We start from the raw sequence: 55,257 nt of genomic DNA, 5'->3' as shown, positions 1-55,257 counted from the left end.
CCCCACCTCCTACGAGTACGCCGGGATCGACCCCCGTTTCCCCCGCGCCCACCTCGCCGGCTGGGGCGAGGGCTGGCTGCACATGGCCCCGCTGATCGCCGACGCGGTCCGCTCCCACCGGGCGGACGTCCTGCTCGTCTCCCTCGGCCTCATCGACCTCGGCTTCTACACCAACGCCGAGCAGACCGCCGAGAACACCCGCCGTTTCGTCGAGGCCGCCCGCGAGGCGAACCCGCACGTCCGCATGGTCCTCCTCCCGGTCACCCCCAACGTCCGCGCCGAGTCCGACGCCCCCTTCGCCGCCCAGGTCGCCCGCTTCAACGAACTCCTCGCCAAGACGGCAGCCGACCTCGACGAACCCCGCTCCCCCCTCCTCCTGGCCTCCCCACCTCCGTCGTACGACATCCACTGGGACACCTACGACGGCACCCACCCCAACACCTCCGGCGAACACAAGATCGCGGCCACCTTCGCGAACGCGATGCACGAGGCGTGGGACCTGGGGGGACCGTACGAGGAGGTATAGCCTCCGCGTCCCTTTCATCGGTCGTGCCCTCGTCACCGTACGTATCGTTGTACTGCGCGGCCGTCCTCGATCGAGGGGCGGCCGGGGAGGAGCGCCACGATGACCGTCCTTGAAGACAGGATCGCGATGGCCGAGAGCGACAACACGCGACAGCTGGACGAGATGTTCGAGCGGCTCGAGAAGATGCCCGTCCCCGAGGGATACAAGGTCGAGATCGTCGAGGGGACCATCTACATGTCGCCGCAGCGGGACATCCACTGGCAGACGATTCGCAAGATCATCTGGGCGCTGGAGGATCACTTCGGGCGGGAGACGACGGTGTTCTCGGACGTCCGCATCGACTTCCCCGGCCAGCTGAACGGCCTCGCCCCCGACGTGGCGAAGCTGCGTGACGACGCCGAGAAGGACTCCCACGGCCGCTGGCGTCACGAGGACGTCGAGTTCATCGCCGAGGTCATCTCCAAGGACACCGCCAGGAACGACTACGGCCCCAAGAAGACCGCGTACGCACTGGCCGAGGTCCCCGTCTACCTGATCGCCGACCCGTACACGGGCACCTGCCGTCTGTTCACCCAGCCCAAGGACGGCGACTACATCAACGACCTGTCGGTCACCTACGGCGGCGACGTCGACATGACCACCACCCTCCTCGGCCTGGTCCTGCCGACCGCCGATCTCCCCCGGGGCTGACGCCCTCACCCGCGGTCTCCCGGCCCCGCCGTCCGCACTTGCCCGGCCGCGGCCCACTCGCTTGGATGTCCCGGTCGGAGGCGGCGACGGATGCGGGGCGGGTGGATGGCGCGGGGCGGCGGGCTGGGACGGGAGTTCCGGTGGTTGTGGACGGCGTACACGGTCAGCGCGTTCGGTACGCGGCTGTCGTTCGACGCGTTCCCCCTGATCGCGGTGCTGGTCCTGCACGTCGGCCCGGCGCAGGTGTCCGCGCTGGCGGCAGTCGGCCTCGCGGTGGGCGCGGCGGTGGCCGTGCCGCTCGGCCCCTGGGTGGAGTTCCGCCGCAAGCGCCCGGTGATGACGGCGATGGACCTGGTCCGCTGCGCGGCCCTGCTGACCGTCCCGGCCGCCTACGCCCTCGGCCTGCTCACCTTCTCCCAGCTCCTCCTGGTCTCCGTGGTCGTCGCCGTGGCCGACATCACCTTCACGGCGGCGAGCGGCGCCTTTCTGAAGTCCCTGGTCCCCGCGGAGCACCTCGTGGCCGCCAACGGCCGCTTCGAGGCCACGACCTGGACGACCACGATGCTCGGCCCGCCGCTCGGCGGCGCCGCGATGGGTCTCTTCGGCCCGGTCGTCACGCTGCTGATCGACGCCGGCAGCTATCTGCTCTCGGCGGCGGGCATCCGGGCGATCGGCGACGTCGGCGACGTAAGCGGCAGGGAACCGCGCCCGGCAGGCACCGCACAGCCCGCACACGCCGTCGCGCCCACGGCGCCCGCAGCGCCCGCACAGACCGTCGTATCCGCGGCACCCTCAGAACCCGCAGCGCCCTCGCAGACCGTCGTACCCCCGGCACCCGCAACACCCGCAGCGCCCGCGCAGGCGGTCGTGCCCGCCGAGGTCGCCGAGCCCACGGCGTCCGAGCCGCTCCGGGAGCCCGTCGCACCCACCCCGAAGCGCACCCCCGCCCCCCGTCTGCGCCCCACCGATCTCCTCGACGGCTGGCGGTTCCTCCTCGCCGATCCCGTCCTGCGCCCCCTGTTCACCAACACCGTCCTGGTCAACGCGCTGATCATGGCGCCCGCCCCGCTGCTGCTGATCCTCATGATCGGTGAACTCGGCTTCGCCCCCTGGCAGTACGGCCTCGCCTTCGCCGTCCCCTGCCTCGGTGGGCTGATCGGCTCCCGTCTCTCCCCCCGGCTGGTCGCCCGGCACGGCACCGACCGGGTCCTGCGGGTCGCCGGAACCCTGCGGGCATGCTGGCCGCTGGGCCTGGCCTTCGTCGGCAGCGGCCCGGCGGGTCTCGCCCTCGTCATGATCACCGAGTTCGGTCTGATCACCTGCATCAGCGTGTTCACCCCCGTGCTCGCCACCCAGCGCCTCACCCGGACCCCCTCGGACCGCGTCGCCCGCGTGCTGACCGCCTGGTCCGTCACCGGCAAACTCATCACCGCCGCCACGACCGCCCTCTGGGGCCTCCTCGCCGCCCTCACCGGCCCCCGCACCGCGATCGCCGTCGGCGGCCTCCTCCTCCTGGCGACCCCTCTGCTCCTGTTCGCCCCGGCACGTCCGCGACGGGCCTAGCGGGTCGTGGACCCCGTCCCGCACGTCCCCCTTGCCTAGAGCGCACTCCACCGTTTTGGCTGGACGGTCATGAAGTACACACAGCTCGGACGCACAGGTCTCAAGGTCAGCCGGCTGGTCCTCGGCACGATGAACTTCGGTCCGCAGACGGACGAAGCGGACAGTCACGCGATCATGGACGCCGCGCTGGACGCGGGCATCAACTTCTTCGACACGGCGAACGTGTACGGCTGGGGCGAGAACAAGGGCCGTACCGAGAGCATCATCGGCAACTGGTTCGCGAAGGGCGGCGACCGCCGCGACAAGGTCGTCCTCGCCACCAAGGTCTACGGCAACATGGCGGCCTCCGCCGACTCCTGGCCCAACCACGACAAGCTCTCCGCGCTGAACATCCGGCGGGCCGTCGACGCCAGCCTCAAGCGGCTGCGCACGGACCACATCGACGTCTACCAGTTCCACCACGTCGACCGGGCCACCCCGTTCGACGAGATCTGGCAGGCCGTCGACGTGCTCGTGCAGCAGGGCAAGATCCTGTACGCCGGCTCGTCCAACTTCCCCGGCTACAAGATCGCCCAGGCGAACGAGACGGCCGCCCGCCGCGGCGGCACGATCGGTCTCGTCAGCGAGCAGTGCCTCTACAACCTCGCCGAGCGCCGCGCCGAGATGGAGGTCATCCCGGCCGCCCAGGAGTACGGGCTCGGGGTCATCCCCTGGTCGCCGCTGCACGGCGGACTGCTCGGCGGGGTCATCAAGAAGGAGGCCACGCAGGGCCGCCGCACCTCCGGCCGCAGCGCCGACGCCCTCACCGACCCGGCCGTGCGCGGCCAGGTCCAGGCGTACGAGGACCTCCTCGACAAGCACGGCGTCGAACCCGGCGAGGCCGCCCTGGCCTGGCTGCTCACCCGGCCGGGCATCACGGGCCCGATCGTCGGTCCCCGTACGGCCGAGCAGCTCCGGTCGGCGATCCGCGCGAGCGAGCTGGAGCTGAGCGAGGAGCTGCTGGCGTCGCTGGACGAGATCTTCCCGGGCCCCGGCCCGTCCCCGGAGGCCTTCGCCTGGTGACCACCGGCCGCCGCCCGTAAGGGCACGGGGAACCGCGCGACCGGCCCGCACGACAGGGCAGGGGTGAGGACGGTCCGCGGTTCCCCGACGGCCACCGGAACCGACGGCCACCGAGTCGGGCGCCCACCACAAGAGAAGGCCGCGGAAACGGACCGTCACGGAACGGACGGTCACGGAACGGAACGTCACGGAACGGACCGTCACGGCACGGACCGTCAGCGAAGCCCGGCGCTCATCTGCCGAGCGCCGCCGCGAGAGCGACCACCGCGAACATCAGCACAAGCACACCGGCCATGATCCGGTTACGGGTCTTCGGGTCCACCCCCCGAGCCTAACCGGCGGCCCGAACGGTCATCCGGCCGCCCCGAGCGGCCAGCGCCCCACCGCCTCGTACCGGGGCTGCTCCCCCGGCAGCCCGGACGTCGGCAGGTTGCTGCGCACCAGGACGAGGTCGGCCACCGTCCACGTCCGCCCGGCGAAGGTGCCGAGGACGTCGACGTACGGGCGTACGTCGACGTCGCTCCGGCTGCGGGCCACGGTCAGATGGGGCGTGTACCGGCGGTGCTCCCCCATCGGCACCCCGGCCCTGCGCGCCGCCGCCTCCGCGCGGTCGGCCAGCAGCCGGAGCGCGTCGAGGTCCCCCTCGGCGCCCGCCCACAGCGCCCGCCCGTGCCCGAACTGCCCGCCGCCGCGCACCGCCAGCGCGAACGGCTCGCTCCGCCGCGCGGCCCGCTCCAGGCGGCGGGACAGCTCCTCCGCGACGTCCTCCTCGACCTCCCCGTAGAAGGCGAGGGTGTAGTGCCAGCCGGGCGGTTCGGTCCAGCGCAACCGGTCCGCCCCGGCGCGCCCCTTCAACTCCCCGACCAGAGATCCGAGTTCGTCGACGACGTCGGCGGGCGGCAGCACGGCGGCGAACAGCCGCACGGTACGCGTGGCACTCATGGGGGCCACCTTCGCAGGTCTACGCCGCCGTCGTCACGGGAACGGCCCGCTCCTTGGGGACGACCCGCATCCTCGGATGACCGCGGTTCCACCCCATCGACAGCCGCAGTCCGCCGGCCCTGACCAGGACCAGGCCCACGGCGACGGCGGCGACGGTGGAGACGGCACCTCCGGCGACGAAGCCCGCGCGGGCGCCGTACGCGTCGGTGGCCCAGCCGGCGACCGGCGCGCCCAGCGGGGTGCCGCCGAGGAAGACCATCATGTAGAGGGCCATGACACGGCCGCGCATGACGGGGTCGGTGTTCATCTGGATCGCCGTGTTGGTGGTGACGTTCACCGTCAGCCCGAACATCCCGATCGGCACCATGAGCAGCGCGAACATCCAGTACGCCGGTGCCAGCGCGGCCACGATCTCCAGCAGGCCGAAGGCGAGGGCGCCCCCGATCAGCACCCGCAGCCGGGCGGTGCCGCGGCGGGCGGCGAGCAGGGCGCCGGCGACCGAGCCGACCGCCATGAGGGTGTTGAAGAGGCTGTACGAGCCGGCGCCCGAGTGGAACACGTCGTCCGCGTACGCCGACAGCCAGACGGGGAAGTTGAAGCCGAAGGTGCCGATGAAGCCGACCAGCACGATGGGCCAGAGCAGCTCGGGGCGGCCGGCCACATAGCGCAGCCCCTCGCGGAGCTGGCCCTTGGCTCGGGGCGCACGGCGGACGGGGTGCAGCTCGCGGGTGCGCATCAGCAGCAGGCCGGCGATGGGGGCGACGAAGGAGAGGCCGTTGAAGAGGAAGGCCCATCCCGAGCCGACGGTGGTGATCATCACGCCGGCGACGGCGGGGCCGACCAGGCGGGCCGACTGGAAGTTCGCCGAGTTGAGGCTGACCGCGTTCTGCAGCTGGTCCGGTCCGACCAGCTCCGACACGAACGACTGCCGGGCCGGGTTGTCGACCACGGTGGCCATGCCCACGGCGAAGGCGGCCACGTACACGTGCCACACCTGGACCTGGCCGGACAGCGTCAGCGCGGCGAGCGCGAGTCCGGTGACCGCCATCGACGTCTGGGTCAGGAACAGCAGCCGCCGCTTGGGGAACCGGTCGACCAGCACACCGCCGTACAGCCCGAACAGCAGCATCGGCAGGAACTGCAGTGCCATCGTCACACCGACGGCCGTGGACGAGCCGGCCAGGCTCAGCACCAGCCAGTCCTGGGCGATCCGCTGCATCCAGGTGCCGACGTTCGAGACGACCTGTCCGACGAAGAACAGCCGGTAGTTGCGCACCCGCAGCGACCGGAACATGGACGCGCGCTCACGGGGAGCGGGGACCTGCGGGGCGGCCGGGGCGGTGGCGGGTGGGGAGGTCTGCGGGCCGGCGGTATCCGGCGGGGCTTCCCGCACCTCGTGCGGGGGCGGGGTGGTGTGGGGGGTCGGTGGCGCGGGGACGGAAGCTGCTCCGGGGCCCGTACTCAAAGGGTTCGCCTCCTTGGGGTGGAACGCGTGCGTGTCGTGCGGTTGCGTCGGCCTCACGACTCCTGTTCTGTCTGTTCTGTCTTCTTGCGCCCTCTTCCGGGTGGTTCCGTGCACTTCTGTCTCACTTGTGCCCGCTGGTTCCCTGGCCCGCCCATGCCCGCGCCCCGGAGGCGCGCGGGCTGTCGTCAGGGGCGCACCGGTGGCCGGGCGGGCGTGCGATCCCGGCCGAGGCGCGCCCGGTGGCCGGGCGGCGGGTCAGAGGTGGGCGAGCTTCTCCAGGACCGGCGCGGCCGCACGCAGCTTCTCCCATTCGTCCTCGTCGAGGCCCTCGACCAGGGAGGAGAGGAACGCGTTGCGCTTGCGGCGGCTCTCCTCCAGCATCGCCTCGGCCCGCTCGGTCTGGGTGACCACCTTCTGCCGCCGGTCCTCGGGGTGCGGCTCCAGCTTCACGAGGCCCTTGCTCTCCAGCAGGGCGACGATCCGGGTCATCGACGGCGGCTGCACATGCTCCTTGCGGGCCAGCTCACCGGGGGTGGCCGTGCCGCAGCGGGCGAGGGTGCCGAGTACCGACATCTCGGTCGGGCTCAGCGACTCGTCGACCCGCTGGTGCTTGAGCCGACGGGACAGGCGCATCACGGCGGAACGGAGGGCGTTCACAGCGGCCTCGTCGTCGCCATGGTTCAGGTCAGGCATGTTCTTTAGCGTAACTCATTACTCTCGCTAAAGACCACCGGAACTCCACAGCCGTGCCCGTGAGGCCCACCACTCATGCCCGTTCAGGGCCCAGCGTCACTCATATGAGTGACTAGTAAGCGGAACGTGACACCAGGGGCGATGGATACACGACTCTTGTACACATGGGGACCACTGTGCTCAGCCTGCGGATAGACGAGGAGCTGCTCGACCGGCTCCGGACCCACGCGGCGAAAAGGGGAATGAGCGTCCAGGACTATGTGATCGGGACGCTCATCCGGGACGACTTCGACGAGCGGTTCCAGACCGCCGTGGAGGAGACGGAGAAGTTCTACGGGGTGAGGTGAGGCGGCCGGGCACTGCTCACGTCAGCCCCAGCGCCGGCATCAGGTAGTAGAACCCGAAGACCGCCGCCACCACGTACATCGCCACCGGGACCTCGCGTCCACGGCCGGCGGCCAGGCGGAGTACGACGAAGGTGATGAAGCCCATGCCGATGCCGTTGGTGATCGAGTAGGTGAACGGCATCATCACCATCGTCACGAAGGCCGGGATCGCGATGGTGTAGTCGGCCCAGTCGATCTCGCGGACCGAGTTCGCGAGGATCAGGAACCCGACCGCGAGCAGCGCCGGGGTGGCCGCCTGGGAGGGCACCATCGTGGCGACGGGGGTCAGGAACAGCGCGGCGGCGAACAGCGCACCGGTGACCAGGTTCGCGAACCCGGTGCGCGCCCCCTCCCCCACACCGGCCGTCGACTCCACGAAACAGGTCGTGGCGGACGAGGAGCTGGCTCCACCGGCGGCCACGGCGATGCCGTCGACGAAGAGCACCTTGTTGATGCCGGGCAGCTGGCCGTCCGCGTCGGTCAGCCGGGCCTCGTCGCCGACGCCCATGATCGTGCCCATCGCGTCGAAGAAGCACGACAGCAGGACCGTGAAGACGAAGAGGACACCGGTCAGCACGCCGACCTTCGAGAACCCCCCGAAGAGGCTGACCTGGCCGATGAGTCCGAAGTCGGGGCTCGCGACCGGGTTGCCGGGCCACTTCGGCGTCGTCAGCCCCCAGGCGCCCTCGGGCAGGTCGGCGGCGGCCTGGACGACGACCGCGAGCAGCGTCATCGCGACGATCGAGATCAGGATCGCGCCCGGCACCTTGCGGACGATCAGCGCGAGCGTCAGCAGCGCGCCGAGGACGAAGACCAGCACCGGCCAGCCGTCGAGGTGCCCGGTGGCACCCAGCTGGAGCGGCACGGTCGTGTGGGCGGCGTCCGGGATACGGGTGACGAAACCGGAGTCGACCAGCCCGATCAGCATGATGAACAGACCGATACCGATGGAGATGCCCTTGCGCAGGCCCAGCGGCACGGCGTTCATGACCCGCTCCCGCAGCCCCGTCGCCACCAGCAGCATCACGACGAACCCGGCCAGGACGACCATGCCCATCGCGTCCGGCCACGACATGCGCGGCGCGAGCTGCAGCGCGACGACCGTGTTCACGCCGAGGCCCGCCGCCAGGGCGATCGGCACGTTGCCGATGACACCCATGAGGAGCGTGGTGAAGGCGGCGGTGACGGCGGTCGCGGTGACCAGCTGGCCGTAGTCCAGCTGATGGCCGTACATGTCCTTCGCGCTGCTCAGGATGATCGGGTTCAGCACGATGATGTACGCCATCGCGAAGAAGGTGGCGAAACCGCCCCGGATCTCGCGTGACAGCGTGCTGCCGCGCTCGGTGATCCGGAAATGGCGGTCGAACACGCCGAGGGTGCTGCTCTGCGGGGACATGCGGAACCTCATCCCCAACAGGCAGTCCAGCGCTGTTGGAGTTTTCTACGAACAGAAGCGGTCAGACAGAAACCGTTTCAGTATGAACATATAATTCAGCTCTCGCCATCTCCGCGCGTAGACCCGTCCGCCTCGTAAGCTGTGCCCCATGGCGAAGTGGACCCCCAAGCACGAGGCACCGGCGCCCCTGGAGGGGCCCATCGTGCCGACCATCATCGGCGGCACGATCCTGTGGCTCGTCCTCTTCGTCGTCCAGCTCCCCTTCTACGGCTGGCACGAGGACCACGGGCACACCTGGTGGATCTGGACATGCCTCGCGGGCGGCGGCCTGGGGTTCATCGGCATCTACTACGTCCGCCGACGGGACGCGGCGATCAAGCGGGACGCGGCGCGGACGGCCGAGGAGGAGACCGCCGGACCTGGGACGACCGCGCCCGGGGCGGCGGGACCCGAGACTGCGGGCCCCGAGACGGCGGGACCCGAGACGGCGGAGTCCACGAAGACCGGACCCGAGGCGGCCGGGAGCCGGGCGGCCGAGTCCGAGGACGACGACGTGACCGCGCGGCCCACCACCGGCTGAGCGACGGCGTGCCCGCACGGCCCACTACTGGCTGAGCAACGACGTGCCCGCACGTCCCACCACCGGCTGAGCAACGGCGCGACCGCGCGGCCCACTACTGGCTGAGCAACGACGTGCCCGCACGGCCCACCACCCGCTGAGCCGGGCCGGGGCCGGGGCCGGGGCGGCAGCCCCGGGGGCCGGCTGGTCGGCAGCCCCGGCGCGGCGCCCCGCGGCGGGAAACGTACGCCTCCGGCGGCCCGACAGACGCCCAAGCCACCCGAGCCGTCCGGGAGACGCTCCCGGGTGACGACAGCGGGGCCGAACACGACAGCCCTCGCACACCCGGCAGCCTCGCCCCCACGCACCCCACCCGACGGACGACACGCCGGCCCGGCAACACGACGGACGCGCCCGCCACCCCGAGCCGTCCGGGCCATACCCCCGGGTGACGACACCGGAGCCGAGAACCCCAGCCCCCTGGCACCCGGCGGCCCGCACCCCCACGCGGCCCCACCCCCACACCTCACGTACGACCCCGGCAGCACGGGGCGGCCGGCCCCTCCTCCCCAGGTCGGATCTTTGGCCCACTCGGCGGGTGAAGGCCCAAATCCGCACGTACCGTCGAAGGCATGACGCACATCGACGCGGGTACCGAACTCGATCCTGTGCACCCCACGCCCGTCCCGGCCCACCCGGGGCGGGCGCGTGGTCTGTCGGCCGCCGAGGTGGCCGGCCGGGTCGCCCGCGGCGAGGTGAACGACGTACCCGTGCGGAGCAGCCGCTCCCTGGTGGACATCGTCCGCGCGAACGTCTTCACCCGGTTCAACGCGATCATCGGCGTCCTCTGGGTGATCATGCTGTTCGTCGCGCCCATCCAGGACAGCCTGTTCGGCTTCGTGATCCTGGCCAACACCGGCATCGGCATCGTCCAGGAGTGGCGGGCGAAGAAGACCCTCGACTCCCTCGCGGTGATCGGCGAGGCGAAGCCCACGGTCCGGCGGGACGGGGTGGCCGCGCCGGTCGGGACCTCCGAGATCGTCCTCGGGGACCTCATCGAGATCGGCCCCGGCGACAAGATCGTCGTGGACGGCGAGTGCGTCGAGACCGACGGGCTGGAGATCGACGAGTCGCTGCTCACCGGAGAGGCCGACCCCGTCGTCAAGCACCCCGGCGACCCGGTGATGTCGGGCAGTTTCGTGGTCGCCGGCGGCGGGGCCTTCACCGCGACGAAGGTGGGCCGGGAGGCCTACGCCGCCCAGCTCGCGGAGGAGGCGAGCCGCTTCACCCTGGTCCACTCCGAACTGCGCTCCGGCATCTCCACCATCCTCAAGTACGTCACCTGGATGATGGTCCCGACCGCGATCGGCCTGGTCGTCAGCCAGCTGATCGTGAAGGAGAACGACTTCAAGGACTCCGTCGCCCGCACGGTCGGCGGCATCGTCCCGATGGTCCCCGAGGGCCTGGTGCTGCTGACCTCGGTCGCCTTCGCGATCGGGGTGATCCGTCTCGGCCGCAAGCAGTGCCTGGTGCAGGAACTGCCGGCGATAGAGGGCCTGGCCCGCGTCGACACCGTCTGCCTCGACAAGACCGGCACCCTCACCGAGGGCGGCATGGACGTCACGGAACTCCGCCCCCTGAACGGCGCCGACGAGGCGTACGTCCGCACGGTGCTCGGCGCGCTCGGGGAGTCCGACCCCCGCCCGAACGCCTCCCTCCGGGCCGTCATCGACGCCTGCCCGGACAGCGGCGGCTGGCGCTGCACCGAGTCCCTGCCGTTCTCCTCGGCCCGCAAGTACAGCGGCGCGTCCTTCGGCGAGAGCGACGGCGAGTCCAGCACCTGGCTGCTGGGCGCCCCCGACGTCCTGCTCCCCGACGGCGACCCGGCCCTCACCGAGACCGACCGGCTCAACGAGCAGGGGCTGCGTGTCCTGCTGCTGGCCCGGGTGACCCGCGAACTCGACGACCCCGAGGTCGCCCGGGACGCCCGCCCCACCGCCCTCGTCGTCCTCGAACAGCGGCTGCGCCCCGACGCCGCCGACACCCTGCGCTACTTCGAGGAGCAGAACGTACGGGCGAAGGTCATCTCCGGCGACAACGCGGTGTCGGTCGGCGCGGTGGCCGGGAAACTGGGCCTGACCGGCGAGGTCGTCGACGCCCGGCGGCTGCCCGGCGAACGCGACGGCATGGCGGACGCCCTCGACTCCGGCACAGTCTTCGGCCGGGTCACCCCGCAGCAGAAGCGGGACATGGTCGGCGCACTGCAGTCCCACGGCCACACGGTCGCGATGACCGGCGACGGCGTGAACGACGTGCTCGCCCTCAAGGACGCCGACATCGGTGTGGCGATGGGCTCCGGCTCGGAGGCGACCAGGGCCGTCGCCCAGATCGTCCTGCTGAACAACAGCTTCGCCACACTGCCGTCGGTGGTCGCGGAGGGCCGCCGGGTCATCGGCAACATCACCCGGGTGGCGACCCTGTTCCTCGTCAAGACGGTGTACTCGGTGCTCCTCGCCGTCCTCGTCGTCTGCTGGCAGGTGGAGTACCCCTTCCTCCCCCGCCATCTGACCCTGCTCTCGACCCTGACGATCGGCGTCCCGGCGTTCTTCCTCGCCCTGGCCCCCAACAAGGAGCGCGCTCAGCCCCACTTCGTGCGGCGGGTGATGCGGTACTCGATCCCCGGCGGTGTGCTGGCCGCCGTCGCCACCTTCGTCACGTACCTGATCGCCCGGCATCACTACACGGGCGAGGGCGCGTTGGAGGCGGAGACCAGCGCGGCCACCCTCACGCTCTTCCTGATCTCCATGTGGGTGCTGGCCATCATCGCCCGCCCGTACACCTGGTGGCGCCTGGGCCTGGTCGCCGCGATGGGCGGATGCTTCGTGGTGGTCCTCGTCGTGCCCTCGCTCCAGGACTTCTTCGCCCTGCGGCTGGTCGGGGCGGCCATGCCGTGGATCGCGGTCGCCGTCGCGGCCGGGGCGTCGGCCCTGCTGGAGTTGCTGTGGAGGCGGGTGGACCGCCGCTTCCCCGCGTAGGGCGCGATCAGGGCGTGATCAGGGGGCGCACCCGACCCGCAGGGCGCACGCGTGGGCAGGAAACCGGACGACTCCGCCCGGCGTCCTCTTCCTCCGACCGGCCTCGACGAGGCCGCGCCGTCGCGTCACCGGAACCCACGGCACCGGGAGGCGGCGCAGGGAGGGGAGCAGCAGCGCATGAACCCGTACCAGTCGGTGGAGTTCCACGCCCCGTGCGGACACCTGATCTCGGCCCCGGCCGACCGGGTCGGGCAGGACGTCCGCTGCCCGCACTGCCACCAGGTGGCCCGGGTCCCGGCGGCCGAAGTCCCCTACGCCTCGGCGGTGCCGCTGCCCGCCGGAGCCGCCGAACCGGCGGCGCTGACCGCGCTCTACGTCACCGCGCTGATCGGCGGCCTCCTCGGCGCGGGTCTCGTCTACTTCGTCATGTTCGACGAGTTCTCCGAGACCGAGCTGGTCTCGATCACCCCGCTGTGGTTCTTCCCCATCGTCTTCGGCCTGTACGGCTTCGCCTCCCAGCGGCTGCTGCGCCGCATCGCGACGGGCCGCGCCAGGGACCTCAAGGAGGCCGCCGGCATGTCGATCGACGTGGCCGGTTACTGGGCGGCCCTGGTGCTCTTCCCGTTCCTGGTGCTGAAGTGGCGCAGTTCCCTGCTGGTGTCGCTGGCGGCGGCGCTGTTCTGGGCCGTGCTGCTGTGGCTGTTCTTCATGCTGCTCTTCCCGAGCCTCTGACGGCGCGGGAAGTCGGCACGGCAGCCTGCGGCAGCACGGCCCGTCCCCTGTCATGTCACCGCGCGGGGCCTACTTCACGTCGACGTAGTCGGCCGTCGCGCCGACCGGCGCCGTCGTGGTCACGCCGGCGTAGCTGAAGCGCCAGTACCCGTCGTACGTGGCGGTGCCGGTGGCCTTCACGTTGCCGGAGGCGTCCGAGTACACGGTCCTGACGGTGGTGTACGTGCTGCTGCCCGCCTTGCGGAACTGCAGCTTGACCGGCTGCTTGGCGAAGGGCTTGTAGGTGTGGCTCTGCCAGTCGGCGCGGGTGAGCCGGCCCGTTGCGGTGACGGTCCCGCCCTTCTTCACGGGCTCCGGACCGGCGTTGACGGTGAGCTTCGCGAGCCGCTGCACGAGGGTGGAGGCCAGTCCGCCCTGCTCCTTGTAGCCGATCTTGCTGTAGTCGAGCTTGTCGTTCGAGGGGTCCTGGCCGTTGAAGGCGATGGCGTCGGCGCCCGCCTTCCAGGTCCCGGCCTGCGAGTTGAGCAGGTCGCCGGCGCCCGGCCGGATGGTGATGGTGCCCTTGCAGCTCGCCGTCGTCGACGTGGCGACCTTGCAGGTGGCGAAGTCGTCGCCGAACAGTTGCGGGGTGTCCTCGTCGCCGAAGGTGCCCCGGTAGAGGAAGGGTTCGGTGACGAAGTCCTTCGCGGTGATGTTCACGCCGGAGCCGTGCTTCAGGGTGAACGAGACCGGCGTGTCGACGGTGCCGCCGATGCCGACCTTGACGGACTTGGCGATCTTGAAGTTCGAGAAGCTGACGTCGAGGGTGTACGGCTTGCCGCTCATCGCCGTCGAACCGGCGGCGTGCGCGGCCGGTATCCCGAGGGCGGAAAGGGCCAGGGCGCCGACGACGGCGGCCACGGTGGCTCTGGTGCGCATGTGTTCCCCACGTGGAAAATGAGTGATCCAGGGCCTTTTGGCCCGGACGATCTGAACACGCGTTCTTGCACCCGCATTCGTCCCCGACGCGAATTTGCCCCGGCCATACGCACTCTTGGACGACGTATACGGATCGTTTGGTACGTCTCTTACGGAATTCCGCGGACTCTTACGGGAGTCGGGGTCATTCCTTACGGAAAGGAACTCCGGTACGGAGAAGGCCGGTCGCCCGGCGTGCGCCACGACGAGGGGGCGCCCCGGCGGAACCGGGACACCCCCTCGCTGTCGCTGTCTGCTCGACGTCGCCGCTTACTTGACGTCGATGGCGTCGGCCGCCGACGTCACGGCCGCCGTGCCCGAGCTGCCCGCGAAGGTGAAGCGGTACGCACCGTCGGCGGACGCCTTGACGGTGGTCTTCAGGGCGCCCGTGGAGGACGACTTGACCGTCTTGACGTCCGTGTAGGTGGACGTGCCGCTCTTCTTGAACTGCAGCTTCACGGACTGGCCGCCGTACGCCGGGAACTTCTCGGTGTCCCAGTTGGCGCGGGTCAGCTTGCTCGTGACCGTGATGGTGCTGCCCTTCTTGACCGGCTCCGGAGAGGCGTTGGCGCCGGTGAGCTTCGTCTGGCGCTGGATCTTGAAGGTCTTGGCCGGGTCCTTCTTGGCGTTGTCGTCGTCGTTGGCCCAGGCGAAGATCCAGGCCTTCCAGGTGCCGGCGACGGAGTTGATCAGGTTCTTCTGCGTCTCGACGGTGAAGCTCGCCTTGCAGGACGCCGTCGTCGCGCTGACCTCGGTGCAGGTGGCGCGGCTGTCGGAGTTGCCGTTGGCCACAGCACCGCTGTCGGAGGTGTCCAGGGTCGCACCGTGGTACAGGACGACGGTGACGTTGGCGAGGTCGATGCCCGCGTTGTCCGACGCCTTGAAGGTGACCGTGACGGTCTTCTTGCCGGTGCCGACGACGACCGGCTTGCCGCCGTTGACGACGACGTTGGAGATCGTCGTGTCGCCGGCGGTCGGAGCGGCCTGCGCGGCCGGGGCGACGAAGGCGGACAGGGCCAGGGCGCCGATGGCGGCACCCACGATCGCACGCTTGTGCAAGATATTCCCCACGTGGAAGGGGTCTCGCGGACGGTTCCGTCGCGCGAGGCCCGGTTCAGGTCTGTCGAGCCGGCCAGGATCCGGGAGTCGTGTGACTCCCGGGACTCCTGAGAAAGCCGTCGGCTCGGGTGATCAGATCCACGAGTCTGGGGAATGGTTGTACGAGTTTCGCGCATCCGGCGCGAATGTGCCCCAGGTCACAGTGAGCCCCGCACCAACCCCGGCGCAACCGGGCGAAACCGCTGGGCCGAAAGCTGGGGCCCTAGACGCGCTCCAGCGGTCGGTGCGGCCCGGCGGGAAGCTCCACGGCGATCCCGTCGCCGGGGCGGACGACACCACCCTGCCGGACGACCCCCATGATCCCGGACTTGAAGGTGAACTCCCCGGTCGAGGCGTCGAGTGCGAAGACCTCCTTCAGCAGCCCCTTGCGGAACGTGTTGATCTGGTCGCACGGGTTGCGCAGCCCCGTGACCTCGACGACCGCCTCGTCGCCGAGACGCAGCAGCGCGCCCGTCGGCAGCCCCAGCAGGTCGACCCCGCGCGTGGAGACGTTCTCACCGAGCTGTCCGGCCGCGACCGTGAAGCCCTTCGCGGCCAGCTCGTCGAACAGCTCCTCGTGCATGAGGTGCACCTGACGCAGATTGGGCGCGTCCGGCTCGTACGTCATACGGAACCGGTGCTTCACGGTCTTTCCCGCGTGGACGTCGCCCTCGACGCCGAGCCCGGTGAGCAGCGTGATGCTCGTCCGGTTCGGCTTGCTGAAGGAGTACGTCCCGTTCGCGCTCACTGCCGTGACCCGCGCCGTCATCGTGTGTCCGCCCTCATCGTGTGTGCGCCTCTCAACCGTGTCCGCCGCTCAACCGTGTGTCCGCCGCTCAGTCGAACCAGCGGTCCCGTGCCAGTTCCGCCGTCCTGGAGGGGTCTTCGAGCAGGGCGGCCACCTCGAAGCGGCGCGGCCACTGGCCCGCCGCCCAAGCGAGCCCGGCGGCGACGCCCTCCAGGGTGGCGGCGTGCAGGACGCCGTCGCGGGTGCGGCGCCAGTCCAGTTCCACGCCGTCGACGAGCAGTTCCTCGTGCTCCACGTACGAGGCGGGCGTCGCCGGTCCGAGCAGGACCCGCACCGCCTCCGGAACGTCGTGTTCCGTGCCCTCGGAGTCCACCTCGCCCGTCACCGACTCGCTGAGCCGCCGTACCTGGAACAGCTCGGCCAGCTCCCCGGCCCGCGACGGCCGTACGGGCAGCAGCGGCGTCCCGGCGGTGAAGGGCAGCAGGTCGGGGGAGTCGACGACGACGGCGTCGGCCGCGTCCACGACGGTCACCTCGCCGTCCAGCACCGCGCGCAGCTCGTCCGGCAGGGTCACCTGGTCGGGGTCGAGGTCCGCCAGCGCGCCGTACAGACCGTGGAGTTGGGCGGCGGACACCGGGAGGTCCGGGTCGGCCAGCCGGTCCAGCAGCTCGGCGGCGCCGCCCGGCTCGTCCAGCAGCGCGGCCACCGAGGTGCGCACGCCCAGCGCCCGCAGGACCTGCTCGTCCTCGAAGCCGGTGGCATCGGCCTCGTCGTACAGGCCGCGCAGCAGCGGGTCGCCGCCGGCCGCGAGGAGGCCGGCGGGGCGGCGGCCGTCGAGGACCGGGTGACCGCGCAGCCACCAGGCCGTGTAGGGGCGGACGACCTCGTGCGTGCCGTCCGGGAGCAGGACGCGGACCGGCTGGACGAGCGCGTCGCGCAGCGGCGGCTTCGCGAGCAGCGCGAGCGCCTCCGGCCAGCGGTCCTCGTCGACCAGGTCCAGGTCGCGCACGGCCACGATCTCCGTCGCCACCGGCGGCACGGGGCTGTCGGGGAAGCGGTCGAGGATGTCCTCGGACCACACGTCCACCGCGTCCAGCAGTCCGGCGTCGTCGGGTTCGGCGAAGTCCCCGTCGCGCGGCTCCAGTTCGTCCGGGTCGAGGACGACGTCGGTGGCGCGGACGAGGGCGAAGGTGGCGAGGACTCCGCAGGCCGCCAGGGGCTGTTCGCCCCAGCGGTCGGCCAGTTCGGCGTCCACGAGGGCGAGTTCGTCCTCGCGCATCACCCGGGCGAAGGGGCTTCCGGGGAGGACGAGTTCACCGGCGGGAGCCAGTTCGCCGTCCTCGTCGGGCAGGGCGAGCGCGCCGAGCCAGGGTTCGTCGCCAGGTTCGAGCGCGGCGTCCCGGGCCAGGGCGAGGACGAGGTCGGCGAGTTCGTCGGCGTCCGGCCGCCCGTCCTCCTCGTCCCAGACCCCGCCGTCGTCGTCCAGGGACGCGGCGACGGCGGCCCTGACCTGCGGGGTGGTGAGCACGGCGCGCGGGGTCGCGGGCAGGGCGCCCAGCTTCTCCAGCAGCGGATGCGCGGCGTCCGGGTGGGCGACCTTCAGCCCGAGACGGGCCAGGGTCTCGGGGCGGGCCGCCTGCGGGCCGTCGGGGGCCGGGAGGAGGATCTGCCGCGGCCCGATGGTGGTCCGCCCGTCCGCGAGCGGGACGGGAAGGCCGGACAGCCGGTCCGGGTCCACGCCCGCGAGGCTGTCGTAGAGCCGCCGCCACCAGTCGGGCGCCTTCTCCAGGCCCGCGAGCCGGTCGATGACGTCCCCCAGCGGCAGGCGCGCGACGCCCAGCGTGCGCAGCTCCGCGCGTCGTTCGAGCCCGGCGGGCAGCAGGCTCGGCAGGACGTCGGCGAGCACCCGCACGGTCTCCGCGCCGGCGCCCTCGACGACCTCGGCGTCCCGGGGGCGCAGGGCGGCGGGCAGGCCCTCCAGTTCGTCGTCGGGCTCCGGCGTCACCGCGCGCGGCAGGAACGCGGTGCGCGGCAGCCGCTCCAGGATCGCCCGGCGCAGTGCGCCGTCCAGCTCGCCCTTGCCCAGCGGGCCGGGCACCAGGCCGATGATCCCCTCGGCCACCGGCTCCCAGGCGGCCAGCAGCCCGGCGTACGCGTCCGCCGCCCGCTCCACCAGGAAGTCGGTGAGCGGACCGGGCGCCGCGTGCCGCCGGGTCGTGTCCAGGGGGAAGGAGGCGATGAGCAGCGCGGGCACACCGAGGGCCTCGTCGCTGGGGGTGGGCGCGTGCACGACGGGGCTGGTGCGCGGGCGTACCGGCGCACCGTCGGGCCCGGTCGGCACGGCCCAGGTGACGGACCAGTGCGGCCGCAGCCGCTCCTCGACGGGCCGGTCGGCGAGCAGCGCGGCGTCGAGCGCCCCGTGCTCGGCGGCCGTGCGCCAGCGCGTGACCCCGTCCCGCGAGTCCTCGACGACGACGTGCGCCCCCTCCACGCTCCGGCGCACCGTCCGCACCTCGTCGGCGCCGATCTCGATGACGACCTCGTCGAGGCCGGGCAGGGCGAGGAGCAGCGCGTCGTCGACCGCGTGCAGCAGCCGCTCGGCGAGGTCGGCGGCGGCGGTGTCGCGCAGCGGCAGGATGACGACGGTGTCGTACGACTCCGGGGCCGTCCCCTCGGCCGCGAACGGCAGCCGCAGCAGCGGCACATGGCCGTCCCGGCGGCGGATCTCGTCCCCGAGGCCGGGGCTGTGCCGGGCGGTCTCGGCGGCCAGCAGCCGCGCCTCGGCGAGCGACCAGCGGATACCGCCGTGCCGCCCGACGACGGCGGGCTCGTCGGTGACGGCGAGCACGGCGGCGAAACCGACGCCGAAGCGGCCCACGGCACCGTCGTGGCCCTGCGCGTCCCGCTTCGCGGACGCGCGGAGCGTGGACAGCGACTCGACGCCGCCCGCGTCGAGGGGGGCGCCGGTGTTGGCGGCGACGAGGACGCCGTCGCGGAGCGTCAGCCGCAGCCGGCCGGGCACCTTGGCCCGCGCGGCGGCGTCGGCGGCGTTCTGCGCCAACTCCACGACGAGGCGGTCGCGGTAGCCGCCGAGGACGAGATCCTCCTCGGCGTTGGCGTCCTCACGGAACCGGGCCGGACTGGTGGCCCAGGCGTCGAGCACGCCCCGGCGCAGCCGAGCCGTCCCGAACGGGTCCGCACCCTCGGCCGCCGGACGCACGAACTTGCTCACGGTTCACTTCTCCCTGTCGCCTGGTGTCCACGAAGGTACCGCGTCGCTGCGCTGCTCAGGCCGGGCGCCCAGAGGGGTGGGGGGTAGCGGGTGCGGGCGCGTGGGGGCTGGTCGCGCAGTTCCCCGCGCCCCTGAAGGCATCGGGCCCTCGCGGGCCCGAAAGCCCAGGCCCCGCGGGCCCGAAAGCCCAGGCCCCGCGTGCCGTAAGGCCCAGGCCCCGCGTGCCTGAAAAGCGACGGCCTGCGGGCCCGAAACGCGACGGCCTGCGGGCCTGAAAGCGACGGCCTGGGCCTGAAAAGCATGGGGCGCAGCCCCTGCTTTTCAGGGGCGCGGGGAACTGCGCGGGAAGCCCCACCGGAGCCGCACCCGCCGACGAGACCCGCACCCCCGAGCCATGAGGCGCGCCCCCGCGAACAGGCGCCGCGCCCTACGAATGCCCCAGATCCGCCTCGGACTCGGCCTCCTCCGAACCCACCGGCACCGACCCGGAATCCGGCGACGGCCGCAGCGGGAAGGGGTCCACGCGGGTCTCGTCGAGCCGCGGCGGCGCCGGGCGCGGCGGGGCGGGCATGACGGCCGCCTCCGAGTGCCCCCCGCAGCCGTACGTCAGGGACACCATGCGCCCGTCCGCCGGCGCGAACTCGTTCGCGCACACCCCGAAGGCCTGCCCCAGGGAGCCGCCGATCGCGACGAGGAACCCGCAGCTGACGCACGCAGCCGGCGCGGCCTGCGCCATCGCCGTCTTCGCCCCGAACCCTTCCTCCCAGCGGTCCGCGGCCGTGTGCAGCCCGTACCGGGACAGCACCCGGGCGCGCCGCATGCCCAGTTCCTCGGCGACCGCGGCGATCGATCCACGGGTCGGCGCGAGCGGCAGGTGCGCCGGAACCCCGGCGGTGACCTCGGCGTCCTCCGCCTCCACCAGTTCGGCCATGTCGTGCGAGACGGGCGAGTTCGGCAGGGGCTCGTCCTCGCCGGAGTACCCGGGCTCCAGGCGCAGGTCCTCGGCGTCCGTGGGCAGCAGGTCGCCGGGGCCCATGTCGCCGGGGCGGAGCCGCTCGCTCCACGGCACCCACTCCGGCGCGAGCAGCGCGTCGGGGCCCGGCAGCAGGACGACCTCGTCCAGCGTCACGAACTTCGCGCGTGAGGCACGGGCGACGGTGACGGCCCAGCGCCAGCCGCGGTAGCCCATCTCCTTGCACTCGAAGAAGTGCGTCACGACCCGGTCGCCCTCGGACACGAGCCCCGCGTGTTCGCCGACCACGCCTGGTGCGGCGGCCTCCTCGGCGGCGGAGCGGGCGAGGTCGACGGCCTCGGCACACAGACGGTCGGGGGTGCGGCTTCGCGTTGTCGCTGCGCTCACAGGTATCGCTTCTCTCCTACGCCGTCTCACGAGTGCGCCTCCCTCGGCGGGGGGTGCGGACGGAGCGGACCAGGGGGCCGCGTCGACGTCCGCGCCCGATCGCACTCGGGCGCACCTATGTCATCCATTCTGCGGGATGAACGAGAGGCGCGCGGCCGAGAACAACCGCCGCAGGCGCGCTATGCACGCTACCTTCTCCGAGGCTCTGCGCCCACACCGACGTAGCGGTTCCACGAATCCGCTGCGCCGGGCTTGGGCGGGGAGGGGGTGTGCGGGGGCTTCGCCGGCACCCCGGCAGTTGGCAGAAAACCACCGGGCAGGATGCGGATACACGGAGGTCGCAGCCCGTCCGCGCGTCCGTCGTGGCTGGTCGCGCAGTTCCCCGCGCCCCTAAAAGCATCAGACCCCTGCGGGCCTGAAAGCCCAGGGCCCCGCGGGCCCGGAAGGCGGCCGGGGCCGGCGCTGAAAAGCACGAGGCGCAGCCCCGGCTTCTCACGGCCGGAGCCGGCGCTGAAAAGCCAGGGGCGCAGCCCCGGCTTCTCAGGGGCGCGGGGAACTGCGCGAGAAGCCCCCACCGACCCGCAGACACACAACCCACCCCACCACCCCGACACCGGCCCGCCAAAAACGACGGGCCCACCCCCCAGGGGCGCGGGGAACTGCGCGAACCACCCCCACCGGCCCGCAGACGGACAACCCACCCCGTCGGGCCCCGTCGCCCCGGGGGCCGGCCGCCGTCGGGGCCATCCGAGCGGTAGGCGCACTACGGTCCCCCTTCTCGGGGCACTATGACGAGGTGACCGGCGCCGAGCGGAGCGGAGCGCGCGGATCGGGCCGGGTGACCGGCGCCGTCCGCTCGGTCGGCCGCGCCCTGCACCTGCCGTTCACCGGCCCCGCCCGCGGCATCCGCAAGGCCACCCACGCCCACGGCGCCGGCGAGTCCGGCCTCGGCAAACTCATCGAACTGCACGGAGTGAACGGCGCCGGCGACGTGATGATCACCGTCTCCCTCGCCTCCACCGTGTTCTTCTCCGTCCCCACCGACGAGGCCCGCGGCCGCGTCGCCCTCTACCTCGCCATCACCCTCGCCCCCTTCGCCCTCCTCGCCCCCGTCGTCGGCCCTCTGCTGGACCGCCTCCCGCACGGCCGCCGCGCCGCGATGGCCTGCGCCATGCTGGCCCGCGCCCTCCTCGCCCTCCTCCTCGTCGGCGCCGTCGAGACCGGCAGCCTCCAGCTCTACCCCGCGGCCCTGGGCGTCCTGGTCGCGTCGAAGGCGTACGGGGTGGTCCGCAGCGCGGTCGTCCCCCGCCTCCTCCCGCCCCGGTTCTCCCTGGTCAAGGCCAACTCCCGGGTCACCCTCTGCGGCCTGCTGGCCACCGGCGTCGCCGCGCCCATCGGCGCCGGACTGCAGGCGCTCGGCCCACGCTGGCCGCTCTACGGCGCCTTCGTGATCTTCGTCGCGGGTACGTTCCTCTCCTTCACGCTCCCCGCGAAGGTCGACTCGGCGAAGGGCGAGGACCGGGCCCTGCTCGCGGCGGACCCCGAGCACCTGCACGGCCCGCACCGCAGCGAGACACTGAAACGGCCGGGCCTCAGGACCGTCGGCCCGGCGGTCACCCACGCCCTGGCCGCCAACGCCGCACTGCGCGGCCTCTCCGGGTTCCTGATCTTCTTCCTGGCCTTCCTGCTGCGCATCCACCCCCTGCACGGACAGAGCGCCGCCGTCTCCCTCGGCATGGTGGCCGTGGCGGCCGGCACCGGAAACGCCCTGGGCACCGCCGTGGGAGCCTGGGCGAAACAGCGGTCGCCGGAACTGATCATCGTGACCGTCGTGGCCGTCGAACTCGGCGTGGCGATCACGGCGGCCCTGTTCTTCAGCGCGTTCTTCATCGCCTGCCTCGCCGCCGTCGCGGGTTTCTCGCAGGCCCTGTCGAAGCTGTGCCTGGACGCCCTGATCCAGCGCGACGTCCCCGAACTCGTCCGCACCTCCGCCTTCGCCCGCTCCGAGACCCTGCTGCAGATGGCCTGGGTGGTCGGCGGCGCCATCGGAATCGCCCTCCCCCTCAACGGCACCCTCGGCATGGCCGTGGCCGCCGCGATCGTCGCCGCGGGCTGGCTCACCACCGTGCGCGGCCTGCTCTCCTCCGCCCGTCACGGCGGCGCCCCCCGCGCCCGAGTGGCCTGACCGATTCCCCGGCCGGCCCGGCACGCCGTACCCCACGTAGGGGCACCCCCGGACGGGCCAGATAGCCTTCGCCCATGACCTTCCCGCGTTCCCGTCGCGCCGCAGCCACTCTCGGCGCCGTTTCCGCCGGACTTCTCGTCCTGTCGGCCTGCGATGAGCCGACGCCGATGGCCACCGTCACGATCGGCACGGAGTCGATCAGCGCCGAGGCCGAGTGCTACCGGACCCTCGACGTCGCCCAGGCCAAGGAGTGCGCGGAGGAGAAGCCCTCCAAGTCGATCGAGCTGCCGGACGGCAAGGCCCTGCGCATCGGCGTCGACCCGGAGGTGGCGAAGACGGGCTGGGCCCTGTGGATCAACGGGGAGCAGGCCACCAGCGACACGTTCGACAAGACGTACTGGTCCTTCGAGAACCCGGGCCTCTTCGCCACCCAGCCCGGCCAGCCCGCCCAGAAGTCGCTGACAATCAGCATCGTCGAGCAGAACGCCTCGGGCTCGGCCATCAAGGGCGTGTGGAACTTCAAGCTGAAGAACCCGGACGCCTGATCCCCTGCCGCCGCCGATGCGCATCCTCGTAGCCACCGCCGTCCCCGCCGAACGGGACGCGGTGGCTCGAGCGCTCCCGGGCCCCGCCACCGAGGTACGCCTCCCGGCGGGGACCCTCCACCGCTTCCACGGCACCCCGCACGAGCACGACCTCCTCGCCGCCGGTGTGGGCCCCGCCCTCGCCGCCGCCTCCACCGCCGCCGCGCTGACCGCGGCGGCCCTGGCGGGCAGGCCGTACGGGCTGGTCCTGTCCGCCGGTATCGCGGGCGGCTTCCCGCCCGAGGCGCCCCTCGGCTCCCTCGTCCTCGCCGACGAGATCACGGCGGCCGACCTGGGCGCCGAGACCCCGGACGGCTTCGTCCCGGTCACCGACCTCGGCTTCGGCACCGTCACCCACCACCCGCCGCGCGACCTCGTCCGCGCCGCCGCGACCGCCACCGGCGCCCGCACCGGCACCGTGCTCACCGTCTCCACGGTCACCGGCAGCGCCGAGCGCGCGGCCGCCCTGCGGGCCCGGCACCCGCGCGCGCTGGCCGAGGCGATGGAGGGCTTCGGAGTCGCCGAGGCCGCCGCCGCGCACACCACGCCCGTCCTCGAACTGCGCGCCGTCTCCAATCCCGTGGGCCCGCGCGACCGCGCCGCCTGGCGCATCGGCGACGCGCTGACCGCACTCACCGAGGCCTACGGGAAGCTCACGCCCGTACTGGAGAGTTGGGACCCCCATGAGCCCTACGCGTCACATGAGCCCCACGAGCACCACGCCCCCTCCGACGCCCACGAGCACTGAGGCGGCGCCCGTGAACCCCGCCACCACCCCCGCCGGGACCACCGCGCTGCGGATGGCGTACTCGCCCTGCCCCAACGACACCTTCGTCTTCGACGCCTGGGCGCACGGCCGGATTCCCGGCGCGCCCGCGCTCGACGTGACGTTCGCGGACATCGACATCACCAACGGCATGGCCGAGCGCGGTGAACTCGACGTGCTGAAGGTGTCCTACGCCGTGCTGCCGTACGTCCTCGACGAGTACGCGCTGCTGCCCTGCGGCGGGGCGCTCGGACGGGGCTGCGGCCCGCTGGTGCTCACCCGGGAGCCGGGCACGGACCTCACCGGCCGTACGGTGGCCGTGCCGAGCGAGCGGTCGACCGCGTACCTCCTCTTCCGCCTCTGGGCGGCGGACACCCTGCCCGGCGGGGTCGGCGAGATCGTCGTGCTGCCGTTCCACGAGATCATGCCCGCCGTGCGCGACGGCAGGGTCGACGCGGGACTCGTCATCCACGAGGCCCGCTTCACCTACCGGAACTACGGCCTCCACAAGCTGGCCGACATGGGCGAGCACTGGGAGGGGACGACCGGGCTGCCGATCCCGCTGGGCGCGATCATCGCGAAGCGCTCACTGGGCGCCGAGACCCTGACCGGGCTCGCCGACACCATCCGCGCCTCCGTCCGCGCCGCCTGGGACCACCCGGAGATCTCCCGCCCGTACGTCCTCGAACACGCCCAGGAGATGGACCCGGCCGTCGCCGACCAGCACATCGGCCTGTACGTCAACGAGTTCACGGCCGGCCTCGGCGAGGACGGCTACGCGGCCGTCAGAGGTCTGCTCACCCGTGCGGCGGCCGAGGGACTGGTACCGCCCCTCGGCCCGGACGCGCTCGAATTCCCTTGAGCCACCTCGGCAGTTACCGGTCTACACGTCCAACTGGTCGGCCACGGCGCGGAGAAGACCGGCGATCTTCCCGCCCGCGGCACGGTCGGGGTACCGGCCGCGCTCCAGCATGGGCGTGATGTTCTCCAGCAGCGTGGTCAGATCCTGCACGATCGAGGCCAGTTCGTCGGGCTTCTTGCGCTGGGCGGCGGCGACCGAGGGGGCTGGCTCCAGAATCGTCACGGAGAGCGCCTGGTCACCGCGCTGACCGGCGACGACCCCGAACTCGACCTTCTGGCCGGGCTTCAGGGTGTCGACACCGGCGGGCAGTACGGAGGAGTGGACGAAGACGTCACCGCCGTCGTCACGGGAGAGAAAGCCGAAGCCCTTCTCACTGTTGAACCATTTGACCTTGCCGGTAGGCACGTCTGTCCTCGTCCTCGTACTCGTCGGAAACTGCGTCTGAAAAGTGTTCTGAAGGTGTTCTCGGTGTGCGCAAACTGCTCTGGACAGCACTGCAGCGGGTCGCCGGACCCGCCGGTCCCCAGCCTATTGGTCCGGGGGCGGGTGACAAGACGTCGGCCGACTGTTCCCTCGCGCTGGGAACTACCCTGGTCGGGTGCGTGACAAAACCCAACCGAATTCCGCCGAACCCGGTGACCGGCTGATCCGTGCCGGGGCGATCGTGTTCTTCGTCGGCGCCGTGGCCACCCTGGTCACCGTGGCCCCGCTCTTCCTCGGGACGGAGCCGTTCCCGACCTACATGTTCGTCCTGAGCATGCTCATGGGCGTCGGATTCCTCATCGCCGGCGCGGGAGTGCTGCAGTCCGTCGCGGCGGGGCGCAGAAGGGCGCGCGAGGCACGTCCCTGATGCCCTGCTCCTGATGCTCTGCTCCTGATGCTCTAGGGGCGGTGGTGGCCCGTGAGCCACGCGGGGAACGCGGTCAGGTCGGCCAGGACGACGTCGGCACCGGCCTCGCGCAGCTCCCGCTCGTCGCAGGGACCGGTGGCCACGGCGACCGCGTACGCCCGGGCGGTGCGGGCGCCTCGTACGTCGCCGGTGTGGTCGCCGACGTAGACGCTCGCGCCGTGCTCGCGCAGCGCGGCCGCCTTGGCCTCGGCCCAGAGGTCGCCCACCACGACGTCGGGCTCGATGCCGAGGTGCTCCAGGTGCAGCTTGGCGTTGGGTTCGTACTTGGCGGTGACCACGATCGCCCGACCGCCGGCCGCCCGGACCGCCGCGATGGCCTCCGGCGCGCCCGGCATCGCGGGGGTCGCCGCGATCGCGATCGCGGGGTACATCGCGCGGTAGAGGTCCGCCATCGCCGGGATGTCCGCGGCCGGGAACCAGCACGCCAGCTCGTCCGCCAGCGGGGGGCCGAGGCGGGTGATCGCCAGGTCGGCGTCTATGTAGGTGCCCGTCCGCGCCGCCAGCGCCTCGTAGCAGGCGTGGATCCCCGGCCGCGAGTCGATCAAGGTCATGTCGAGATCGAACCCGACGGTGAGCGCGCGAGAAGTCATACCGCCCATTGTGGGGCGAGGGGTGCGCGGGGAAGCTCGGGGGTGCGTTGTCGGGTGCGGGTCCGGTGGGGGCTGGTCGCGCAGTTGCCCGCGCCGCTAAAGGCATCGGGCCCCTGCGGGCCTGAAAAGCGGGGCGCAGCCCTTGCTTTCAGGGGCGCGGGGAACTGCGCGAGAAGCCCCACGCACCCGCACCCGCCCACGAACCCGCACCCGCACCCGCACCCGCACCCGCACCCCGACTCACCGGGGGCGTTGCGAGCGCCAGAGCAGATACGCGGCCGAGGACACCGCCGCGATCCGGAGCATCCAGGGCCACGCCTCCGCCAGCGCCGCGTCCATGTGGCCCTCGGCGATCGGCTCGCCCCAGCGTCCGTCCGTACGCCCCCACAGCCACACGACCCCGCCCGCGGCCACCGCCCCGGGAATGCCCATGACCGCCCACTTCGACTCGGCGGGCGTCAGCCTCCGTGACAGATAGGCGATCAACCACCCGAGCCCCAGCGGCACCAGGCTCCCCATGACCGCTCCCGCGACCAGCAGCACGGCGGCCAGCAGCAGCAGCGGATTGCTCCACCCCGCGCCCGAGGCCCGCAGCCGAGGCAGCCGCAGCCGTCGCCGCCGTCCGCCGTCCTCCTCCGTGACGACCGCCGCGGCCGCCGCTTCCTTCTCCTTCTCGGCGGCCCCGCGGACCGCCTCCCCCTCGGCCTGCACCGGCGGCGGCTTCAGCAGCTCGGGAATCTCCACACCGCCGACGAACCCGGGAACGGAGTCCCCCAGCCCGAACCCGATGTCCGCGCCCGCGGGCCCCCCACCGCCGCCGACCCGCCACCAGTCGGGCTGTGCGTCGCCGTCGCCCAGCTCGTGCAGCGGGGCGAGATGCGGCGGGGCGGCACCGCCGGCCGGGGGCGGCGGGGTGCCGGCGTCGGCGGAGCGGGGGCGCGGGACGACCCTCCGCAGCCCCCGGGACAGCCCCTTGGCCTGCTCCCCGGCGTCGTCCGTGCCGTCGCCGTCCGCCCCGGTCGCCCGCTGCACCGGCACCGCGGCGGCCCGGGGCTCCGGTACGTCGCCGGGCGCCCCGGCCGCCTCGACGACCTCACCCGGCGTACCCAGCCGGGCGATGATGCGGCGCACGGCGGCCGGACTGTCGACGGGCGCCTTGGCCCGCCGCCGGTCGATCTCGTCCCGCAGCCCCGCCACCAGACGCATCCGCGTCGCCGACGGCAGCTGCCGCTGCTGAGCCAGATCACCGACCCGGCTCAGATACTCGTAGACGACCTGGTCGCTCTCAATCCCCACGAAGCCCCTCCGGGGTTGGCGCGCGTGCTTCCTCCCGACGGTATCGCTTCCGCATGCACGGGAACCGCGCCCGGAGGGCAGGGGCGCAGCCCCGCCTCTCAGGGGCGCGGGGAACTGCGCGAGAAGCCCCACCGGGCCGCACCCGCCGACGATCCGACCGCCCCCACCCCCTGAGGCGCCCCGGCCCGGCGGAGCCCAGGCGCTAACGTTGGCCGGATGAGCACCGAGGAGCACACCCCCACGGAGGCGGCGCCTGCCGGTGGAGCCCCCCGTTCGCTGGCGGAGGCGCTGCGCGGGCGGGACGACCGTTCGCTCGCCGTGCTGCTCCGGGCGCGGCCCGACCTCATCACGCCCGTGCCGACCGACCTGACCCAGCTGGCGACCCGCGCGGGGACCCGCGCCTCGGTGGTACGGGCCCTGGAGCGCCTGGACCGGTTCGCCCTGCAGACCGCGCAGGCCCTGGCCGTGGCGTCCGACCCGGCGTCGTACGGCGAACTCGCGGGGCTGCTGGCCGGTGACGAGGGTGACCCGGCCGTCGCCGCCGCGCTGCCCCACGCGCTCGGCACCCTGCGCGACCAGGCTCTCGTGTGGGGCCCCGAGGACCGGCTGCGTCTCGTGCGCACGGCCCGGGAGCTGCTCGCCCCCTCCCCGCAGCACCCCTCGCCCACCGGTCTCGGCCCGACCGTCGCGGAGGCCACGGCGGGCATGTCGCCGGGGCGGGTGCAGGAGATCGTCGCGGAGGCGGGGCTGGCCAGCACCCACGACTCGGTGTCGGCCGTCGCCGCCCTCGCCGGGCTGTTCCGGGACCGCCGCCGCATGGCCGCGCTCCTCGCCGCCGCGCCCCCGGAGTCGCTCGACGTCCTGGCGCGGCTGGTGTGGGGGCCGCCGTACGGGCAGGTCACGGCCAGTCCGGCGGCCCATCTGCGCTGGTTGCTGGACCGGGGTCTGCTGCTGCCCACCGCCCCCGGCACGGTCGTCCTGCCGCGCGAGGTGGCTCTGCATCTGCGGGCGGGCCGGGCGCACCGGGAGGTGCGGCCGCTGCCGCCGCCGGTGGAGGCGTCGGGCGCGCACCGTCCGCAGGTGGTGGACGCGACGGCGGCCGGTCAGGCGTACACCGCGCTGGCGACCGTGGAGGAGCTGCTGAAGGACTGGGACGAGGGCGGGCCGGGCGTCCTGCGTGCGGGCGGGCTCAGTGTGCGGGACCTGAAACGCACCGCCGCGGCCCTGGACCTGTCGGAGCAGACCACCGCGTTCTGGGTCGAACTCGCTTATACGGCGGGGCTGTTGGCGTCGGACGGCGAGGCCGACGAACGGTACGCCGCGACCCCCGCGTACGACGAGTGGCTGGAGTCGCCCGCCGCCGAGCGCTGGGCGCGGCTGGCCACGGCGTGGCTGTCGGCGACCCGTACGGCCGGGGTGATCGGCGAGCGGGACGCCAAGGACCGGACGTTGTCGGCGCTGGGCCCGGGTCTGGACCGTTCGGCCGCGCCCGAGGTGCGCCACCGGGTCCTCGCGCTGCTGGCGGGGCTGCCGGAGGGCACGTCGGCCGCTCCTGACTCCGTGCTGGCCCGGCTGCACTGGGAACGCCCGACCCGTGGCGGCCAGCAGCCCCCGTCGTCGGCGTCGCAGGCCCGTCAGGGGGACGATCTGCGGGCCCGGATCGCCCGGTGGACCCTGTCGGAGGCCGAGTCGCTCGGGGTCACCGGGCGGGGCGCGCTGTCCTCGCACGGCCGCGCGCTCCTCGGTCTGCCGCACGAGGAGGCGGCCCCCGCCGACCTGCCGGAGACCCCCGGCGACCGGCTCCCCGCCCATCACGTCCCGCTGCCGCACCCTCCGGCGCCCTCCCCCGACCCGGTCGCCGAGCGGGCGGTGGCCGCCTCCCGGGCCGGGCGGCTGCTCGCGCCGCTGCTGCCCGAGCCGTTGGACCACGTGCTGCTGCAGGCGGACCTGACGGCGGTGGCTCCCGGTCCGCTGAAGCGGCCGCTGGCCGACGCGCTGGGTGTCCTGGCGGACGTGGAGTCGAAGGGTGGCGCGACGGTGTACCGGTTCACGCCGGGGTCGGTGCGCCGGGCGCTGGACGCGGGCCGGAGCGCCTCCGACCTGCACGACTTCCTGACCGCGCACTCCCGTACGCCGGTCCCGCAGCCGCTCGCGTATCTCATCGACGACGTGGCCCGGCGCCATGGGCAGCTGCGGATCGGCGCGGCGTCGGCGTACGTGCGCTGCGACGACGACGCGACGCTCAGCGAGATCCTCGCCGACAAGCGCTCGCAGGGGCTCGGGCTGCGGCGGCTGGCGCCGACGGTGCTCGCCGCGCAGGCGGACCCGGCGACGCTGCTCGACGGGCTGCGGGCGATGGGGTACGCGCCGGCCGCCGAGTCGGCGGAGGGGGATGTCCTGATCACCCGGGCCCATGCCCGTCGCACCCCGCCCCGCACGGCCCCGGAACCCGTCCCGGACGGGCCTCCGGCGCCGGACGACACGCTCCTGGGCGCCGCGATCCGTGCCATTCGCGCCGGTGACCTCGCCTCCACCGCGCCCCGCAGGACGACGGGGGAGCAGGAGCCGTCCGGCACTCTGCCCCGCACGGGTTCCGCCGAGACTCTCGCGACGATGCAGGCGGCCGTCCTCACCGGCGAGGCGCTGTGGATCGGCTACGTCAACGCCGAGGGCTCCGCCAGCCAGCGTGTGATCGCCCCGGTCCGTGTGGAGGGCGGCTTCGTGACGGCGTACGACCACACGGCGGACGAGGTGCGGACGTTCCCGCTGCACCGGATCACGGGCGTCGCGGAGCTGGCGGACGACGCGACCTGAGGGGCCGGGGCAGCCGTCCCGCCTCCGACCGTGTTGATCAAGCCGTTTCCCGCCCCTCACTCGGACGGGCGTACGCCGGAGTTCATGCAGGCCACCGGGTGATTTCCCCCGGACGGGCGGTCGGGCGGCGGTGTGCGCATCGGGGGGCGGGCGGCGGGGCAGCCACCCTGGGTCCGATCGAGATCGACTCCCTGCGCTCGAAAGGCCCACCCGTACGCATGCGCCCCCTCGCCACGCTCGTCTCCGCCCTGGCCGCCGCCCTGGCCGCCGTCGCCCTGGTGGGTGTGCTCGGCTCCCCGGCGGCGGCCAACCCGCCCCTGCCCCTCCCCGAACTCGGCACCCTGGTGGGCGAGGGCATCGGTGTGGAGGGGCCCCTGATCCAGAACGTCAGCCTGCTGAAGTAGCGCGGCCGACCCGGTAGCTGTCCCCTTCGAGGCGGACGATCTCGGCGTGGTGCGCGAGGCGGTCGACGACCGCGGGGGCGGCCCCGCCGAGGATCTCGTCCCAGCGGCCGAGCGGCCGGTCGCTGGTCACGACGAGCGAGGCGCGCTCGTAGCGGTGCGCGATCAGCTGGAAGACCAGTCGGGCGGTGTCCGTGTCGAAGGGAAGGTAGCCGACCTCGTCGACGATCAGCAGGGGGCAGGCGTCGAGCGCGGTCAGTTCCTCCGCGAGCCTGCCCTCGGCCCGTGCCCCGGCCAGCCGTGCGGCCCACTCGGTGGCGGTCGCGAACAGCACCCGGTGCCCGGCCTGGCAGGCGCGTACGCCGAGCCCGATCGCCAGGTGCGTCTTGCCGGTGCCGGGGGCGCCGACGAACACCACGTTCCGTCCGGCGGCCATGAAGTCCAGCGTCCCGAGCCGGGTCAGCACCCGGCGGTCGAAGGAGGACGGGTGGCCCGTGTCGAAGTCCTCCAGCAGCTTGCGCGCCGGGAAGCCGGCCGCCCGCACCCGCCCCTCGACCCCGCTCTCGGCCAGGGACGGCGTGGGCCGGGCCTCGTACGGCACGATGCGGGCCCCGCCCCGGGTGAACCGGGTCCCGGGGGCGGAGACCCGGCCGTCGTCGGTCAGGTGGTTCTCGTACGAGGCTGCCTGGGCCGGGATCGGCAGGGTTCCCCGGCGGAGGGCGGAGGCGGCCGGGCCCTTCGGCAGCTCCGGTCCCGCCGATGGCGTGGACTCGCCGGTCTCGTCCCGGAACTCCGTGGGCTCCGCCGGCACCCGCGGGCCCGGCACGAACGGCTTCGCGGTGCCGGACGGGCCGGGGTGGGAGCAGCCGTGGGCCTTGTCGTCGCGGAGCATCGGCCCCGACATGTACGCCAGGAGCACCGCGGAGGCGATGAAGGCCATGTGGATCACCGTGCCCCAGAGCAGGGCGTGGTGCGAGGTGTGGTGGACGTCCACGAACATCTGGAGGAGGTGGACGGAGGAGATGCCCACGATGGCGGTGGCGAGCTTGACCTTCAGCACGTTGGAGTTGACGTGCGAGAGCCATTCCGGCTGGTCACGGTGGCCCTGGAGGCCGATGCGGGAGACGAAGGTCTCGTAGCCGCCGACGATCGTCATGATCAGGAGGTTGGCGATCATGACGACGTCGACCAGTTTGAGCACGGCGAGCATCACGTAGGTCTCGGTGGCGCTGCCGCCCACGCACCTGACGATTAACGTCCACAGCTCGTTGAAGAACTTGTAGACGTAAACCCCCTGGGCCGCGACGAGGCCGAAGTACAGGGGTGCCTGGAGCCAGCGGGTGGCGAACAGGGCGTAGCCGAGCGTGGTGCCCTGCGGAGAGACGGACGGGGTGACCGGGTCTGCCGGGGTGGTTGGCTGCACGGTGCACATTCTTCGGAATCAATGCGGCAAATCTGAATTCCAGCCACTCATCGGAATGAATAGACATCTCATAAGATCGGGATCGGGAAATGACGGGACGGCCGCGGATGTTGATCACGTCATGACTCAAGGACCTTCGCCTCGCCCCCTGTCCGACGAAGCCCTCTCCGCCCTGCTCGGCACGCAGCAGTTCGGCACGCTCGCCACCGTCAAGCGCAGCGGCCATCCCCACCAGACCACCATGCTGTACAGCTGGGACTCCGAGGCCCGCATCGTGCGGTTCTCCACGACGGCCGACCGCGTCAAGGTCGGGCACCTTCGGCGCGACCCGCGTGCCTCACTGCATGTGCAGGGCGGCGACGTGTGGTCGTTGGCCGTGGCCGAGGGCGAGGCCGAGGTCTCCGAGATCACGACGGCTCCGGGCGACGCGGTGGGCCGGGAACTGCTCGGCATGGTCCCGCAGGCTGCGAAGCCCGAGAACGAGGACGCTTTTCTGGAGCAGCTGGTGGCCGAGCGCCGGCTGGTCATCCGGCTGAAGGTGGACCGGCTCTACGGCACGGCACTCGACATCAACGGCTAGGACGCGTCAGGCCCGTACCGGTCACGGCCGCTCGTCGGTGTCCGCGACCGGCACGGTCGCGTGCGGGCGGACGGCGGGTCCGCCTCCCTCGCGGCGACCGTGCCGCGTGTCGTGCGCCACGCTTCGCGCGCCGCGCGCCGGGATTCCGGCGAAGTCGTCTCGCCGGTTTCGCGCGATAGGCGAACATGGAGAGCGGCGCGCATCCCCGGCGCGCCGGCCGGGACGCCCTTCCGGCGTCGGGCGCGGGGCATAGCCCGTGCGGTGACAGGTGTTGCTTCTGTCATGAGACGACCTTATCTCCGGAGGTATGTGTGTCCTGCTTGATCGTCCAGTCCGACAAGACGCTGCTCCTGGAGGTCGACCACGAGCAGGCGGACGCGTGCCGCCGGGCCATCGCGCCGTTCGCCGAGCTTGAGCGGGCGCCCGAGCACATCCACACCTACCGGGTGACCCCGCTCGGCCTGTGGAACGCGCGGGCCGCCGGGCACGACGCCGAGCAGGTCGTCGACGCGCTGGTGCAGTACAGCCGCTACCCGGTGCCGCACGCGCTCCTCGTGGACGTCGCCGAGACCATGGACCGCTACGGCCGCCTCACCCTCTCCAAGCACCCGGTGCACGGTCTCGTCCTCACCACCACCGACCGTCCCGTGCTGGAGGAGATCCTGCGGTCGAAGCGGATCACTCCGCTCGTCGGCGCCCGGATCGACCCGGACACCGTCGCCGTGCACCCCTCCGAGCGCGGGCAGGTCAAGCAGACCCTGCTGAAGCTGGGCTGGCCCGCCGAGGACCTCGCCGGCTACGTGGACGGCGAGGCCCACCCGATCGAGCTGGCCGAGGACGGCTGGGCGCTGCGCCCCTACCAGAAGCAGGCCGTGGAGAACTTCTGGCACGGCGGCAGCGGCGTCGTCGTCCTGCCCTGCGGCGCCGGGAAGACGCTGGTCGGAGCCGGGGCCATGGCGCAGGCCAAGTCGACCACCCTCATCCTCGTCACCAACACCGTCTCCGCGCGGCAGTGGAAGCACGAGCTGATCAAGCGGACGTCGCTGACCGAGGAGGAGATCGGCGAGTACAGCGGGACGCGCAAGGAGATCCGGCCGGTCACCATCGCCACCTACCAGGTGCTGACGACCCGCCGGAAGGGCGTCTACCCGCACCTGGAGCTGTTCGACTCCCGTGACTGGGGGCTCGTCGTCTACGACGAGGTGCATCTCCTTCCCGCTCCGGTCTTCAAGTTCACCGCCGATCTGCAGGCACGCCGGCGGCTCGGGCTGACGGCGACGCTCGTCCGGGAGGACGGGCGGGAGTCCGACGTGTTCTCCCTCATCGGGCCCAAGCGGTTCGACGCCCCCTGGAAGGAGATCGAGGCGCAGGGCTACATCGCGCCCGCCGACTGCGTCGAGGTCCGGGTGAACCTGACCGACTCCGAGCGGCTCGCCTACGCCACCGCCGAGCAGGAGGAGAAGTACCGCTTCTGCTCCACGACCGCGACGAAGCGGAAGGTGGCCGAGGCGATCGTCCGCCGCTTCGCGGGGCAGCAGATCCTCGTCATCGGCCAGTACATCGACCAGCTCGACGAGCTGGGCGCCCATCTGGACGCGCCGGTGATCAAGGGCGAGACCAGCAACGCCCAGCGCGAGAAGCTGTTCGACGCGTTCCGGCAGGGCGAGATCAACGTACTGGTGGTGTCGAAGGTCGCGAACTTCTCCATCGACCTCCCGGAGGCCACGGTGGCCATCCAGGTCTCCGGCACCTTCGGCTCCCGCCAGGAGGAGGCCCAGCGTCTCGGCCGCGTCCTGCGCCCCAAGGCCGACGGCCACCAGGCGCACTTCTACTCGGTGGTCGCCCGGGACACCATCGACCAGGATTTCGCCGCCCACCGGCAGCGGTTCCTCGCCGAGCAGGGGTACGCCTACCGGATCATGGACGCGGACGAGCTGCTGACGGAGGGCTGAGGGCGCGGACGGGGCGGCCGCTGCTGCCGGGGCGCCGAGGACCGGGCCGCCTTGAGTGCGGGCAGCGGGAGCCGGGGTCGTCGGGCGGCACAGGCAGGAGCGATCGCCCCGTGCCGGGCGCGGGGCGCGGCGGGACGGGCGGGGTACGCGGGGTGAGGCCGGGCCTCACCGGCGGCGTATGCCCGCCTCCTCCGCGTACTCACCGAGCACGATCACGCCGAAGGCGGCGCTCGCGAAGACCTTGACGGCGCGCAGGGCGTCGGCGAGGCGGTGACGGTTGTGGTGGTCGTCGAGGCCGGTCGCGCCGGACGGCGGACCGGGTCGGCCGGAGGCCGAGGCGGGGATGAACGTCGCTGCACTCATGTCTCCATGGTGGAACGTCCGCCTGTGGATCGCGTCGGTCTGCGGAGTGAACCCGCTGAGTCCCCGGCTCACTCTCAGGTCTGGGCCGCCCCTCGTACCCGCGACGTACTCACCCCCTAGGGGTACCGCCGGGAAACGCGTTGGCCCTGGCCCCCCTCCCTCACCTACACTCTCCGCTCTTGCCCGCCTCCCTTCCGTGGAGCGCCGTCGCCCGGACGGAAACCGGTCGGCCACCGCCACAGGCAGAACACCGCCCTCAGGCACACCGCCCTCACGCACACCGCCGTCAGGCACGCCGTGCGGGCGGCACCCCTAGGTCCCGTAGGCCCCCGGAGGCACCCCCTTGTCCGCGCACCCCACCGCCGACCCGACCCACCCGGCCGACCCCCTCTCCCGAGAGCGCTCGCACCTCGCCGCGTCCCGTTCCGCACTGCGCGCCATGCGGGAGGACGCGGAGGCGCTGGACATCAAGGACGTCACCGCGAACTGGGTGAACGCGGAGGTGCTGGCCCGCCAGATCGCGGAGCGGATCAAGTCGCTGGCCGACCTGAGCCACACCCCGCTCTTCTTCGGCCGTCTCGACTACCTGCACGCCCCCGGCGCCGACCGGGCCGAGGGCGCGGCCGGGGAGCGGTTCTACATCGGGCGCCGTCATGTGCACGACGCGGACGGCGACCCGATGGTGATCGACTGGCGCGCCCCCGTCTCGCAGCCGTTCTACCGGGCCTCCAGGACCGATCCGCTGGACGTCGGCCTGCGGCGGCGTTTCGGGTACACCGGCGGCGACCTCACCGCCTACGAGGACGAGCACCTCTCCGACCCCGCCGAGGCGGCCACCACCAGCAAACTGCTGCAGCAGGAGATCGAGCGGCCGCGCGTCGGTCCGATGCGGGACATCGTGGCGACCATCCAGCCGGAGCAGGACGAGATCGTCCGGTCCGACCTCGCCGGCTCCCTCTGCGTCCAGGGCGGCCCCGGCACCGGAAAGACCGCCGTCGGCCTGCACCGCGTCGCCTACCTCCTCTACGCCCACCGCGAGCGCCTCGCCCGCACCGGCACCCTCGTCATCGGGCCGAACCGCTCCTTCCTGCACTACATCGAGCAGGTCCTGCCCGCGCTGGGCGAGCTGGAGGTCAAGCAGGCCACCGTCGACGACCTCGTCTCCCACGTCGAGGTGCGGGGCACGGACGAGGCACCCGCCGCCGTCGTCAAGGGCGACGCCCGCATGGCCGAGGTGCTCCGCCGGGCCGTCCGCTCGCACGTCACCCTGCCCGCCGAGCCCGTGATGGTCGTCCGGGGTTCCCGTCGCTGGCGCGTACCGGCGTACGAACTGGAGGACATCGTGCGGGAGTTGCTGGAGCGGGACATCCGCTACGGGGCCGCCCGCGAGGCCCTGCCGCAGCGGATCGCGCACGCCGTGCTGGTGCAGATGGAGCGGTCCGGGGAGGCGCCCGACGACCGGGTACAGGACGCGGTGGCCCGCAACACCGCCGTGAAGGCGGCGGTCAAGGCGATGTGGCCGCCCGTCGATCCCGCCAGACTCGTCCTGCGACTGCTCTCCGACGCGGACTTCCTCGCCGCGCACGCGGACGGGATCCTCACGGGCGACGAGCAGAAGACGATCCTGTGGGCGAAGCCGGCGCGGAGCGTGAAGGCGGCCAGGTGGTCCGCCGCCGACGCCGTGCTCGTCGACGAGGCCACCGACCTGGTGCAGCGCACGCACTCCCTCGGGCATGTCGTCCTCGACGAGGCGCAGGACCTCTCTCCGATGCAGTACCGGGCGGTGGGGCGCCGCTGCACGACCGGGTCCGCGACCGTCCTCGGCGACCTCGCGCAGGGCACGACCCCCTGGGCGACGCGCAGTTGGGAGGAGGCTCTGACGCACCTCGGCAAGGCGGAGGCCCATGTGGAGGAGCTGACGGCCGGTTTCCGCGTCCCGACCGACGTGATCACGTACGCCTCCCGGCTCCTTCCGCACATCGCGCCCGGTCTGACGCCGGTCGCGTCGGTCCGTGAGAACCCGGGCTTCTTCGACGTCCGTCCGAGCGCGGGCGACGCCCAGGTCGTCGCCGCCTGCGAGGAGTTGCTCCGCAACGAGGGGTCGACCGGGCTCATCGCCGCCGACGCCCGTGTCCCCGCGCTCGCCGAGGCGCTGACGGCGGCCGGGATCGGCTTTCTGGCGCCGGGCGAGGAGACGACGTACGAGACCCGGCTCACCCTGGTCCCGGCCTCACTCGCCAAGGGCCTCGAGTACGACTACGTCGTCCTGGACGAACCCCGGGCGGTCGTGGACGGCGAACCGGACGAGCGCACGGGCCTGCGCCGCCTGTACGTGGCGCTCACGCGAGCGGTGTCGGGCCTGATCGTGACCCACACGGGCCCGCTGCCGGAGCAGCTCGGCTAGCCGGCGACCGTACGTGCGCGCGGTGCGGGCACGCGCGCGGCGGCCCCCGGCGACCGAGGTCGCCGGGGGCCGTGGTGGGCGCGGCCGTGGTGGGCGCGGGCCGTGGTGGGCGCGGGCCTACTTGAACTTGTTGCTGGTCGCCAGGTAGACCTGCTTGGCGTTCTTCCCCAGGCGCGGGCCGGTGATGAACGTGGAGCGGTCGCTCAGGGAGTTGTTGGAGACCAGGTAGGTGCGGCCCTTGTGGCTCATGAACCAGGGGCCGCCGGAGGCACCGCCGTTCATGGTGCAGCCGACCATGTACTGGGCCGGGTAGTCGCTCGGGTAGCCGTAGCCGAGGACGAAGCGCTTGGTGGCGCCCTGGCAGTGGTACATCTTCGAGCCGTCGTACGGGGCCTCGGCCGGGTAGCCGCGGACCTTCATGTTCTTGACCTTGTTGGCGGCGGGGGCGTTGAACCACACCGGCAGGGCCGAACCGACGCGCTCCTCCAGGGACTTGGCGCCCTTCTCCGGCTTCATGTGCAGGACCGCGTAGTCGTACGCGGCGGCCACGGTGCCCTGGCTGGCGGCGCCGCCCTTGATCCAGGTGCCGGAGGTGGTGGCCCAGTCGGCCCAGGCGAGCCCGTACGGGGAGACGTTGGTGGCCCGGTAGTCACGGGACGCCTGGTTGATGTCCAGCCGGCCGGTGTCGTTGAAGGAGGGGACGAAGGCGATGTTGCGGTACCAGCCGCCGCCCTTGCCGGCGTGCACGCAGTGCCCGGCGGTCCACACGAGGTTGGACTTGCCGGGGTGCGCGGGGTCCTTCACGACCGCGGCGGAGCAGACGCTCGACCCCTGGGGCGTGGTGAAGAACAGCTTGCCGACCGGGGCGGCGTTCTTGTGGTAGGTCGCCTTGACCTTGGCGGCCTGCTGCCTCTTGACCTTGCCGTCGGGCAGCCAGACCTGGGTGGTCTTGCTCCCGCCGGCGGCCGTGTTGCCCGCCTCGGCGATCGTCGGCAGGTCCGGCAGGTTCTCCTCGGCCTCGGCGATGCGCTCGGGCGTCCAGAAGTCCTGGATGTACGGGTTGGCGAAGTCCTCGGCCCTGGAGGCCCAGTCACCGCCGAAGTCCTGCCAGCCGCCGTCCTTCCACTTCCGCAGCGCGTCACCGGTGAGGTCGGTCGGCACGCCCTTGGGGAGCTTGAAGCCGCCGACGGTGGTGTCACCGCCGCTCTCGTTCTCGCCGGTGTCGATGCCGTCGCCCGCGTCGGCTTGCGCGGTCGTCGAGCCGGAACTCTTGGCCCCGCTCTCGTCGGTCTTGCTGCAGGCGGTGCTGGTGACCATGATCGCGGCGATCACGGCGGCGGCGGCCGTGAGGCCGCGGCGGCGTATGAATGGCATGGAAGCCCGTCCCCGTGGTGTTGAAGCGCTTGTCATGCCCCGGCTTAAGCGGGGCGGAGACCACTATGCCCGCGGGCGGGGGCGGAACGATCTCCGAGCCGCTCTCCGCGGCGAGTTCGCACACAACAACTACGAGGCGGATATCTGCCCGTGATGTCCCCGCGCGGTGACGTCCGACGAACGGGGCGCGGCGGCGCAGGGGGCGCGGCGGCGTCCGGCGTACGAGGCGCGGTGAGGTCCCGCGTACGGTCGCGTCGGCGTCCGGCGTACGGGGCGCGGCTCACGGGTAACGCACAGGATCCGCCCGGTGATTGATTTTTCATCACTCCGACCCCGCCTGCCTCTTGCGCACTACCCACGAGTACGGCGAATCTGACCTGCGCATGCCACTTCGAGCAGGTCGGCATGCCCCCACCCCGGCTCCCGGCCGTTCACCCCCGCGCCGCGGTCCATCAGGAGGTCGCAGTGAAGACAGGTTCACGCACGCGTACTTCGCGTCGTTTCCGCAGATCCGCCGTCACGCTCGGAGCCACCGTCGCGCTGGTCGTCGGTGTGGCGGGCAGCGCGCACGCGGCGCCGCCCAGCGCGCTCCCCGCCAACGCCGAGGCGCTGGAGAAGACGTGGCAGCCCGCGTACGACTACGACACGGACGGCTGCTACTCGACCCCCGCGATCGGCCCCACGGGCACCGTCAACGGGGGCCTCAAGCCGTCCGGTTCACTCAGCGGGAGCTGCCGGGGCGCCTCCGCCCTGGACAACACCAACGGGTACTCGCGCTACAAGTGCAACAACGGCTGGTGCGCGATCATGTACGACCTCTACTTCGAGAAGGACCAGGCGGTCGCGGGCAGCGGTATCGGCGGCCACCGGCACGACTGGGAGCATGTCGTCGTCTGGGTGCAGAACGGCACGGCCCAGTACGTCTCGACCTCCAACCACGGCGGCTTCACGGTGCACGCCGCGTCGTCGGTGCGCTGGGACGGCACCCACGCGAAGATCGTCTATCACAAGGACGGCATCCGCACGCACTGCTTCCGTCTCGCCGGCTCCAACGACGAGCCGCCGGAGAACCACAAGGGCACCTGGCAGTACCCCCCGCTCGTCGGCTGGAACGGCTACCCGGCCGGCGTCCGCGACACCCTGGTCGCGTACGACTTCGGCAGCGCCAACTTCGGCCTCAAGGACGGCAGTTTCGCCTCCAACCTCAGCAAGGCGATGCCGTCGGGAATCGCGTTCGACCCGAACGCGTAGCGGACAGCGGAGTACGGGTCGGTGCCCTACAGCACCAGCGCGAGGAAGCCGACCCCGTAGGCGGCCACGAACAGGGGCGGCACCCCCTGTTCGAGGCGGGTCAGGGGCATGTATCTGCGCCAGTCCTCGCCCTCCCCCAGCTCCGCCCATTCCGCGCGGGAGTAGGCGTACGCGGGCAGCCGGCTCTCGAAGGCGCCGATCACCGCCCATTTCGCCGCGTTCAGCTGGCGGTACGAGCGGACCATCAGGTACCACGCCGCGCACTGCCCGACGAGGATAAGCAGACCGGCGAGGAGCAGCCACGCGGACACCCTGCCCGGACGCGGACCGAGGCCCGCGACCATGGCCGTGGCGATCGCGCTGTTGAGGGAGAGGAAGAAGGTGTTGGCGGCGCCGCGTCGCGCGCTGACCCGGTCGGCCGTCTCGACACAGAGCTTGTACTGCTCGAAGAGCATGCCCAGGTACGCGGCGTTGGCAGGCGCGTACCCGGCGGGGACCGTGTAACTGCCGGGTTCCACGTCCGAGTTCCACAGGGACTGGTTGAGGTCTGCCACCGGGTCATCATGGCCGCCGGGGAGCGGGCGGCGGCGAGGGCCGCCGGTACGTGCCACGAAAGAGCGAATCCGGGCCGGTATCGCCGGTCGACCGTGATCGTTCGATTGCGGGTGGCCAGGGCCCTCCGGTCTGGTGGCTTCCATGACTGATCACCACGGTCCGCCCGTACCACCCGTGCCGCCCGCGCCGCCCGCGCCGCCCGTCCCGCCCTCCCCGCTTCCGCACCCCGGCCTTCCGCCCCTCGGGATGCCCCGCCGACGCCAACGTCCGCTGCTCGGCTGCGGGTTGCGGCTCGTCGGGCTGGCCGGGACCCTCTGCGGCGTGCTGCTCGTCATCCCGGCGGCGAACCGGCTGAACACCGTCTTCGTCCCCGTCCCCGGCGAGCCCGTGCTGCGCAACGTCCTGATCGTCCTGGGCATCGGACTCTGGGGCGCGGTGTCGCTGACGGTGGGCCTGCGCCTGCGGCGTCAGGGGCGGCGCCATCACGTCCGGGTCGTCCGCACGCTCGACGAGGCCAGGAGCGAACCGTACGTCCTCTACCTGCGCCCCTTCGCGGAGGACGTCACCGGCACGGCGATGCGGCACGCGTTCAGCCGGTGGACGGGGACGGGCGGCGCGCTGGTGAGCGGCAGTTCGCTCACCCTGGAGGAGGGGGTGTGCCGGACCTTCCGCGGCTTCGGACGTCCCCTCGCCGTGGGAGAGCCCGACGAGGCGCTCCCGCTGCCCGGCTCGCGCCGCCTCTATCTCCCCCTCGGGGACTGGCAGCCCACGGTCACCTCGCTGATCACGGACGCCCGCCTCGTCCTGCTCGTGGCCGGCACCAGCGCGGGCACGCTGTGGGAACTCACCGAGGTGATGCGCCTGCGCCGCCCCGAGTCCGTGCTCGTGCTGCTCTACGGCGACCGCGAGGGGACGGACCTGCGGCAGGAGTACGACCACTTCCGGCTCGCCGCCGAGTACGAACTGATCGAACGGCAGGCGGAGTTGCGCGAGGTCCACGGCCCCGACTGGCAGCCGCCCGCCTTTCCTCCCCTGCCCGGCTTCCGGCACCCGGACCGGCTGAAGTGGGTCCCGCTCATGCAGGCCGTCATCCGCTTCCGCGCCGACTGGACGCCCGAGATCGTGCTCATCGACCCCACGGCGGTCAGCGCCTGGACGCACGAGGGACGCCTGCGCAAGATGACCCGCGGCCAACTCGTCCCTCTCCTGGCCCGGTTGCGGGAGGACCTCGGCGACACGGGACGCGGCCGGACCACACTGCCCTCGCACGGGCGGTGACCGGCGGCTCCGGCCGCCGTCACGTCACCCGCCGCGCGTGTCCAGGGCCGTACGCCACGTGCGTACGGCGTCGGCGGCGACCGGGGCGGCCCAGCCCTGCGGGCGGGCGGCGCCTCCGATGTGGAAGGCGTCCACGCGGGCGGCGCGCAGGCGCGGGAGGTGGTCGAGACGCAGACCCCCGCCGATCATCAGGCGCTGGGTGTAGCCGGGGTCGCCGCGCCGCGCGGCCTCGGCCAGCAGCACCGGGAGCCCGTCGTCGACCCCGTCCGCCGAGCCCGCCGTCAGGTACGTGTCCAGACCCGGCAGGTCCGCGAGCTGCTTGCGCAGGGCCTCCCGGTCGGCGGCGCGGTCGATCGCCCGGTGGAACGTCCACGCGCGCCCGTCCAGCTCGGCGACCACCCGCTCCACCGCGTCCAGATCGGGCCCGCCGTCCTCGCCCAGGAACCCGAGCACGAACTCCGCCGCCCCGGCCGCCCGCAGCTCGCACGCCACCCGCACCAGCGCGTCCACGCGGCCCGCCGCGAACCCGTCGGCGAGCCGCAGCATGACCCGTACGGGGACGTCGACGGCGGCCCGCACCTCCACGAAGGTCGCGACGGCCGGGGCGAGCCCGTCGGCCCCCATGTCCGCGACCAGCTCCAGCCGGTCGGCACCACCGGTCTGGGCGGCGACGGCGTCCTCGGCGTCGAGGGCGATCACCTCCAGAAGCGCGCGCGTGGTCATGGGGCCCCTTCCGTCGGGCTTCGGCTTCATGTGACGACTACAGGTCTGGTCCAACAGGTCTAGTCCAATTTACCAAGAAGGGGAAGCGAAGGACGAGGCCGTCTCGTCCGCCCCCCCGACGAGCCCCCCGTCCACACGGCCAGGCCCGCCCCCAGACCCGGCCACGACCACGGCACAATGCGTCCATGCCCGACCCCGAGAAGCCCGAGACCCCCGAGGCCCTCCGCGAGGCCCTCCGCCAGCGCTGGCTCCCCGTGCTGCTCGCCGCCCGCGGCGGGGCCCCCGGTCCCGCGCCGGAGCCGTACGCCGACAACCTGATCGAGCGGTGGGCGGAACCCCAGCGGAAGTACCACACCCTCGATCACCTCACGGCGGTACTGGACCGGGTCGAGGTGCTGGAGGAGTACGCGGCGGACCCGGATCTCGTACGGCTGGCGACCTGGTTCCACGACGCCGTGTACCTGCCCGACCGGTCGGAGAACGAGGAGCGGTCGGCCCGGCTCGCCGAGCGGGCGCTGACCGAGGCCGGGGTGCCGGCGGAGAAGGTGGCGGAGGTCGCCCGGCTGGTGCGGCTGACGATCACCCACGATCCGGCCGACGACGACGCCGACGGGCAGGTGCTGTGCGACGCGGATCTCGCGATCCTGGCGTCGCCGCCGGAGGCGTACGCCGCCTATGCCGCCGCCGTGCGCGAGGAGTACGGGTTCGTGCCGGACGAGGCGTTCCGGGAGGGCCGGGCGGCGGTGCTGCGCCAACTCCTGGACCTGCCCCGGCTGTTCAGGACGCCGTACGGGGAGCGGGAGTGGGAGGGCCGGGCGCGGAAGAACCTCCGCACCGAACTGGCGGCCCTGACGGAGCCGGCCGGGTAGGAACGGAAGGCGCGCGAACCTTCCCCGGACCGCCGGACAGGGAGGTACGAGGACCAGGCAGGCCGGCCGGACAGGCAGGCAGGCAGGCAGGCAGGCAGGCAGGCAGGCAGGGGGAATGCGGCCCGCCGGTCCTCGGTTCCCCCTGTATATGTCTTCTCCCGCCGCCGCTCCGGACCCCTCCGCCCGCTTCCGCATACCCCTGTCCGTCTACGTCCTCGGCCTCGCCGTCTTCGCGCTCGGCACCAGTGAGTTCATGCTCTCGGGGCTGCTGCCGCCCATCGCCGAGGACATGCACGTGTCCATCCCCCGGGCGGGGCTGCTGATCTCGGCCTTCGCGATCGGGATGGTGGTCGGGGCGCCGCTGCTGGCGGTGGCGACCCTGCGCCTGCCCCGGCGTACGACGCTCGTCGCGCTGATCACGATCTTCGGGTTCGGGCAGGTCGCGGGCGCCCTCGCCCCGAACTACGGCGTCCTCTTCGCCTCCCGCGTCGTGAGCGCGCTCGCCTGTGCCGGGTTCTGGGCGGTCGGGGCGGCCGTGGCCGTCGCGATGGTGCCGGTGAACGCGCGGGCGCGGGCGCTGGCCATCATGATCGGCGGGTTGTCGATCGCCAACGTGCTCGGGGTGCCGGCGGGGGCGTTCCTCGGGGAGCACTTCGGGTGGCGTTCGGCGTTCTGGGCGGTGGCGGTCGCCTCGGCGATCGCGCTCGTCGGGGTCGTGACCCTGGTTCCGGCCATTCCCCGGCCCGAGGAGCTGCCCCGGCTGGGGCAGGAGGTCCGGATCTACCGCGACCGCCAGGTCTGGCTGACGATCGCCGTCGTGGCACTCGCCGCCGGGGGTGTCTTCTGCGCCTTCAGCTATCTCGCGCCGCTGCTCACCGACGTGGCGGGGCTGGACGGCGGATGGGTGCCGACGGTTCTCGCGCTGTTCGGGATCGGCGCGCTGATCGGCACGGCCATCGGGGGCCGGATCGCGGACGCGCACCTCTTCGGGGTGCTGATCAGCGGCATCACCGCCTCCACCGTCTTCCTCGTCGCCCTGGCCCTGCTCGCCCAGTACGCCGTGGCCGCCGTCCTGCTCTCCTTCCTCCTCGGGGTGTCCTGCTTCTACACCGCCCCGGCGCTCAACGCCCGGCTGTTCAACGTCGCCGGTGCCGCCCCGACCCTGGCCGGCGCCACCACCACCGCCGCGTTCAACCTCGGCAACACCGGCGGCCCCTGGGTCGGCGGGGTGGTCATCGACGCGGGGTTCGGGTTCGCCTCCACGGCCTGGGCGGGCGGTGCCATCATGGCGGCCGCGATCGGCACCACCGCCGTGTCGCTGCGCCTGCACCGGCGCACGCGGGCCTCCCGGCTCGTGGCCGGGAGCGGTGACGGCGCCGTAAATCCAGTACGTACGGACGTCTGACGCCGCCTATCCTCGCCGCCATGCGACCAATGGGTGGGGATCAGGTGGGGGAAGCCGTCGAGCACTGTCTGGCGGTGCTGGGGACGGTGGCCGACCGGGACTGGGAGGGCGTCAAGGCCGGCCGGCTGGAGTGGAGCTGCCGGGGGACGGCCGACCACATCGCGTCGGACCTGATCGCGTACGCGGGGCAGCTGGCGGGGCGGCCCACGGCACGCTGGGTACCGTTCGAGATCGACATGTCGGAGTGCGAGAGCAACGCCGACGTCCTGGAGGTGATCCGGACGACCGGCGTGCTGCTGGCCGCCACCGTCACCGCCACTCCCCGCTCGGTCCGCGGCTTCCACCCGTATCCGTTCCGCGCGGCCGACCGTGAGGGCTTCGCGGCGATGGGGGTCGCCGAGGTGCTGCTGCACACGTTCGACATCGCCGAGGGCCTCGGGCTCCCCGCGTCCGCGCACGTACCGCCCGTCGGGCTGTGCGAGTCCGTGCTCGCGCGCCTCTTTCCGCATGTCAGGCCCGGTGACGACCCCTGGGCGACGCTGCTGTGGGCCACCGGCCGGGGCGAGCTGCCGGGGCGCGCGCCCGTCACGCGGTGGCAGTGGCGCAATCCGCTGCACATCGACGCCGCTCGGCTCGTCCTCCAGGGCGTCCACCCGGCCGCCGCGTCCGATCTCGCCGAGGGCGGCGCCGGGGGCTTCGACTGGGTCGTGGGCGGGCCCGTCGACGGGACGCGCGTCGGGGCGGGGCTGACGTTCCAGGGGTACGAGGCGGGGGTGCACCGCCCGGAGTGGGGCATGTTCGTGCTCGTGCGCAAGGAGGACGGGCTGGCCCTCGGCGCGCTCGGCTACCACGGCGCACCGGACGAGGAGGGCCGCGTCGAGGTCGGCTACGACCTGGTCGAGGGGGCGCGCGGGCGCGGCTACATGACCGAGGCGCTGGGCGCGCTGGCCGACTGGGCGCGGCAGAGGGCCCGGGAGGAGGGGGACGTGCGGACGCTGTTCGCGGTCGTCGAGAAGACCAACACGCCTTCTCAAGGCGTCGTCTCCCGGGCCGGTTTCGAGAAGGTCAGCGACGACTGGGGCGACGGCGAGCACGGGACGCAGTTCGCCTACGAACTCCGCCTCGACGCCTGACATCTGACATCTGACGCCCGCCGGGCCCGTCGGGTTCTCCTCGCACGGGCCCGGTCCACACGGGCCGGGACCGCTCAGGCCGTCGTGGCCCCGCGCCGCTTCGGTCTGCGCAGGCCCGCCTCCGTCAGCCTGCGCAGCAGTTCCTTCGAGCCCACCTGCACGGCCCCCGCCCGTACGACCTCCTCGTAGCGGTGGGACGGGATGTCGTAGTGGTCGCGCTCGAAGGCACGCTCGGGAATGCCCAACCGCCCTGCGAAGGCGTGCAGTTCGTCGAAGGAGGCGTCGCTCACGAGGTGGGACCACATGCGCCCGTGCCCCGGCCAGGTGGGCGGATCGATGTAGAGGCTCACGACGAGGACCCCTTCCCGAACCCCTCACCGGACTCGTCCGCGGACTCTCCTGCGAGCGCCGTCCCCAGCGCCCCCACCTCCGCGACCCGCACCCCCGCCTGGTGGCACACCCACCGCGGGTCGGGTCCCAGCTCCGGTTCCACGTCGAGCGCGTGCGGGTCGCCGTCCTCGCAGACCGGGCAGAGGGGCCAGCGGCCGTACCGTTCGAGCAGGGCGTCCTGGACGTCCTGGGCGACGAGCCCGGCGACGTACGGCACCCCGTCCGGCCACTGCTCGACCCACCAGCGGCGCTGGACGACCGATTCCTCCACCATGGACACGACATCGGCCTCGGCGACCCTCCCGGCCGCCAGATCGGCGAGAACGAGGGCGCGGGCCGCGTGCAGCGCCTGCTCAAGGGGGCTCACGGGGTCACTGCTGGGGCTCATGCATCCATTGTGCGGCCCTTGACCACAGGGCCGGACAGAAAATATCTTTCATTATGTGAGTGATGACGTGAAGGAAATTTTCGCAGCCGCGGCGGGACAGGGCGCGACCCGCCCCGCCGAGGGGCGGAGCGGGTCCCCCACCACGTCGTCCGCACCCCCCGCCCCCGCCGCCCTCGCGGCGAAGGTGCGGACGCTGGCCCCGTCCATGACCCGTTCCATGCAGCGCGTAGCGGAGGCCGTCGCGAACGACCCGGCGGCCTGCGCCGCCCTCACGGTCACCGGCCTCGCCGAGCTGACCGGCACCAGCGAGGCGACGGTCGTCCGCACGGCCCGCCTCCTCGGCTACCCCGGCTACCGCGACCTGCGGCTCGCCCTCGCCGGTCTCGCCGCCCACCAGCAGTCGGGCCGCGCCCCCTCGGTCACGGCCGACATCGCGGTCGACGACCCGCTGTCCGACGTGGTCGCCAAGCTCGCCTACGACGAGCAGCAGACCCTCGCGGACACGGCCGCCGGACTCGACATGGGCCAGCTCGGCGCGGCGGTCGGAGCGCTGGCCGGGGCCCGTCGCATAGACATCTACGGCGTCGGCGCGTCCGGGCTCGTCGCCCAGGACCTCACGCAGAAGCTGCTCCGCATAGGACTGATAGCCCACGCGCACAGCGACCCGCACCTCGCCGTCACCAACGCGGTGCAGCTCCGTGCGAAGGACGTGGCCGTGGCGATCACCCACTCCGGCTCGACGGGCGACGTCATCGAGCCGCTGCGGGTCGCCTTCGACCACGGGGCGACGACGATAGCGATCACCGGGCGGCCGGACGGACCGGTCTCCCAGTACGCCGACCACGTCCTGACGACGTCCACGGCCCGGGAGAGCGAGCTGAGACCGGCCGCGATGTCGTCCCGGACGAGTCAGCTGCTGGTGGTGGACTGCCTGTTCGTCGGGGTGGCACAGCGGACCTACGAGTCGGCGGCGCCCGCGCTGTCGGCGTCGTACGAGGCGTTGGCGCACCGGCACCGCACCGGGGGCCCGTCGCGGTAGGAAGCCCGGAGACGAGCGCCCCGCCGGGCCGTCCAGGTCAGCCACCACACACCTGCCCCGCCCACGCACCACGCACCACACAGCACCAACCAGGCCCGTAAGGCACCGCCGCCCCCGGTCGCCCGCGCAGCACCGGCGTACCACCGCACCGCCCCGTACGGAATGAGCCGCCATGCCCCCCACCCCGCCTCCCGCCTCCTCCGACACCACCGCCGATGCCGCCGATGCCACCGCCGACGCCCTCTCCAACCACCTCGCCGTGCGCGCCGAGCTGGAGTCGCTGACGACCGAGGCGTTCCGGCCGGAGCTGGCCGACATCGATCAGCTGCCGACGCTCGACATCGCGAAGCTGATGAACGCCGAGGACGCGACCGTGCCGGCGGCGGTCGCCGCGCAGCTGCCGCTGATCGCGGCGGCCATCGACGCGATCGCGGAGCGGATGGCGCGGGGCGGCCGGCTCGTCTACGCGGGAGCGGGTACGGCCGGGCGGCTGGGTGTCCTGGACGCGTCCGAGTGCCCACCGACGTTCAACACCGCGCCCTCGCAGGTCATGGGCCTGATCGCGGGCGGCCGGGAGGCGGTGGTCACCTCGATCGAGGGGGCGGAGGACTCGGCGGAACTGGCCCGCGCCGACCTCGACGCGCTGGGGCTGACGCCCGACGACACGGTGGTCGGTGTCTCCGCCTCGGGTCGCACCCCGTACGCGGTGGGCGCGGTGGAGCACGCGCGCGCGGCCGGCGCGCTCACGATCGGGCTGTCCTGCAACGCGGCCAGCGCACTCGCCGCGGCGGCCGACCACGGCATCGAGGTCGTCGCCGGGCCCGAGCTGGTCACCGGCTCGACCCGCCTCAAGGCGGGCACGGCCCAGAAGCTGGTTCTCAACATGCTCTCGACGATCACCATGATCCGTCTCGGCAAGACCTACGGGAACCTCATGGTCGACGTCCGCGCCACCAACGACAAGCTCCGCGCCCGCTCCCACCGCATCGTCGCCCTCGCCACGGGCGCGACGGACGCCGAGATCGAGACGGCCCTGACCGCCACGAACGGCCAGGTCAAGCACGCCATCCTCACCATCCTGAGCGGCGTGGACGCGACCACGGCGACCCGCCTGCTGACGGAGACCGGAGGGCACCTGCGCGCGGCCCTGGCAGCGGCGACGACGGGCTGACCTACAGGGGCCCTTGGTGAACGTTGAGCTGGCGCAGCTCGACCGCCAGACGGGCGGCCGTCACGAAGTCCCTGTCGTCGTGCAGGACGACCAGGCCATGGTGAGCGGCGGTGGCACAGATCTGCAGATCGACGGCGGAGAGTGCCTGGTGTTCACCTCGCTCCGCGGCCCTCAGCTGCAGACCGCCGATCCAGTGCGGAGCGTGCTTCGGTACGGAGACGTCGGCGTAGAGGTCCTCGAACATCGCGTGGTACGCCTCGTACTCCTTGAGATCACGAGCCGACCGGAGGAACTCCGCGCGCTGCGGATAGCACGACCGGAGGTCGCCGTCCATGACGACCGGGCGCCACGCGTCGTGAAGACGCCGGTCCCGGAGCAGGCGCCACAGGGCGGACGAGTCCAAGAGATAGCCGCTCACGCGCGGTGGGCCTCCTTGTCCGCGCGATGCGCGGCCTCGGCCCCCTCGATGTCCCACTCCTGGGCGAGTTCGAAGTACTTGTCATGCGCGGCGCCGCGCTGCAGCCGCAGGTTGTACTCCTCCAGCGCCTTCGCCACGGCCGCCGTCTTCGTCCGGTGCCCGCCCAGGCGCTTGGCGGTCTCCAGCGCCTCGTCGTCGATGTCGATGTGCGTCAGGGACATACGGCCCTCCGGCTCCCGCGATGTACAGAATCATCGGCGATCCCGTCATTCAGTGTACATAGCTGACCCTGCGAGGCCCGGCCCCGGAGGTGTTGTCAGTGGGGTGTGGCACGGTGGTGGGGATCGCCGATGTCCCGCATGCCCCTGCCCCCTCCCCCAGGGAAGGACCGAGCCCGTGAACCACGCCCAGCTCACCGCCCTCGGCCGCGCCCTGCGCCTCCTCGGCGAGCACGGCGACGCGCTGAACGCCGACACGCCGGACGCCCGGCTGCACGAGGTGAAGGACGACATCAAGCGCGCCCTGGAGCTGCTGGACGAGACGGTCACGTCGGCCAAGCCGACGACGCGCTGCGCCGAGCATCCGAACGGCCCGGTCGACGAGGAGGCCCCCGACCGCTGCCTCCTGTGCGAGACCCGCCGCCGCACCGCCCGCCGCACCCAGCTGAACGACAGCTACGGCCCTCCCCGCCCCACCGGCCCCACCGCCCAGGCCCCCTCGCGCTACGGCGTACGGGACGACCGCCCCGAACCCCAGCAGCGCTGGCTCCCCGAGGCGTGGAACGGCCAGGTCTGGCAGCTCTGCGGCACCCCCCGCCGCGACCGCCGCGAGGCCGAGCTGTTCCTCACCGCGCAGCGCCGGGGCCCCCGCCCGGCCATCGCGTACCGCCTGGTCCAGGAGTTCACGGACTACGACGTGACCCGTATCTGGGGCGAGCCGGTCCGGATGGACATCGAGCCGATGGGGAACGTCTGAGCGGTCGCCCGGCGGGAGCGTGCTTGAGCGTGCTGATCACCGGCCGCCGCCCGGCATCCGCTGATCGGACCAACGGCCGCTCCGGCACCGGGCCGCCTCCCCTCGCATCTGGCAGAGTCGACGGGGGTCCAGGGTCCGTGGCCGACGGCACCCGGCCTCAGTGACCTGGGGAGACACCATGGGCGCAGCGGCAGACGGCCCTCGATGACACAGCCCGGACAGCCACCACTGTCGGAACAGCCAGGACAGCACGCCGAGGGCGCCGGCCCGTTCACGACTCGGCTCACCTGGCAGCCGCCCGGCGGCGGTACCGCGGTCTGGGAGTCCCGGCTCGCCCGCCGCCGCGGACTCATCACCGTCCATCCGGCCGGGGCGGCCGCCCCTCACCACGCCCGCGCGGACGACACCGCCGTCGCCCGGCTGCGCACGCTCAACGCGATCGCCGCCACCGTCTTCGTCGTCGGCGGAGCGCTGTTCGCCGCGGGTGCCGCCGTCGCCCAGTTCGGCTCGGGCGACGCCACCACCGCCGCGTCGATCTACTTCGCCGGCGGCCTCTTCTTCAACGCCGGCGGCTATGTGTCCCTGCTCCAGGTGATCAACGCGCCTCGCCATGTGCCGGGCGGCGAGGGCGTCCTGGTCACCCGGCGCTGGCGATGGTGGAGCTACGAGCCGGGCCGGGCCGACTGGCTGAGCACGTTCGTCCTGTTCGCCGGCACCCTGGTCTTCGGCGTCAACCTGCTCGACTCCTTCCTCCAGGGCCTGAGCGTGCAGCAGGTCAACCGTCTGATCTGGACGCCCGACATGATCGGCTGCGCGCTCTTCCTGATCTCCGGGCACCTCGCCCTGGTGGAGATCTGCCACGGCCGGCCGCGCCTGCTGCCGCACGACCTCGGCTGGTGGATCGTCGCCGTGAACCAGCTCGGCTCGGTCCTCTTCATGGTCTCGGCGTTCGCCGCCTACACCCGCCCGGCCACCGGCAGCCTCATCAACGCCGACATCGCCAACTGGGGCACCCTCACCGGCGCCCTCTGCTTCTCCGTCGGCGGCATCCTCCAGCACCTCGAACGCCCGTAGCCGGCGGCACCGCGGTCAGCCCTGGGGCTCCTGCGGCTTGACGTCGACCTCGCGCAGGCCCTGCTCCGTGAGCCCGGCGCGGGCCTCGGTGCGATGCCCCCGGGCGATGTAGTCCCGCACGACCGCCTCGACGGCGTCCTGCGGCGATCCGACGCCCGCCAGGACCATCACCTCCACCACCAGTTCGGCATCGAGACTGATGTTGACCTTGGCCACGAGCTGCCCCCTTCGTCGGCCTCGGAGACTAACAGCCGCCCGGCAGAAGGGCTTCAGCCGACACCGGCCGGCAGCGTGGTCACGGAGGACACCCGCAGGCGTACGGGAAGGGCGCCCGTGTCCAGGTTGGCCGCCAGTTCCTCGGCCTCCTGGACGGTGAAGGAGCCGGAGATCTCGGCCGCGCCGCCGGTGATCGCGCTGGTCACGGCGGGGGCGGAGACGACCTCACCGTCGAGGACGATGGCGAACTGGTTCTGCGGCGAGGTCTGCCGGGCCAGCCTGCCCGTGACGTCGGCGAACTTCTTCGCGCCCGCCGAGGTGAACTTCAGCGTCACGAACCAGCCGCCCCCGCGTGCCGCGTCGACGTCCGCCGCCGCGTCGGACACATCCGTGCCGGGCAGGGCCACGGGGCCGAGTTCGTACGTGGACAGGACGTCCTGCTGCTCCCCGCACGCGGTCAGCGGCTGCGACGGGGAGGCGTCCACGTCCGCCCGGCACCGGCCCTTGTCCTCCGTCGGCGTCTGGGCCAGCACCGGCCGGAACGCCAGCTCGGCCGGCGCGCCCAGCGCCTTCAGCGACTCCTGGCTCTCGGCAGGACCGGCCACCGTGATCTGCCGCCGCTCCTCGACCGTCACCTCGACATCCGTCAGCTTGGCGGCCTGCACCCGCTCCCGCATCAGCCCGGCCGCCCGGTCCAACGCCTCCGCGGCGACGGGTTCTTCGGACGTGAACGTCACGTACGCCCGGCCCCCGCCCGAGGAACCCGAGGGGGAGGGCGAGGCCGTGGTGCGCGGCCGGTCCGACCCCGTCGCCTTCGAGTCGCCGCCCGGACCGTCACCCGCGCCGCCGCACCCGCACAGCAACCCCACCAGACACACCAGTCCGAGCATCCCTCGCCGCACAGCCGTCCCCCGCCCTCGATCCGTGGCCGTCCAGCCTGGCACGCCCGCGCCACAAAGGGGACAGCTTCCCTCCAAATGTCACCAAGCGCTCAACACGGCAGCCTCCCCTCGCCGTTGACCTGCCGCACCCGGGCCCGCAGCACCTCCCCCGGGGCGGCCTCGCGGAGCGTGTCCGGCGGACAGTCCCACTCCCGCCCGCCCCCGACCGGTCGCAACTGCACGTAGCCGCCCTCGCGGCCCATCACCTCGCCGAGACGGCCGCTGCGTACGTCCACGGCGTACGACCGGGTCACGCCTCGGCCGCGTTCCGCAGGACGGCGGCGAGGTCGGCGGCGACCTGAAGGTTGCAGCAGCCCAACTCGACCAGCGGATAAGGCAGTTCGCTGGCGCCGGTGATCGGGTCGACCCGCAGCGACGGCAGGATGATCCCGACACCGCGCAGCGCCGTGTCCAGTTGCTCGACGGCCTCCTCGGTCGTCCGCACCCGGTTACGCCCCGTCGCTGCCGCTCTGTTCTCCACGTTCGCCCTCCACGCTGGGTTGCCGATTCACGACACAGCGTGTCCGAAGGGCTCTAGCCTGGCCAGGTACGACGCCCCAACAGGGGTTCTGCTGGATGGGAGCTGTGGCCGTGCCAGGACCGAAGGATCTGGACCCGTCGTCGTCGCCCCGGGCGCTGTTGGGGGCGGAGTTGCGGCACGCGAGGGAGAGGGCGGGGCTCAGCCAGGAGGATCTGGGCCAGCGGTTGTTCGTGAGCGGGTCGTTCGTGGGCCAACTGGAATCAGCGGTGCGGCGCTTGCAGCCGGAGATCGCGCGGCTGATCGATGTGGCGCTGGAGACGGGGGACTTCTTCAGCCGGAACTGCAAGGCCGCGTCCAAGTCCCGCTACCCCGAACACTTCGCGGAACTGGCGGAGTCGGAAGCGTCAGCCACTGCGATCCGGGAGTACCAGCCTCTGCTGATCCCCGGCCTCCTCCAGACTCCGGCGTACGCACGTGCCGTGAACCGTGCCTTCGCTCCGACAGCACCGGAGGAGACCATCGAGGAATGGGTGGAGGGCCGCGTGGTCCGCACCCGCCTCCTCGACGATCCAACAAAGCCGCTGTTGTGGGCAGTGCTCGACGAAGCCGTACTACGCCGAGAGACCGGCGGACGTGCCGTGATGGCGGAGGCGCTGAACCACGTCGCGTCTCTGGCCCGACGAAGTCGTGTCATCTTGCAGGTGCTGCCGTTCAGCGCGGGCGGGCACACGGCCATGCAGGGCTCGCTGAGGTTGATGGACTTCGCGGACGCCCCTCCGCTGGCGTACTTCGAGAGCGTGCGCGTCGGGCGCCTGGAGGACGACCCGGCACTCGTCACGCAACTGAAGCTCACCTTCGAACTCCTCGCCGCCGCTGCGCTCCCATCCGAGAAGTCCCTGGTCATGGTCGAAGCGGTGGCGCAGGATTATGCCCATGAGCAGCGTCCCTGACTACGACCTGAGCACCGCCACCTGGCACAAGTCCAGCTACAGCGGCGGCGGCGGCGACAACTGCCTGGAGGTAGCCCGCTGGCGCAAGTCCACGTACAGCGACGGCGACGGCGGCAACTGCCTCGAAGTCGCCGAAGGCCACCCCACCCACATCCCCGTGCGGGACTCCAAGACCCCCCTCGGCCCGGCGCTCGTGTTCCGGGCCGAGGCGTGGTCCGCGTTCGTCGACGACCTGAGGCGGCACTAGCCGAACGGGTTGCCGTGACCCGGTGGCCGGCCGCCCGGCGGCAGATAGCGCAGGCGCCCGGCCCGGTCGGTCACCGGCGTGAACCCGGCGGCCTCCAGCCGGGCGGTGTACCTGACGTTGCGGCGACGGGTCGCGGTGAGCCCCAGGTACGCCAGCCCCATGAGCACGACCCAGCTGCCGACACCGACGGCGACAGCCACACCGACGGCAACGCCCTTGAACAGGTATCCGATGCCGAAGGCCAGCCCGGTGAGACCGATACCCGCGAGGCCCAACCGCTCCTTGTCCGTGTGCTGATGGCCGAGGTCGAACAGCATGCGGGCCCTGAGGAGTTCGATCTCCTCGGGCACGACGGGCGGCAACGGACCCCCGTTCCGTGCGTCGGGATACCGCGCACGGTTCCGCTCGGCACGCTCCCGGCCCTCGGGGCTCGGGTCGGGCACGAGACGCAGCGCCATCTTGTTGTCGCCGGTGATGTTCAGGTCCCCGTACTCGTACCCGAACTGCCCGGCGAGGAGGGCGAGTCGGGTGAGCCCCTTCATCGTCGTCATGCCGATGACGAGCTGCACGGGCTCACCGCTCTCCATCTTCCGCAACATCTTCCGCGCGCGTCTCGCACCCACCAGGCCCCCCGTCCGTCACCAACGCCTGCTACACCAACACCTATTGCTCGAACAGAATTTCACCGATGCCTCCCGCCGCGGCCCCCGAAGCTCAAGCCGTCAGCCCCGAGCCCTCTTTTCAAGGAACGGGAGGTGGGCCTCAACCCACCCTCCCACCCGGCAAGTTGACGGCATGCGGTCGA

Annotated in this window: 55 protein-coding genes (1 of these 55 running past the window's edge); 29 read left to right on the top strand and 26 right to left on the bottom strand. The window is 72.5% G+C overall.

Going from position 1 to position 55,257, the window contains the following annotated elements; translation table 11 throughout:
- The 4 genes from SCAB_RS24365 to SCAB_RS24350 form a co-directional block, all read left to right on the top strand.
- Positions 1-526, top strand: the 3' portion of a protein-coding gene (locus SCAB_RS24365) for a GDSL-type esterase/lipase family protein (RefSeq protein ID WP_037722768.1). Its footprint begins 158 nt before the window's first position; 526 of the gene's 684 nt are visible here — the last part of the coding sequence; its start codon lies beyond the left edge, outside the window; the stop codon is at positions 524-526.
- 99 nt (positions 527-625) lie between these two features.
- Positions 626-1,216, top strand: a complete 591-nt coding sequence (locus SCAB_RS24360; RefSeq protein ID WP_013002726.1) for a Uma2 family endonuclease — start codon at positions 626-628, stop codon at positions 1,214-1,216.
- A 105-nt stretch (positions 1,217-1,321) separates the two neighbouring features.
- Positions 1,322-2,779 carry an MFS transporter gene (locus SCAB_RS24355; protein ID WP_013002725.1) on the top strand — a complete coding sequence of 486 codons (1,458 nt, stop codon included), beginning with the start codon at positions 1,322-1,324 and terminating at the stop codon, positions 2,777-2,779.
- A gap of 69 nt (positions 2,780-2,848) precedes the next feature.
- Positions 2,849-3,841: an aldo/keto reductase gene (locus SCAB_RS24350; RefSeq protein ID WP_013002724.1), complete on the top strand. Its 993-nt coding sequence runs from the start codon at positions 2,849-2,851 to the stop codon at positions 3,839-3,841.
- Positions 3,842-4,192: 351 nt separating this feature from the next.
- Here the strand turns inward: SCAB_RS24350 and thpR are convergent, their stop codons facing one another.
- From thpR to SCAB_RS24335, 3 genes are all read right to left on the bottom strand, one after another.
- Positions 4,193-4,783, bottom strand: a complete 591-nt coding sequence (gene thpR / locus SCAB_RS24345) for an RNA 2',3'-cyclic phosphodiesterase (protein ID WP_173402903.1) — start codon at positions 4,781-4,783, stop codon at positions 4,193-4,195.
- Between the two features lie 19 nt (positions 4,784-4,802).
- Entirely contained in the window at positions 4,803-6,248 is a 1,446-nt protein-coding gene (locus SCAB_RS24340; protein ID WP_173402902.1) for an MFS transporter, read from the bottom strand.
- A 255-nt stretch (positions 6,249-6,503) separates the two neighbouring features.
- Positions 6,504-6,941, bottom strand: coding sequence for a MarR family winged helix-turn-helix transcriptional regulator (locus tag SCAB_RS24335; RefSeq protein WP_013002721.1), 438 nt, complete (start codon positions 6,939-6,941; stop codon positions 6,504-6,506).
- 164 nt (positions 6,942-7,105) lie between these two features.
- Here SCAB_RS24335 and SCAB_RS24330 point away from each other — a divergent pair, with 164 nt between their 5' ends.
- Positions 7,106-7,288, top strand: coding sequence for a ribbon-helix-helix protein, CopG family (locus SCAB_RS24330; protein ID WP_013002720.1), 183 nt, complete (start codon positions 7,106-7,108; stop codon positions 7,286-7,288).
- A gap of 16 nt (positions 7,289-7,304) precedes the next feature.
- On the opposite strand, the gene SCAB_RS24325 is transcribed toward SCAB_RS24330, so the two are convergent.
- Entirely contained in the window at positions 7,305-8,723 is a 1,419-nt protein-coding gene (locus SCAB_RS24325) for an NCS2 family permease (protein WP_013002719.1), read from the bottom strand.
- 148 nt (positions 8,724-8,871) lie between these two features.
- Between SCAB_RS24325 and SCAB_RS48635 the strand changes: the two genes are divergently transcribed.
- From SCAB_RS48635 to SCAB_RS24305, 3 genes are all read left to right on the top strand, one after another.
- Positions 8,872-9,303 (top strand): DUF2530 domain-containing protein, encoded by a 432-nt coding sequence (locus SCAB_RS48635; protein ID WP_013002718.1) that lies wholly within the window; start codon positions 8,872-8,874, stop codon positions 9,301-9,303.
- A gap of 611 nt (positions 9,304-9,914) precedes the next feature.
- The gene (locus SCAB_RS24310; RefSeq protein ID WP_013002717.1) at positions 9,915-12,317 is read left to right on the top strand and encodes an HAD-IC family P-type ATPase; all 2,403 of its coding nucleotides are present in this window, start codon (positions 9,915-9,917) and stop codon (positions 12,315-12,317) included.
- Between the two features lie 177 nt (positions 12,318-12,494).
- Complete coding sequence (locus SCAB_RS24305; protein WP_106437298.1) at positions 12,495-13,049, top strand: hypothetical protein; 555 nt, start codon at positions 12,495-12,497, stop codon at positions 13,047-13,049.
- A gap of 69 nt (positions 13,050-13,118) precedes the next feature.
- Here SCAB_RS24305 and SCAB_RS24300 read toward each other — a convergent pair whose 3' ends face one another.
- The 5 genes from SCAB_RS24300 to SCAB_RS24280 form a co-directional block, all read right to left on the bottom strand.
- Complete coding sequence (locus SCAB_RS24300; RefSeq protein ID WP_013002715.1) at positions 13,119-13,967, bottom strand: hypothetical protein; 849 nt, start codon at positions 13,965-13,967, stop codon at positions 13,119-13,121.
- 309 nt (positions 13,968-14,276) lie between these two features.
- Positions 14,277-15,065: a hypothetical protein gene (locus SCAB_RS24295; RefSeq protein WP_037722782.1), complete on the bottom strand. Its 789-nt coding sequence runs from the start codon at positions 15,063-15,065 to the stop codon at positions 14,277-14,279.
- A 262-nt stretch (positions 15,066-15,327) separates the two neighbouring features.
- Positions 15,328-15,873, bottom strand: a complete 546-nt coding sequence (locus SCAB_RS24290; RefSeq protein WP_037722784.1) for an MOSC domain-containing protein — start codon at positions 15,871-15,873, stop codon at positions 15,328-15,330.
- A gap of 67 nt (positions 15,874-15,940) precedes the next feature.
- Positions 15,941-19,084 (bottom strand): sacsin N-terminal ATP-binding-like domain-containing protein, encoded by a 3,144-nt coding sequence (locus SCAB_RS24285; RefSeq protein ID WP_013002712.1) that lies wholly within the window; start codon positions 19,082-19,084, stop codon positions 15,941-15,943.
- A gap of 427 nt (positions 19,085-19,511) precedes the next feature.
- Positions 19,512-20,444: a DUF3027 domain-containing protein gene (locus tag SCAB_RS24280; RefSeq protein WP_013002711.1), complete on the bottom strand. Its 933-nt coding sequence runs from the start codon at positions 20,442-20,444 to the stop codon at positions 19,512-19,514.
- An 838-nt stretch (positions 20,445-21,282) separates the two neighbouring features.
- Between SCAB_RS24280 and SCAB_RS24275 the strand changes: the two genes are divergently transcribed.
- From SCAB_RS24275 to SCAB_RS24260, 4 genes are all read left to right on the top strand, one after another.
- A complete protein-coding gene (locus SCAB_RS24275; protein WP_037722786.1) occupies positions 21,283-22,629 on the top strand; it encodes an MFS transporter in 1,347 nt (448 codons plus the stop codon).
- Positions 22,630-22,703: 74 nt separating this feature from the next.
- A complete protein-coding gene (locus SCAB_RS24270) occupies positions 22,704-23,174 on the top strand; it encodes a hypothetical protein (protein ID WP_013002709.1) in 471 nt (156 codons plus the stop codon).
- A gap of 16 nt (positions 23,175-23,190) precedes the next feature.
- On the top strand, positions 23,191-23,961 hold the full coding sequence (locus SCAB_RS24265) for a futalosine hydrolase (RefSeq protein ID WP_037722789.1): 771 nt from the start codon (positions 23,191-23,193) through the stop codon (positions 23,959-23,961).
- A 52-nt stretch (positions 23,962-24,013) separates the two neighbouring features.
- Positions 24,014-24,841, top strand: a complete 828-nt coding sequence (locus SCAB_RS24260; protein ID WP_037722812.1) for a 1,4-dihydroxy-6-naphthoate synthase — start codon at positions 24,014-24,016, stop codon at positions 24,839-24,841.
- A 21-nt stretch (positions 24,842-24,862) separates the two neighbouring features.
- On the opposite strand, the gene SCAB_RS49085 is transcribed toward SCAB_RS24260, so the two are convergent.
- The gene (locus tag SCAB_RS49085) at positions 24,863-25,246 is read right to left on the bottom strand and encodes a cold-shock protein (protein ID WP_005486266.1); all 384 of its coding nucleotides are present in this window, start codon (positions 25,244-25,246) and stop codon (positions 24,863-24,865) included.
- 193 nt (positions 25,247-25,439) lie between these two features.
- Here SCAB_RS49085 and SCAB_RS24250 point away from each other — a divergent pair, with 193 nt between their 5' ends.
- Positions 25,440-25,691, top strand: coding sequence for a membrane protein (locus tag SCAB_RS24250; RefSeq protein WP_013002706.1), 252 nt, complete (start codon positions 25,440-25,442; stop codon positions 25,689-25,691).
- Positions 25,692-25,723: 32 nt separating this feature from the next.
- On the opposite strand, the gene SCAB_RS24245 is transcribed toward SCAB_RS24250, so the two are convergent.
- Positions 25,724-26,350, bottom strand: a complete 627-nt coding sequence (locus SCAB_RS24245) for an HAD family hydrolase (protein WP_041669570.1) — start codon at positions 26,348-26,350, stop codon at positions 25,724-25,726.
- Positions 26,351-26,581: 231 nt separating this feature from the next.
- Positions 26,582-27,637, bottom strand: a complete 1,056-nt coding sequence (locus SCAB_RS24240) for a membrane protein (protein ID WP_013002704.1) — start codon at positions 27,635-27,637, stop codon at positions 26,582-26,584.
- Between the two features lie 216 nt (positions 27,638-27,853).
- Between SCAB_RS24240 and SCAB_RS24235 the strand changes: the two genes are divergently transcribed.
- On the top strand, positions 27,854-30,451 hold the full coding sequence (locus SCAB_RS24235) for a helicase C-terminal domain-containing protein (RefSeq protein WP_013002703.1): 2,598 nt from the start codon (positions 27,854-27,856) through the stop codon (positions 30,449-30,451).
- A gap of 218 nt (positions 30,452-30,669) precedes the next feature.
- Positions 30,670-30,855, top strand: coding sequence for a hypothetical protein (locus tag SCAB_RS24230; RefSeq protein WP_013002702.1), 186 nt, complete (start codon positions 30,670-30,672; stop codon positions 30,853-30,855).
- Here the strand turns inward: SCAB_RS24230 and istB are convergent.
- Positions 30,839-32,284, bottom strand: coding sequence for an IS21-like element helper ATPase IstB (istB, locus tag SCAB_RS24225; protein ID WP_041669568.1), 1,446 nt, complete (start codon positions 32,282-32,284; stop codon positions 30,839-30,841). The two genes, SCAB_RS24230 and istB, sit on opposite strands and share 17 nt — an antisense overlap.
- 112 nt (positions 32,285-32,396) lie before the next feature.
- Between istB and SCAB_RS24220 the strand changes: the two genes are divergently transcribed.
- Together SCAB_RS24220 and SCAB_RS24215 are read left to right on the top strand one after the other, a co-directional pair.
- Positions 32,397-32,855, top strand: a complete 459-nt coding sequence (locus SCAB_RS24220; RefSeq protein ID WP_013002700.1) for a PPOX class F420-dependent oxidoreductase — start codon at positions 32,397-32,399, stop codon at positions 32,853-32,855.
- A gap of 311 nt (positions 32,856-33,166) precedes the next feature.
- Positions 33,167-34,807, top strand: coding sequence for a DNA repair helicase XPB (locus tag SCAB_RS24215; protein WP_013002699.1), 1,641 nt, complete (start codon positions 33,167-33,169; stop codon positions 34,805-34,807).
- A 165-nt stretch (positions 34,808-34,972) separates the two neighbouring features.
- Here SCAB_RS24215 and SCAB_RS24210 read toward each other — a convergent pair whose 3' ends face one another.
- Entirely contained in the window at positions 34,973-35,170 is a 198-nt protein-coding gene (locus SCAB_RS24210) for a hypothetical protein (RefSeq protein WP_037722794.1), read from the bottom strand.
- A 343-nt stretch (positions 35,171-35,513) separates the two neighbouring features.
- Between SCAB_RS24210 and SCAB_RS24205 the strand changes: the two genes are divergently transcribed.
- Positions 35,514-37,574 carry a HelD family protein gene (locus SCAB_RS24205; RefSeq protein WP_013002697.1) on the top strand — a complete coding sequence of 687 codons (2,061 nt, stop codon included), beginning with the start codon at positions 35,514-35,516 and terminating at the stop codon, positions 37,572-37,574.
- Between the two features lie 117 nt (positions 37,575-37,691).
- Here SCAB_RS24205 and SCAB_RS24200 read toward each other — a convergent pair whose 3' ends face one another.
- The gene (locus SCAB_RS24200; protein WP_013002696.1) at positions 37,692-38,948 is read right to left on the bottom strand and encodes a trypsin-like serine peptidase; all 1,257 of its coding nucleotides are present in this window, start codon (positions 38,946-38,948) and stop codon (positions 37,692-37,694) included.
- A 465-nt stretch (positions 38,949-39,413) separates the two neighbouring features.
- Between SCAB_RS24200 and SCAB_RS24195 the strand changes: the two genes are divergently transcribed.
- On the top strand, positions 39,414-40,199 hold the full coding sequence (locus tag SCAB_RS24195; RefSeq protein ID WP_013002695.1) for an NPP1 family protein: 786 nt from the start codon (positions 39,414-39,416) through the stop codon (positions 40,197-40,199).
- Between the two features lie 26 nt (positions 40,200-40,225).
- Here the strand turns inward: SCAB_RS24195 and SCAB_RS24190 are convergent, their stop codons facing one another.
- The gene (locus SCAB_RS24190) at positions 40,226-40,753 is read right to left on the bottom strand and encodes a RipA family octameric membrane protein (RefSeq protein WP_013002694.1); all 528 of its coding nucleotides are present in this window, start codon (positions 40,751-40,753) and stop codon (positions 40,226-40,228) included.
- Between the two features lie 142 nt (positions 40,754-40,895).
- On the opposite strand from SCAB_RS24190, the gene SCAB_RS24185 reads away from it, so the two are divergent.
- Positions 40,896-42,032: a hypothetical protein gene (locus tag SCAB_RS24185; protein WP_158512259.1), complete on the top strand. Its 1,137-nt coding sequence runs from the start codon at positions 40,896-40,898 to the stop codon at positions 42,030-42,032.
- A gap of 24 nt (positions 42,033-42,056) precedes the next feature.
- Here SCAB_RS24185 and SCAB_RS24180 read toward each other — a convergent pair whose 3' ends face one another.
- Positions 42,057-42,755 carry a copper homeostasis protein CutC gene (locus SCAB_RS24180; protein WP_013002692.1) on the bottom strand — a complete coding sequence of 233 codons (699 nt, stop codon included), beginning with the start codon at positions 42,753-42,755 and terminating at the stop codon, positions 42,057-42,059.
- A gap of 185 nt (positions 42,756-42,940) precedes the next feature.
- Here SCAB_RS24180 and SCAB_RS24175 point away from each other — a divergent pair, with 185 nt between their 5' ends.
- The 3 genes from SCAB_RS24175 (at position 42,941) to SCAB_RS24165 (ending at position 46,162) form a co-directional block, all read left to right on the top strand.
- Positions 42,941-43,624 (top strand): HD domain-containing protein, encoded by a 684-nt coding sequence (locus tag SCAB_RS24175; protein WP_013002691.1) that lies wholly within the window; start codon positions 42,941-42,943, stop codon positions 43,622-43,624.
- A 148-nt stretch (positions 43,625-43,772) separates the two neighbouring features.
- Positions 43,773-45,029: a Cmx/CmrA family chloramphenicol efflux MFS transporter gene (locus SCAB_RS24170; RefSeq protein ID WP_013002690.1), complete on the top strand. Its 1,257-nt coding sequence runs from the start codon at positions 43,773-43,775 to the stop codon at positions 45,027-45,029.
- Between the two features lie 29 nt (positions 45,030-45,058).
- Positions 45,059-46,162 carry a GNAT family N-acetyltransferase gene (locus SCAB_RS24165; protein ID WP_037722797.1) on the top strand — a complete coding sequence of 368 codons (1,104 nt, stop codon included), beginning with the start codon at positions 45,059-45,061 and terminating at the stop codon, positions 46,160-46,162.
- Between the two features lie 74 nt (positions 46,163-46,236).
- Here the strand turns inward: SCAB_RS24165 and SCAB_RS24160 are convergent, their stop codons facing one another.
- Positions 46,237-46,512: a DUF4031 domain-containing protein gene (locus SCAB_RS24160; RefSeq protein WP_013002688.1), complete on the bottom strand. Its 276-nt coding sequence runs from the start codon at positions 46,510-46,512 to the stop codon at positions 46,237-46,239.
- Positions 46,509-46,940 (bottom strand): hypothetical protein, encoded by a 432-nt coding sequence (locus SCAB_RS24155; protein WP_037722798.1) that lies wholly within the window; start codon positions 46,938-46,940, stop codon positions 46,509-46,511. The genes SCAB_RS24160 and SCAB_RS24155 overlap by 4 nt, the downstream gene beginning before the upstream one ends.
- 55 nt (positions 46,941-46,995) lie before the next feature.
- Here SCAB_RS24155 and SCAB_RS24150 point away from each other — a divergent pair, with 55 nt between their 5' ends.
- Complete coding sequence (locus tag SCAB_RS24150) at positions 46,996-47,979, top strand: MurR/RpiR family transcriptional regulator (RefSeq protein ID WP_013002686.1); 984 nt, start codon at positions 46,996-46,998, stop codon at positions 47,977-47,979.
- A 172-nt stretch (positions 47,980-48,151) separates the two neighbouring features.
- On the top strand, positions 48,152-49,150 hold the full coding sequence (gene murQ, locus SCAB_RS24145) for an N-acetylmuramic acid 6-phosphate etherase (protein WP_013002685.1): 999 nt from the start codon (positions 48,152-48,154) through the stop codon (positions 49,148-49,150).
- A gap of 1 nt (position 49,151) precedes the next feature.
- On the opposite strand, the gene SCAB_RS24140 is transcribed toward murQ, so the two are convergent.
- Both SCAB_RS24140 and SCAB_RS24135 read right to left on the bottom strand, forming a co-directional pair.
- Positions 49,152-49,568, bottom strand: coding sequence for a PIN domain-containing protein (locus SCAB_RS24140; RefSeq protein WP_013002684.1), 417 nt, complete (start codon positions 49,566-49,568; stop codon positions 49,152-49,154).
- Positions 49,565-49,789 carry a type II toxin-antitoxin system VapB family antitoxin gene (locus SCAB_RS24135; protein WP_013002683.1) on the bottom strand — a complete coding sequence of 75 codons (225 nt, stop codon included), beginning with the start codon at positions 49,787-49,789 and terminating at the stop codon, positions 49,565-49,567. Before SCAB_RS24135 ends, SCAB_RS24140 begins: the two co-directional genes overlap by 4 nt.
- A 175-nt stretch (positions 49,790-49,964) precedes the next feature.
- Between SCAB_RS24135 and SCAB_RS24130 the strand changes: the two genes are divergently transcribed.
- Positions 49,965-50,543, top strand: coding sequence for a hypothetical protein (locus SCAB_RS24130; RefSeq protein ID WP_013002682.1), 579 nt, complete (start codon positions 49,965-49,967; stop codon positions 50,541-50,543).
- A 204-nt stretch (positions 50,544-50,747) separates the two neighbouring features.
- Positions 50,748-51,617 carry a hypothetical protein gene (locus tag SCAB_RS24125; protein WP_013002681.1) on the top strand — a complete coding sequence of 290 codons (870 nt, stop codon included), beginning with the start codon at positions 50,748-50,750 and terminating at the stop codon, positions 51,615-51,617.
- A gap of 15 nt (positions 51,618-51,632) precedes the next feature.
- Here the strand turns inward: SCAB_RS24125 and SCAB_RS24120 are convergent, their stop codons facing one another.
- The 4 genes from SCAB_RS24120 to SCAB_RS24105 all read right to left on the bottom strand — a co-directional run bounded on the left by SCAB_RS24120 (position 51,633) and on the right by SCAB_RS24105 (position 53,255).
- Positions 51,633-51,833 (bottom strand): type II toxin-antitoxin system VapB family antitoxin, encoded by a 201-nt coding sequence (locus SCAB_RS24120; protein ID WP_013002680.1) that lies wholly within the window; start codon positions 51,831-51,833, stop codon positions 51,633-51,635.
- 53 nt (positions 51,834-51,886) lie between these two features.
- Positions 51,887-52,570 carry a SecDF P1 head subdomain-containing protein gene (locus SCAB_RS24115; protein WP_106437435.1) on the bottom strand — a complete coding sequence of 228 codons (684 nt, stop codon included), beginning with the start codon at positions 52,568-52,570 and terminating at the stop codon, positions 51,887-51,889.
- A gap of 254 nt (positions 52,571-52,824) precedes the next feature.
- Positions 52,825-53,028, bottom strand: a complete 204-nt coding sequence (locus SCAB_RS24110) for a hypothetical protein (RefSeq protein WP_013002678.1) — start codon at positions 53,026-53,028, stop codon at positions 52,825-52,827.
- Entirely contained in the window at positions 53,025-53,255 is a 231-nt protein-coding gene (locus tag SCAB_RS24105; RefSeq protein WP_037729119.1) for a hypothetical protein, read from the bottom strand. The genes SCAB_RS24110 and SCAB_RS24105 overlap by 4 nt, the downstream gene beginning before the upstream one ends.
- 110 nt (positions 53,256-53,365) lie before the next feature.
- Between SCAB_RS24105 and SCAB_RS24100 the strand changes: the two genes are divergently transcribed.
- Together SCAB_RS24100 and SCAB_RS24095 are read left to right on the top strand one after the other, a co-directional pair.
- A complete protein-coding gene (locus SCAB_RS24100) occupies positions 53,366-54,205 on the top strand; it encodes a helix-turn-helix domain-containing protein (RefSeq protein ID WP_041670898.1) in 840 nt (279 codons plus the stop codon).
- A complete protein-coding gene (locus SCAB_RS24095; protein WP_013002675.1) occupies positions 54,189-54,452 on the top strand; it encodes a DUF397 domain-containing protein in 264 nt (87 codons plus the stop codon). The genes SCAB_RS24100 and SCAB_RS24095 overlap by 17 nt, the downstream gene beginning before the upstream one ends.
- Here SCAB_RS24095 and SCAB_RS24090 read toward each other — a convergent pair.
- Positions 54,449-55,039, bottom strand: a complete 591-nt coding sequence (locus SCAB_RS24090; protein WP_049875772.1) for a hypothetical protein — start codon at positions 55,037-55,039, stop codon at positions 54,449-54,451. The genes SCAB_RS24095 and SCAB_RS24090 overlap by 4 nt on opposite strands.
- Between the last annotated feature and the right edge of the window lie 218 nt (positions 55,040-55,257).

The sequence above is a fragment of the Streptomyces scabiei 87.22 genome, assembly GCF_000091305.1.
Lineage (GTDB): Bacteria > Actinomycetota > Actinomycetes > Streptomycetales > Streptomycetaceae > Streptomyces > Streptomyces scabiei.
The sequence above is the reverse complement of the archived record's forward strand: the minus strand, read 5'-3'. Positions and strand labels throughout refer to the sequence as shown.

What these genes read in the sequence shown, in the direction of transcription:
- SCAB_RS24360 (WP_013002726.1), top strand. Translation starts at nt 626, where the DNA reads ATGACCGTCCTTGAAGACAGGATCGCGATGGCCGAGAGCGACAACACG.
- SCAB_RS24355 (WP_013002725.1), top strand. Translation starts at nt 1,322, where the DNA reads ATGGCGCGGGGCGGCGGGCTGGGACGGGAGTTCCGGTGGTTGTGGACG.
- SCAB_RS24350 (WP_013002724.1), top strand. Translation starts at nt 2,849, where the DNA reads ATGAAGTACACACAGCTCGGACGCACAGGTCTCAAGGTCAGCCGGCTG.
- thpR (WP_173402903.1), bottom strand. Translation starts at nt 4,783, where the DNA reads ATGAGTGCCACGCGTACCGTGCGGCTGTTCGCCGCCGTGCTGCCGCCC.
- SCAB_RS24335 (WP_013002721.1), bottom strand. Translation starts at nt 6,941, where the DNA reads ATGCCTGACCTGAACCATGGCGACGACGAGGCCGCTGTGAACGCCCTC.
- SCAB_RS24330 (WP_013002720.1), top strand. Translation starts at nt 7,106, where the DNA reads ATGGGGACCACTGTGCTCAGCCTGCGGATAGACGAGGAGCTGCTCGAC.
- SCAB_RS24325 (WP_013002719.1), bottom strand. Translation starts at nt 8,723, where the DNA reads ATGTCCCCGCAGAGCAGCACCCTCGGCGTGTTCGACCGCCATTTCCGG.
- SCAB_RS48635 (WP_013002718.1), top strand. Translation starts at nt 8,872, where the DNA reads ATGGCGAAGTGGACCCCCAAGCACGAGGCACCGGCGCCCCTGGAGGGG.
- SCAB_RS24310 (WP_013002717.1), top strand. Translation starts at nt 9,915, where the DNA reads ATGACGCACATCGACGCGGGTACCGAACTCGATCCTGTGCACCCCACG.
- SCAB_RS24305 (WP_106437298.1), top strand. Translation starts at nt 12,495, where the DNA reads ATGAACCCGTACCAGTCGGTGGAGTTCCACGCCCCGTGCGGACACCTG.
- SCAB_RS24300 (WP_013002715.1), bottom strand. Translation starts at nt 13,967, where the DNA reads ATGCGCACCAGAGCCACCGTGGCCGCCGTCGTCGGCGCCCTGGCCCTT.
- SCAB_RS24290 (WP_037722784.1), bottom strand. Translation starts at nt 15,873, where the DNA reads ATGACGGCGCGGGTCACGGCAGTGAGCGCGAACGGGACGTACTCCTTC.
- SCAB_RS24270 (WP_013002709.1), top strand. Translation starts at nt 22,704, where the DNA reads ATGACCTTCCCGCGTTCCCGTCGCGCCGCAGCCACTCTCGGCGCCGTT.
- SCAB_RS24265 (WP_037722789.1), top strand. Translation starts at nt 23,191, where the DNA reads ATGCGCATCCTCGTAGCCACCGCCGTCCCCGCCGAACGGGACGCGGTG.
- SCAB_RS24260 (WP_037722812.1), top strand. Translation starts at nt 24,014, where the DNA reads ATGGCGTACTCGCCCTGCCCCAACGACACCTTCGTCTTCGACGCCTGG.
- SCAB_RS24245 (WP_041669570.1), bottom strand. Translation starts at nt 26,350, where the DNA reads ATGGGCGGTATGACTTCTCGCGCGCTCACCGTCGGGTTCGATCTCGAC.
- SCAB_RS24235 (WP_013002703.1), top strand. Translation starts at nt 27,854, where the DNA reads ATGAGCACCGAGGAGCACACCCCCACGGAGGCGGCGCCTGCCGGTGGA.
- SCAB_RS24230 (WP_013002702.1), top strand. Translation starts at nt 30,670, where the DNA reads ATGCGCCCCCTCGCCACGCTCGTCTCCGCCCTGGCCGCCGCCCTGGCC.
- istB (WP_041669568.1), bottom strand. Translation starts at nt 32,284, where the DNA reads ATGTGCACCGTGCAGCCAACCACCCCGGCAGACCCGGTCACCCCGTCC.
- SCAB_RS24220 (WP_013002700.1), top strand. Translation starts at nt 32,397, where the DNA reads ATGACTCAAGGACCTTCGCCTCGCCCCCTGTCCGACGAAGCCCTCTCC.
- SCAB_RS24210 (WP_037722794.1), bottom strand. Translation starts at nt 35,170, where the DNA reads ATGAGTGCAGCGACGTTCATCCCCGCCTCGGCCTCCGGCCGACCCGGT.
- SCAB_RS24200 (WP_013002696.1), bottom strand. Translation starts at nt 38,948, where the DNA reads ATGCCATTCATACGCCGCCGCGGCCTCACGGCCGCCGCCGCCGTGATC.
- SCAB_RS24185 (WP_158512259.1), top strand. Translation starts at nt 40,896, where the DNA reads ATGACTGATCACCACGGTCCGCCCGTACCACCCGTGCCGCCCGCGCCG.
- SCAB_RS24180 (WP_013002692.1), bottom strand. Translation starts at nt 42,755, where the DNA reads ATGACCACGCGCGCGCTTCTGGAGGTGATCGCCCTCGACGCCGAGGAC.
- SCAB_RS24175 (WP_013002691.1), top strand. Translation starts at nt 42,941, where the DNA reads ATGCCCGACCCCGAGAAGCCCGAGACCCCCGAGGCCCTCCGCGAGGCC.
- SCAB_RS24170 (WP_013002690.1), top strand. Translation starts at nt 43,773, where the DNA reads ATGTCTTCTCCCGCCGCCGCTCCGGACCCCTCCGCCCGCTTCCGCATA.
- SCAB_RS24165 (WP_037722797.1), top strand. Translation starts at nt 45,059, where the DNA reads ATGGGTGGGGATCAGGTGGGGGAAGCCGTCGAGCACTGTCTGGCGGTG.
- SCAB_RS24155 (WP_037722798.1), bottom strand. Translation starts at nt 46,940, where the DNA reads ATGAGCCCCAGCAGTGACCCCGTGAGCCCCCTTGAGCAGGCGCTGCAC.
- murQ (WP_013002685.1), top strand. Translation starts at nt 48,152, where the DNA reads ATGCCCCCCACCCCGCCTCCCGCCTCCTCCGACACCACCGCCGATGCC.
- SCAB_RS24135 (WP_013002683.1), bottom strand. Translation starts at nt 49,789, where the DNA reads ATGTCCCTGACGCACATCGACATCGACGACGAGGCGCTGGAGACCGCC.
- SCAB_RS24125 (WP_013002681.1), top strand. Translation starts at nt 50,748, where the DNA reads ATGACACAGCCCGGACAGCCACCACTGTCGGAACAGCCAGGACAGCAC.
- SCAB_RS24095 (WP_013002675.1), top strand. Translation starts at nt 54,189, where the DNA reads ATGAGCAGCGTCCCTGACTACGACCTGAGCACCGCCACCTGGCACAAG.
- SCAB_RS24090 (WP_049875772.1), bottom strand. Translation starts at nt 55,039, where the DNA reads ATGGAGAGCGGTGAGCCCGTGCAGCTCGTCATCGGCATGACGACGATG.